At 47.2% G+C, this 57,671-nt stretch carries 51 protein-coding genes, 3 rRNA genes and 1 other annotated feature (2 of these 55 cut by a window edge); of the genes, 43 read left to right on the plus strand and 11 right to left on the minus strand.

Going from position 1 to position 57,671, the window contains the following annotated elements:
• The 6 genes from leuS to MHI54_RS14160 all read left to right on the plus strand — a co-directional run.
• A protein-coding gene (gene leuS, locus MHI54_RS14135) for a leucine--tRNA ligase (protein ID WP_340081930.1) crosses the window boundary here: on the plus strand, window positions 1-2,122 show its 3' portion. The gene continues 293 nt to the left of window position 1, outside the view; 2,122 of the gene's 2,415 nt are visible here — the last part of the coding sequence; its start codon lies off the left edge, out of view; it ends in the stop codon at window positions 2,120-2,122.
• A gap of 60 nt (window positions 2,123-2,182) precedes the next feature.
• Window positions 2,183-2,488, plus strand: coding sequence for a rhodanese-like domain-containing protein (locus MHI54_RS14140; RefSeq protein ID WP_095215997.1), 306 nt, complete (start codon window positions 2,183-2,185; stop codon window positions 2,486-2,488).
• A gap of 218 nt (window positions 2,489-2,706) precedes the next feature.
• Window positions 2,707-4,268, plus strand: a 16S ribosomal RNA gene (locus tag MHI54_RS14145).
• A gap of 301 nt (window positions 4,269-4,569) precedes the next feature.
• Window positions 4,570-7,494 (plus strand): 23S ribosomal RNA (locus MHI54_RS14150).
• Window positions 7,495-7,753: 259 nt separating this feature from the next.
• A 5S ribosomal RNA gene (rrf, locus tag MHI54_RS14155) occupies window positions 7,754-7,866 on the plus strand.
• Together the 16S, 23S and 5S rRNA genes form the textbook arrangement of a ribosomal RNA operon.
• Window positions 7,867-7,929: 63 nt before the next feature.
• Window positions 7,930-8,460: a GNAT family protein gene (locus MHI54_RS14160; RefSeq protein ID WP_340081931.1), complete on the plus strand. Its 531-nt coding sequence runs from the start codon at window positions 7,930-7,932 to the stop codon at window positions 8,458-8,460.
• Window positions 8,461-8,510: 50 nt separating this feature from the next.
• Here MHI54_RS14160 and MHI54_RS14165 read toward each other — a convergent pair whose 3' ends face one another.
• Window positions 8,511-9,779: an NAD(P)/FAD-dependent oxidoreductase gene (locus tag MHI54_RS14165; RefSeq protein ID WP_340081932.1), complete on the minus strand. Its 1,269-nt coding sequence runs from the start codon at window positions 9,777-9,779 to the stop codon at window positions 8,511-8,513.
• A gap of 108 nt (window positions 9,780-9,887) precedes the next feature.
• On the opposite strand from MHI54_RS14165, the gene MHI54_RS14170 reads away from it, so the two are divergent.
• Together MHI54_RS14170 and MHI54_RS14175 are read left to right on the plus strand one after the other, a co-directional pair.
• Complete coding sequence (locus MHI54_RS14170; protein WP_340081933.1) at window positions 9,888-11,534, plus strand: polysaccharide biosynthesis protein; 1,647 nt, start codon at window positions 9,888-9,890, stop codon at window positions 11,532-11,534.
• Between the two features lie 3 nt (window positions 11,535-11,537).
• Window positions 11,538-12,260 carry a pseudouridine synthase gene (locus MHI54_RS14175; protein ID WP_095217275.1) on the plus strand — a complete coding sequence of 241 codons (723 nt, stop codon included), beginning with the start codon at window positions 11,538-11,540 and terminating at the stop codon, window positions 12,258-12,260.
• 63 nt (window positions 12,261-12,323) lie between these two features.
• Here MHI54_RS14175 and MHI54_RS14180 read toward each other — a convergent pair whose 3' ends face one another.
• Entirely contained in the window at window positions 12,324-12,542 is a 219-nt protein-coding gene (locus MHI54_RS14180; RefSeq protein WP_093728766.1) for a DeoR family transcriptional regulator, read from the minus strand.
• A gap of 157 nt (window positions 12,543-12,699) precedes the next feature.
• Between MHI54_RS14180 and pepV the strand changes: the two genes are divergently transcribed.
• The 5 genes from pepV (at window position 12,700) to MHI54_RS14205 (ending at window position 17,715) form a co-directional block, all read left to right on the plus strand.
• Window positions 12,700-14,115, plus strand: a complete 1,416-nt coding sequence (gene pepV / locus MHI54_RS14185) for a dipeptidase PepV (RefSeq protein WP_095217272.1) — start codon at window positions 12,700-12,702, stop codon at window positions 14,113-14,115.
• Window positions 14,115-15,299, plus strand: coding sequence for an MFS transporter (locus MHI54_RS14190; RefSeq protein ID WP_095217271.1), 1,185 nt, complete (start codon window positions 14,115-14,117; stop codon window positions 15,297-15,299). The genes pepV and MHI54_RS14190 overlap by 1 nt, the downstream gene beginning before the upstream one ends.
• Complete coding sequence (gene thpR / locus MHI54_RS14195) at window positions 15,296-15,847, plus strand: RNA 2',3'-cyclic phosphodiesterase (RefSeq protein WP_095217270.1); 552 nt, start codon at window positions 15,296-15,298, stop codon at window positions 15,845-15,847. Before MHI54_RS14190 ends, thpR begins: the two co-directional genes overlap by 4 nt.
• Window positions 15,848-15,853: 6 nt before the next feature.
• Window positions 15,854-16,765 carry a nuclease-related domain-containing protein gene (locus tag MHI54_RS14200; RefSeq protein WP_095217269.1) on the plus strand — a complete coding sequence of 304 codons (912 nt, stop codon included), beginning with the start codon at window positions 15,854-15,856 and terminating at the stop codon, window positions 16,763-16,765.
• Window positions 16,766-16,929: 164 nt separating this feature from the next.
• Window positions 16,930-17,715 carry a phosphotransferase family protein gene (locus tag MHI54_RS14205; RefSeq protein ID WP_095217268.1) on the plus strand — a complete coding sequence of 262 codons (786 nt, stop codon included), beginning with the start codon at window positions 16,930-16,932 and terminating at the stop codon, window positions 17,713-17,715.
• Here MHI54_RS14205 and MHI54_RS14210 read toward each other — a convergent pair.
• Complete coding sequence (locus tag MHI54_RS14210) at window positions 17,712-17,996, minus strand: YtzH-like family protein (RefSeq protein WP_095217267.1); 285 nt, start codon at window positions 17,994-17,996, stop codon at window positions 17,712-17,714. The two genes, MHI54_RS14205 and MHI54_RS14210, sit on opposite strands and share 4 nt — an antisense overlap.
• A gap of 86 nt (window positions 17,997-18,082) precedes the next feature.
• On the opposite strand from MHI54_RS14210, the gene trmB reads away from it, so the two are divergent.
• Complete coding sequence (trmB, locus tag MHI54_RS14215; protein ID WP_340081934.1) at window positions 18,083-18,721, plus strand: tRNA (guanosine(46)-N7)-methyltransferase TrmB; 639 nt, start codon at window positions 18,083-18,085, stop codon at window positions 18,719-18,721.
• A 37-nt stretch (window positions 18,722-18,758) separates the two neighbouring features.
• Here trmB and MHI54_RS14220 read toward each other — a convergent pair whose 3' ends face one another.
• Entirely contained in the window at window positions 18,759-19,076 is a 318-nt protein-coding gene (locus MHI54_RS14220; protein WP_095217265.1) for a PepSY domain-containing protein, read from the minus strand.
• Between the two features lie 143 nt (window positions 19,077-19,219).
• On the opposite strand from MHI54_RS14220, the gene MHI54_RS14225 reads away from it, so the two are divergent.
• Together MHI54_RS14225 and MHI54_RS14230 are read left to right on the plus strand one after the other, a co-directional pair.
• Window positions 19,220-20,287, plus strand: coding sequence for a M42 family metallopeptidase (locus tag MHI54_RS14225; RefSeq protein ID WP_095217264.1), 1,068 nt, complete (start codon window positions 19,220-19,222; stop codon window positions 20,285-20,287).
• Window positions 20,288-20,312: 25 nt separating this feature from the next.
• A complete protein-coding gene (locus MHI54_RS14230; protein ID WP_340081935.1) occupies window positions 20,313-20,840 on the plus strand; it encodes a DUF84 family protein in 528 nt (175 codons plus the stop codon).
• Window positions 20,841-20,859: 19 nt separating this feature from the next.
• Here MHI54_RS14230 and MHI54_RS14235 read toward each other — a convergent pair whose 3' ends face one another.
• Window positions 20,860-22,971 (minus strand): methyl-accepting chemotaxis protein, encoded by a 2,112-nt coding sequence (locus MHI54_RS14235; RefSeq protein WP_340081936.1) that lies wholly within the window; start codon window positions 22,969-22,971, stop codon window positions 20,860-20,862.
• A gap of 237 nt (window positions 22,972-23,208) precedes the next feature.
• On the opposite strand from MHI54_RS14235, the gene MHI54_RS14240 reads away from it, so the two are divergent.
• The 8 genes from MHI54_RS14240 to ytxJ all read left to right on the plus strand — a co-directional run bounded on the left by MHI54_RS14240 (window position 23,209) and on the right by ytxJ (window position 30,894).
• Complete coding sequence (locus MHI54_RS14240; RefSeq protein ID WP_095217261.1) at window positions 23,209-23,526, plus strand: thioredoxin family protein; 318 nt, start codon at window positions 23,209-23,211, stop codon at window positions 23,524-23,526.
• A gap of 18 nt (window positions 23,527-23,544) precedes the next feature.
• A complete protein-coding gene (locus MHI54_RS14245) occupies window positions 23,545-24,366 on the plus strand; it encodes a DUF1444 domain-containing protein (RefSeq protein WP_095217260.1) in 822 nt (273 codons plus the stop codon).
• 1 nt (window position 24,367) lies between these two features.
• Window positions 24,368-24,967, plus strand: a complete 600-nt coding sequence (ytpR, locus tag MHI54_RS14250) for a YtpR family tRNA-binding protein (protein WP_095217259.1) — start codon at window positions 24,368-24,370, stop codon at window positions 24,965-24,967.
• 178 nt (window positions 24,968-25,145) lie between these two features.
• Window positions 25,146-27,842, plus strand: a complete 2,697-nt coding sequence (locus MHI54_RS14255; protein ID WP_340081937.1) for a DNA translocase FtsK — start codon at window positions 25,146-25,148, stop codon at window positions 27,840-27,842.
• 240 nt (window positions 27,843-28,082) lie between these two features.
• Window positions 28,083-29,387, plus strand: coding sequence for a UDP-N-acetylmuramate--L-alanine ligase (gene murC / locus MHI54_RS14260; RefSeq protein WP_095217187.1), 1,305 nt, complete (start codon window positions 28,083-28,085; stop codon window positions 29,385-29,387).
• Between the two features lie 162 nt (window positions 29,388-29,549).
• Window positions 29,550-30,032 (plus strand): DUF948 domain-containing protein, encoded by a 483-nt coding sequence (locus MHI54_RS14265; RefSeq protein WP_095217186.1) that lies wholly within the window; start codon window positions 29,550-29,552, stop codon window positions 30,030-30,032.
• Between the two features lie 30 nt (window positions 30,033-30,062).
• On the plus strand, window positions 30,063-30,497 hold the full coding sequence (locus MHI54_RS14270; RefSeq protein WP_095217185.1) for a YtxH domain-containing protein: 435 nt from the start codon (window positions 30,063-30,065) through the stop codon (window positions 30,495-30,497).
• A gap of 61 nt (window positions 30,498-30,558) precedes the next feature.
• Window positions 30,559-30,894 (plus strand): bacillithiol system redox-active protein YtxJ, encoded by a 336-nt coding sequence (ytxJ, locus tag MHI54_RS14275; RefSeq protein ID WP_095217184.1) that lies wholly within the window; start codon window positions 30,559-30,561, stop codon window positions 30,892-30,894.
• Window positions 30,895-31,044: 150 nt separating this feature from the next.
• On the opposite strand, the gene pilM is transcribed toward ytxJ, so the two are convergent.
• A complete protein-coding gene (pilM, locus tag MHI54_RS14280) occupies window positions 31,045-33,168 on the minus strand; it encodes a pilus assembly protein PilM (RefSeq protein ID WP_340081938.1) in 2,124 nt (707 codons plus the stop codon).
• Between the two features lie 167 nt (window positions 33,169-33,335).
• Here pilM and MHI54_RS14285 point away from each other — a divergent pair, with 167 nt between their 5' ends.
• Window positions 33,336-34,430 (plus strand): bifunctional 3-deoxy-7-phosphoheptulonate synthase/chorismate mutase, encoded by a 1,095-nt coding sequence (locus MHI54_RS14285; protein ID WP_095217182.1) that lies wholly within the window; start codon window positions 33,336-33,338, stop codon window positions 34,428-34,430.
• Between the two features lie 171 nt (window positions 34,431-34,601).
• A complete protein-coding gene (ccpA, locus tag MHI54_RS14290) occupies window positions 34,602-35,597 on the plus strand; it encodes a catabolite control protein A (protein ID WP_095217181.1) in 996 nt (331 codons plus the stop codon).
• 34 nt (window positions 35,598-35,631) lie between these two features.
• On the opposite strand, the gene MHI54_RS14295 is transcribed toward ccpA, so the two are convergent.
• A complete protein-coding gene (locus MHI54_RS14295) occupies window positions 35,632-38,337 on the minus strand; it encodes a transglycosylase domain-containing protein (protein ID WP_340081939.1) in 2,706 nt (901 codons plus the stop codon).
• Between the two features lie 118 nt (window positions 38,338-38,455).
• Window positions 38,456-38,662: a binding site (T-box leader), on the plus strand.
• Window positions 38,663-38,711: 49 nt separating this feature from the next.
• Here MHI54_RS14295 and tyrS point away from each other — a divergent pair.
• The 13 genes from tyrS (at window position 38,712) to MHI54_RS14360 (ending at window position 49,440) form a co-directional block, all read left to right on the plus strand.
• Window positions 38,712-39,989, plus strand: coding sequence for a tyrosine--tRNA ligase (tyrS, locus tag MHI54_RS14300; RefSeq protein WP_340081940.1), 1,278 nt, complete (start codon window positions 38,712-38,714; stop codon window positions 39,987-39,989).
• A 122-nt stretch (window positions 39,990-40,111) separates the two neighbouring features.
• Window positions 40,112-40,468, plus strand: a complete 357-nt coding sequence (locus MHI54_RS14305; RefSeq protein WP_095217178.1) for a general stress protein — start codon at window positions 40,112-40,114, stop codon at window positions 40,466-40,468.
• Between the two features lie 264 nt (window positions 40,469-40,732).
• Window positions 40,733-42,820: a BglG family transcription antiterminator gene (locus tag MHI54_RS14310; RefSeq protein ID WP_340081941.1), complete on the plus strand. Its 2,088-nt coding sequence runs from the start codon at window positions 40,733-40,735 to the stop codon at window positions 42,818-42,820.
• Window positions 42,813-43,301, plus strand: coding sequence for a PTS sugar transporter subunit IIA (locus tag MHI54_RS14315; protein ID WP_158221590.1), 489 nt, complete (start codon window positions 42,813-42,815; stop codon window positions 43,299-43,301). Before MHI54_RS14310 ends, MHI54_RS14315 begins: the two co-directional genes overlap by 8 nt.
• Window positions 43,301-43,585, plus strand: coding sequence for a PTS sugar transporter subunit IIB (locus tag MHI54_RS14320; protein WP_095217189.1), 285 nt, complete (start codon window positions 43,301-43,303; stop codon window positions 43,583-43,585). Before MHI54_RS14315 ends, MHI54_RS14320 begins: the two co-directional genes overlap by 1 nt.
• A 63-nt stretch (window positions 43,586-43,648) precedes the next feature.
• Window positions 43,649-44,908, plus strand: a complete 1,260-nt coding sequence (locus MHI54_RS14325) for a PTS galactitol transporter subunit IIC (protein ID WP_340082959.1) — start codon at window positions 43,649-43,651, stop codon at window positions 44,906-44,908.
• Window positions 44,909-44,928: 20 nt separating this feature from the next.
• Window positions 44,929-45,966, plus strand: coding sequence for a zinc-binding dehydrogenase (locus MHI54_RS14330; protein WP_095217174.1), 1,038 nt, complete (start codon window positions 44,929-44,931; stop codon window positions 45,964-45,966).
• 3 nt (window positions 45,967-45,969) lie between these two features.
• Window positions 45,970-46,266, plus strand: coding sequence for a hypothetical protein (locus MHI54_RS14335; RefSeq protein ID WP_340081942.1), 297 nt, complete (start codon window positions 45,970-45,972; stop codon window positions 46,264-46,266).
• Window positions 46,263-46,655 carry a deoxyribose-phosphate aldolase gene (deoC, locus tag MHI54_RS14340; RefSeq protein ID WP_340081943.1) on the plus strand — a complete coding sequence of 131 codons (393 nt, stop codon included), beginning with the start codon at window positions 46,263-46,265 and terminating at the stop codon, window positions 46,653-46,655. The genes MHI54_RS14335 and deoC overlap by 4 nt, the downstream gene beginning before the upstream one ends.
• Complete coding sequence (locus tag MHI54_RS14345) at window positions 46,652-46,798, plus strand: hypothetical protein (protein WP_198946067.1); 147 nt, start codon at window positions 46,652-46,654, stop codon at window positions 46,796-46,798. Before deoC ends, MHI54_RS14345 begins: the two co-directional genes overlap by 4 nt.
• A 14-nt stretch (window positions 46,799-46,812) precedes the next feature.
• Complete coding sequence (locus MHI54_RS14350) at window positions 46,813-47,856, plus strand: galactitol-1-phosphate 5-dehydrogenase (RefSeq protein ID WP_095217173.1); 1,044 nt, start codon at window positions 46,813-46,815, stop codon at window positions 47,854-47,856.
• Between the two features lie 166 nt (window positions 47,857-48,022).
• A complete protein-coding gene (tnpA, locus tag MHI54_RS14355; protein WP_093727170.1) occupies window positions 48,023-48,493 on the plus strand; it encodes an IS200/IS605 family transposase in 471 nt (156 codons plus the stop codon).
• A 227-nt stretch (window positions 48,494-48,720) separates the two neighbouring features.
• Window positions 48,721-49,440 carry a DUF2382 domain-containing protein gene (locus tag MHI54_RS14360; RefSeq protein WP_340081944.1) on the plus strand — a complete coding sequence of 240 codons (720 nt, stop codon included), beginning with the start codon at window positions 48,721-48,723 and terminating at the stop codon, window positions 49,438-49,440.
• 157 nt (window positions 49,441-49,597) lie between these two features.
• On the opposite strand, the gene MHI54_RS14365 is transcribed toward MHI54_RS14360, so the two are convergent.
• Window positions 49,598-50,461, minus strand: coding sequence for a manganese catalase family protein (locus MHI54_RS14365; protein WP_095217171.1), 864 nt, complete (start codon window positions 50,459-50,461; stop codon window positions 49,598-49,600).
• Between the two features lie 199 nt (window positions 50,462-50,660).
• Here MHI54_RS14365 and MHI54_RS14370 point away from each other — a divergent pair, with 199 nt between their 5' ends.
• Entirely contained in the window at window positions 50,661-51,410 is a 750-nt protein-coding gene (locus MHI54_RS14370) for a glucose 1-dehydrogenase (RefSeq protein ID WP_340081945.1), read from the plus strand.
• 55 nt (window positions 51,411-51,465) lie between these two features.
• Here MHI54_RS14370 and MHI54_RS14375 read toward each other — a convergent pair whose 3' ends face one another.
• The gene (locus MHI54_RS14375; protein ID WP_340081424.1) at window positions 51,466-52,401 is read right to left on the minus strand and encodes an IS30 family transposase; all 936 of its coding nucleotides are present in this window, start codon (window positions 52,399-52,401) and stop codon (window positions 51,466-51,468) included.
• A gap of 154 nt (window positions 52,402-52,555) precedes the next feature.
• Window positions 52,556-53,158, minus strand: a complete 603-nt coding sequence (gene rpsD, locus MHI54_RS14380) for a 30S ribosomal protein S4 (RefSeq protein ID WP_095217229.1) — start codon at window positions 53,156-53,158, stop codon at window positions 52,556-52,558.
• 389 nt (window positions 53,159-53,547) lie between these two features.
• Here rpsD and MHI54_RS14385 point away from each other — a divergent pair, with 389 nt between their 5' ends.
• Together MHI54_RS14385 and MHI54_RS14390 are read left to right on the plus strand one after the other, a co-directional pair.
• On the plus strand, window positions 53,548-55,374 hold the full coding sequence (locus tag MHI54_RS14385; RefSeq protein ID WP_340081946.1) for a sensor domain-containing diguanylate cyclase: 1,827 nt from the start codon (window positions 53,548-53,550) through the stop codon (window positions 55,372-55,374).
• Window positions 55,375-55,500: 126 nt separating this feature from the next.
• Window positions 55,501-56,852 (plus strand): IS1182 family transposase gene (locus MHI54_RS14390; RefSeq protein WP_340081544.1). Its coding sequence is split into 2 segments (ribosomal slippage): window positions 55,501-56,068 and window positions 56,068-56,852, totalling 1,353 coding nucleotides; the frame shifts between segments, so codons are not numbered across the junction.
• Window positions 56,853-56,982: 130 nt separating this feature from the next.
• Here the strand turns inward: MHI54_RS14390 and MHI54_RS14395 are convergent.
• A complete protein-coding gene (locus tag MHI54_RS14395; RefSeq protein ID WP_095217231.1) occupies window positions 56,983-57,468 on the minus strand; it encodes a GAF domain-containing protein in 486 nt (161 codons plus the stop codon).
• A gap of 120 nt (window positions 57,469-57,588) precedes the next feature.
• Between MHI54_RS14395 and refZ the strand changes: the two genes are divergently transcribed.
• Window positions 57,589-57,671, plus strand: the 5' portion of a protein-coding gene (refZ, locus tag MHI54_RS14400) for a forespore capture DNA-binding protein RefZ (RefSeq protein ID WP_095217232.1). The gene runs 556 nt beyond the window's last position; 83 of the gene's 639 nt are visible here — the first part of the coding sequence; it begins with the start codon at window positions 57,589-57,591; its stop codon lies beyond the right edge, outside the window.

The following is a 57,671-nucleotide window of genomic DNA, read 5'->3' on the forward strand; positions in this document are numbered from 1 at the left end:
ATTCACGAAAAAGAACATAGCGACCTTCACAAGACAAATCAAAGAACTTGGTTTCTCCTATGACTGGGATCGCGAAGTCAATACAACAGATCCAGATTACTATAAATGGACGCAGTGGATTTTCCTTCAATTGTACAAGAAGGGCCTTGCTTATGTCGATGAAGTGGCAGTCAACTGGTGCCCTGCCCTGGGTACTGTCCTTTCCAATGAAGAAGTCATCGATGGAAAGAGTGAGCGCGGCGGGCACCCTGTCATCCGCAAGCCGATGAAGCAATGGGTGCTGCGTATTACTGCTTATGCAGATCGTCTGCTTGAGGACTTGGATGAACTGGACTGGCCGGATAGCTTGAAAGAAATGCAGCGAAACTGGATCGGACGTTCAGAAGGAGCTGAAGTCACCTTCCGCATCGACGGCACAGAAGAAAGCTTCGATGTGTTTACGACTCGTCCGGATACTTTGTTTGGGGCTACATTCGCTGTCATGTCCCCCGAGCATCCGCTTGTTGACAAAATTACGTCCGATGCCCAGCGCGAAGCAGTCGATGCCTATAAGCAGGAAGTAGCTGCAAAGAGTGATTTGGAGCGTACCGACCTTGCAAAAGAGAAAACAGGTGTATTCACGGGAGCATATGCCATCAATCCAGTTAACGGAGAAAAAATGCCGATCTGGATCGCCGATTACGTGCTGATGAGCTATGGATCGGGAGCAATCATGGCTGTCCCGGCACATGATGAACGTGACTATGAGTTTGCGAAGACTTTCGATTTGCCGATCAAAGCAGTCATCGAAGGTGCAGATATTGAAAAAGAAGCGCATACTGGCGAGGGAGCGCATATCAATTCTGGTTTCCTTGACGGTTTGAATAAAGAAGAAGCAATTTCTGCAGCGATCAAGTGGCTGGAAGAGAACAACCACGGCTCCAAGAAGGTAAGCTATCGTCTGCGTGACTGGGTGTTCAGCCGCCAGCGCTACTGGGGTGAGCCGATTCCGATCATCCATTGGGAAGATGGCACGATGACAAGCGTACCGGAGGAAGAGCTTCCGCTTGTACTTCCGAAAACAGATGAAATCAAATCATCCGGTACAGGTGAATCACCGCTTGCGAATATCACGGAATGGGTGAATGTCACGGATCCGGAAACAGGCAAGAAAGGCAAGCGTGAAACACATACGATGCCGCAGTGGGCGGGAAGCAGCTGGTACTTCCTTCGTTACATCGATCCGAAGAATCCAGAAAAGCTTGCTGACTTTGAAACGCTGAAGAAGTGGCTGCCGGTCGATGTATATATCGGTGGGCAAGAGCACGCCGTCCTTCATTTGCTATATGCACGTTTCTGGCATAAATTCCTTTATGATATCGGAGTCGTGCCGACGAAAGAGCCTTTCCAGAAGCTGTTCAACCAAGGCATGATCCTTGGTGAAAACAATGAAAAAATGAGTAAGTCCAAAGGGAATGTCGTCAATCCTGATGATGTCATTGATTCCCATGGGGCAGATACACTCCGTCTATATGAAATGTTCATGGGTCCATTGGATGCTTCGATTGCCTGGTCGACAAATGGCCTGGATGGTTCCCGTCGATTCCTTGATCGTGTATGGCGCTTATTCATTACAGAAGAAGGGGAGCTTTCGGATAAGGTGCAGGATACAGATGCCGAAGAACTGCAAAAAAGCTATCATGAAACTGTGAAGAAAGTGACAGAGAACTTCGAGGCTTTACGTTTCAATACCGGGATTTCCCAATTGATGGTGTTCATCAATGATTGCTATAAAGCACCTGTCATCCCGCGTGATTTTGCCGAAGGCTTCATCAAGCTGCTTTCGCCGGTAGCACCGCATATTGCGGAAGAGCTGTGGAGCAAACTGGGACATCAGGAAACAATCTCGTATGCAGAATGGCCGGTCCATGATGAGTCGAAGCTTGTAGAACAAGAAATCGAAATCGTGCTGCAGGCGATGGGCAAGGTGCGGGCAAAAGCAATGGTGCCGCACGATGCATCCAAGGAAGAGCTTGAACAAATCGCGCTGAATAATGAACAAATGCAAAGCTGGCTGGAAGGAAAGACTGTCCGCAAGGTGATCGTCGTTCCAGGCAAGCTGGTGAATGTAGTAGCAAACTGATAGATGAATCCCTTCTGTGTTTCCGGAAGGGATTCTATTTGAGTGAAGGAGAGATGTAAGATGCGTAATATACAACCGGAAGAACTTGATGAACTTATTGAAAACGGGACTTCTGCCTATAAAGTGATCGATGTGCGGGAAGAGGAAGAAGTGGAACAAGGCATGATTCCAGGTGCCATTCATATTCCGCTGCAGCAGATTCCTGAAAAGCTGCCTGAATTGCCTGCGGACGAGACATATGTACTTGTCTGCCGCGGCGGTCACCGCAGCATGAATGCGGCTGCATTCATGGAGAATCAAGGATATGATGTGATCAATATGGACGGCGGTATGCTGGAATGGAAAGGCGAACTGGTTTTCAAGTAAGATGAGGGGCGGCAAGGAAGGCGTTTCGACGTCTTCTTTGCTAATAATCTATTTTTCTCTGATACTAGTGTTGACAGTATCGAATCATGGTGGTAGTATATAGATACTGTCGCAAGGCAGTCATTGATCTTTGAAAACTGGACAAAACAACCAATTACGAACTAAACGACATGATCATAAAGATCAACGTCAGCTCTGACGAGCAATGCATCAACACTTTCATGGAGAGTTTGATCTTGGCTCAGGACGAACGCTGGCGGCGTGCCTAATACATGCAAGTCGAGCGCAGGAAACCAGATGACCCCTCCGGGGTGAATCTGGCGGAATGAGCGGCGGACGGGTGAGTAACACGTGGGCAACCTGCCTGTAAGACTGGGATAACTCCGGGAAACCGGGGCTAATACCGGATAGTATTTCCTTTCTCCTGATCGGAAATGGAAAGACGGTTTCGGCTGTCACTTACAGATGGGCCCGCGGTGCATTAGCTAGTTGGCGGGGTAACGGCCCACCAAGGCGACGATGCATAGCCGACCTGAGAGGGTGATCGGCCACACTGGGACTGAGACACGGCCCAGACTCCTACGGGAGGCAGCAGTAGGGAATCTTCCGCAATGGACGAAAGTCTGACGGAGCAACGCCGCGTGAGCGATGAAGGCCTTCGGGTCGTAAAGCTCTGTTGTCAGGGAAGAACAAGTACAAGAGTAACTGCTTGTACCTTGACGGTACCTGACCAGAAAGCCCCGGCTAACTACGTGCCAGCAGCCGCGGTAATACGTAGGGGGCAAGCGTTGTCCGGAATTATTGGGCGTAAAGGGCGCGTAGGCGGTTTCTTAAGTCTGATGTGAAAGCCCACAGCTTAACTGTGGAGGGTCATTGGAAACTGGGGAACTTGAGTGCAGAAGAGGAGAGTGGAATTCCACGTGTAGCGGTGAAATGCGTAGATATGTGGAGGAACACCAGTGGCGAAGGCGACTCTCTGGTCTGTAACTGACGCTGAGGCGCGAAAGCGTGGGGAGCAAACAGGATTAGATACCCTGGTAGTCCACGCCGTAAACGATGAGTGCTAGGTGTTAGGGGGTTTCCGCCCCTTAGTGCTGAAGTTAACGCATTAAGCACTCCGCCTGGGGAGTACGGCCGCAAGGCTGAAACTCAAAAGAATTGACGGGGGCCCGCACAAGCGGTGGAGCATGTGGTTTAATTCGAAGCAACGCGAAGAACCTTACCAGGTCTTGACATCCGCTGACAACCTTGGAGACAAGGCGTTCCCTTCGGGGACAGCGTGACAGGTGGTGCATGGTTGTCGTCAGCTCGTGTCGTGAGATGTTGGGTTAAGTCCCGCAACGAGCGCAACCCTTGATTCTAGTTGCCAGCATTCAGTTGGGCACTCTAGAGTGACTGCCGGTGACAAACCGGAGGAAGGTGGGGATGACGTCAAATCATCATGCCCCTTATGACCTGGGCTACACACGTGCTACAATGGATGGTACAAAGGGCAGCGAAGCCGCGAGGCTAAGCAAATCCCATAAAACCATTCTCAGTTCGGATTGCAGGCTGCAACTCGCCTGCATGAAGCCGGAATCGCTAGTAATCGCGGATCAGCATGCCGCGGTGAATACGTTCCCGGGCCTTGTACACACCGCCCGTCACACCACGAGAGTTGGTAACACCCGAAGTCGGTGAGGTAACCTTTTGGAGCCAGCCGCCGAAGGTGGGATCAATGATTGGGGTGAAGTCGTAACAAGGTAGCCGTATCGGAAGGTGCGGCTGGATCACCTCCTTTCTAAGGATAATTGGAAAAGGTGAAGCGACTGTTCAAAAGCGTACGGATAGATCAGATCGGTTACAGACTCCGGGTTTTGGAGTCAGGAAACGAGATGAACTATACGCTAGCTTTTAGGAGCTGAACCTGGACATTGGAACTACTACTTCGTAGTAGACACGTAATTGGGTTGTTTGTTCAGTTTTGAGAGATCAATCTCTCTTGTGAACCTTGAAAACTAGATAAGAAACAACATGCCAGAACATCAAACTTTAAAGCAAGACAATATATATTGTCGCGATTTAATGCATCATGCGTTATTAGTTAAGTGAAGAAGGGCGCACGGTGGATGCCTTGGCACTAGGAGCCGATGAAGGACGGGACTAACACCGATATGCTTCGGGGAGCTGTAAGTAAGCTTTGATCCGGAGATTTCCGAATGGGGGAACCCGCTATCCGTTATTGGATAGTACGCATTACTGAATACATAGGTGATGCGAGGCAGACCCGGGGAACTGAAACATCTCATTACCCGGAGGAAGAGAAAGCAAATGCGATTTCCCAAGTAGCGGCGAGCGAAACGGAATCAGCCCAAACCAGAAGGCTTGCCTTCTGGGGTTGTAGGACACTCCTTTGGAGTTACAAAGAAACCATGTAGACGAAGCGGCTTGGAATGGCCCGCCATAGAAGGTAAGAGCCCTGTACTTGAAATGTGGTTTCCTCCGGAGTGTATCCTGAGTACGGCGGAACACGTGAAATTCCGTCGGAATCCGGGAGGACCATCTCCCAAGGCTAAATACTCCCTAGTGACCGATAGTGAACCAGTACCGTGAGGGAAAGGTGAAAAGCACCCCGGAAGGGGAGTGAAATAGAACCTGAAACCGTGTGCCTACAAGTAGTCGAAGCCCGTTAATGGGTGACGGCGTACCTTTTGTAGAATGGACCGGCGAGTTACGATCCCCTGCAAGGTTAAGTTGAAAAGACGGAGCCGCAGCGAAAGCGAGTCTGAATAGGGCGACATAGTAGGTGGTCGTAGACCCGAAACCGTGTGATCTACCCATGTCCAGGGTGAAGGTCAGGTAACACTGACTGGAGGCCCGAACCCACGCACGTTGAAAAGTGCGGGGATGAGGTGTGGGTAGGGGTGAAATGCCAATCGAACACGGAGATAGCTGGTTCTCTCCGAAATAGCTTTAGGGCTAGCCTCAAAGGATGATGGTTGGAGGTAGAGCACTGATTGGACTAGGGGCCCTCATCGGGTTACCGAATTCAGTCAAACTCCGAATGCCAATCAATCTACTTTGGGAGTCAGACCATGGGTGATAAGGTTCATGGTCGAAAGGGAAACAGCCCAGACCGCCAGCTAAGGTCCCAAAGTGTGTGTTAAGTGGAAAAGGATGTGGCGTTGCTTAGACAACCAGGATGTTGGCTTAGAAGCAGCCATCATTGAAAGAGTGCGTAATAGCTCACTGGTCGAGTGACGCTGCGCCGAAAATATACCGGGGCTAAACACACCACCGAAGCTGCGGATTGACATCTACGATGTCAGTGGTAGGAGAGCGTTCTAAGGGCTGTGAAGGTCGATCGTGAGGACGGCTGGAGCGCTTAGAAGTGAGAATGCCGGTATGAGTAGCGAAAAAAGAGTGAGAATCTCTTTCATCGAAAGCCCAAGGTTTCCTGAGGAAGGCTCGTCCGCTCAGGGTTAGTCGGGGCCTAAGCCGAGGCCGAAAGGCGTAGGCGATGGATAACAGGTTGATATTCCTGTACCACCTAAATCCGCTTGAACGATGGGGGGACGCAGGAGGATAGGGAAAGCGCGCTGCTGGTCATGCGCGTCCAAGCCGTGAGGAAGTTGAGCAGGCAAATCCACTCAACATGATTCCAGGCGGTTATGGGGAGGGAAATTTAGTACCGAAGTTCCTGATTTCACACTGCCAAGAAAAGCCTCTAGTGAGGAAATAGGTGCCCGTACCGCAAACCGACACAGGTAGGCACGGTGAGTAACCGAAGATGATCGGGAGAACTCTCGTTAAGGAACTCGGCAAAATGACCCCGTAACTTCGGGAGAAGGGGTGCTTCTTTTTAGGAGAAGCCGCAGTGAAAAGGCCCAAGCGACTGTTTAGCAAAAACACAGGTCTCTGCAAAGCCGTAAGGCGAAGTATAGGGGCTGACACCTGCCCGGTGCTGGAAGGTTAAGGGGAATGGTTAGGGACTTCGTCCCGAAGCTGTGAACCGAAGCCCCAGTAAACGGCGGCCGTAACTATAACGGTCCTAAGGTAGCGAAATTCCTTGTCGGGTAAGTTCCGACCCGCACGAAAGGTGCAACGACTTGGGCACTGTCTCAACGAGAGACCCGGTGAAATTATACTATGCGTGAAGATGCGCATTACCCGCGACAGGACGGAAAGACCCCGTGGAGCTTTACTGTAGCCTGATATGGAATGTTGGTACAGCTTGTACAGGATAGGTGGGAGCCTTGGAAACCGGAGCGCCAGCTTCGGCGGAGGCATCCGTGGGATACCACCCTGGCTGTATTGACATTCTAACCCAGAACCGTCATCCGGTTCGGAGACAGTGTCAGGTGGGCAGTTTGACTGGGGCGGTCGCCTCCCAAAGAGTAACGGAGGCGCCCAAAGGTTCCCTCAGAATGGTTGGAAATCATTCGTAGCGTGCAAAGGCAGAAGGGAGCTTGACTGCGAGACCTACAAGTCGAGCAGGGACGAAAGTCGGGCTTAGTGATCCGGCGGTGCCGTATGGAAGGGCCGTCGCTCAACGGATAAAAGCTACCCCGGGGATAACAGGCTTATCTCCCCCAAGAGTCCACATCGACGGGGAGGTTTGGCACCTCGATGTCGGCTCATCGCATCCTGGGGCTGTAGTCGGTCCCAAGGGTTGGGCTGTTCGCCCATTAAAGCGGTACGCGAGCTGGGTTCAGAACGTCGTGAGACAGTTCGGTCCCTATCCGTCGTGGGCGTTGGAAGTTTGAGAGGAGCTGTCCTTAGTACGAGAGGACCGGGATGGACGCACCGCTGGTGCACCAGTTGTTCCGCCAGGAGCACAGCTGGGTAGCTACGTGCGGAAGGGATAAGTGCTGAAAGCATCTAAGCATGAAGCCCCCCTCAAGATGAGACTTCCCATCATTTTAAATGAGTAAGATCCCTCAGAGACGATGAGGTAGATAGGTTCGAGGTGGAAGCGTGGTGACACGTGCAGCTGACGAATACTAATCGATCGAGGACTTAACTAAAAAACGAAAAGCGGAAAAGGCCGTTTAGAAACGTAGGAATAAGCGAGAAAGCCCGTAGTGGAGTGTACTTCTTCACGAAGGGATTTATCGCTTAGGCCATAGTTTCTGGCCTTTGGAGCTGGATCTAGCCGCAGCGCCAGATCCCTTAGTAAGTCAACGCCAAAGACCAAGCACTCCGGTGCTTGGCACGCATGAGATGTACAGCAAGGATGTTTCTTATCTAGTTTTGAGGGTTCATTCCATATGAATTCTTGCATTGTCTGGTGGTAATAGCGAAGAGGTCACACCTGTTCCCATGCCGAACACAGCAGTTAAGCTCTTCAGCGCCGATGGTAGTTGGGTTCGCCCTGCGAGAGTAGGACGCTGCCAGGCAAGTCGAAATCCCTGATTTTTATTGAATCAGGGATTTTTTGTTGCGGAAAAAGGGGGGCTGGTATGGAAAGTACTATAAAAAGAAACCTTGTCATACGCGAAGCTGAGATAAAAGATGCTGAAGCTTTAGCGCGGCTGAGAGTGAAAACCGATGGAGAAACAGAATATATGGATAGAGAAGAAGGAGAAGGGTATCTGTCACCGAAAGATTTCGAGGCATTGATAATCAAGGATCGGAAGGAACTGACCAATTTATGCCTTGTTGCCTGTGACAAGGGAAAAGTAGTTGGTTATTGCAGATGTGAAGGTAATGAATTAAGGCGGTTATCGCATCAAGTTACATTCGGCATTGCAATTTTAAAGGAGTATTGGGGATATGGTATAGGCAGAAAGATGCTGGAAATGATTATTGCGTGGTCTCAAAAGCAAGAAATACATAAAATCAATCTATCTGTTCTTGCATCGAATAAACGTGCCATTCGTCTGTACGAAGCATACGGTTTTCAAATTGAAGGCTGTCTGAAAAATGATAAAAGATTGAGTGACGGCGAATTTCACGATACTGTACTTATGGCCCGGTTCTTGAACAAGTAATGCTATATCATTGTGAAAACCCTCCATCCTTCAAGGATGGAGGGCATTTTTTAATTCGTAACAGATACAGCTTCCCATGCTGCATGCATGCCAGCTACTCGTCCAGTGACCATGGCAGAGGTAATATTATAACCGCCAGTATATCCATGAATATCAAGGATTTCTCCGCAGAAGTATAATCCGGGCATGAACTTAGACTGCATCGTAGTAGGAACGATTTCTTTTACGGACACACCGCCTCCTGTGACGAAGGCCTTCTCAATTGGCTGGGAACCGTTTACAGGGAAAGTAAAGCCCTTGAGCAAGCTGACGAACTGCTGCACATTTTCCCGGGAAATATTTGCTGCTTTCATATCTGGAAGTATGTTGGCCTGTTCCAAAAGGAAATCGAGATAACGTTCGGGCACAATGCCTTTCACTAAGTTACGGAATGCTTTTTTAGGCTGTCCTTGCATCATCTGTGAAAGCTCATCCATCAATACATGAGCTTTCTTGTCAGGAAGGGCATCAATATGCATGCCGACCTCTTTCCGTCCTTTCATCAGTTCCTTTACTACATATTGCGAGCAGCGCAGTACAGCAGGTCCTGAAATACCGAAATGAGTGAACAGCATGTCCATCTGATGGGTGATGATCGTTTTCCCTTTTTCGTTGAGCACACTTACAGCTACATCCCGCAGTGCAAGTCCTTGCAGCTGCTTTTGTTTGATGAAGCTGGCCGAAGAGAGCAAAGGCACTTCTGTCGGGTACAGTGTCGTGATCGTATGTCCTGCTTTCTTTGCCCATGCATAGCCATCGCCGGTACTGCCGGTATGCGGTACTGCTTTACCGCCTACAGCGACAATGACAGCCCCTGCGCTGATCTTTTCACCGTCTTTTAGGATTATCTCGTGTTTTTGCTCGCCATAGTGGATGGCTTTGACGGGTGTTTCCGTCCAGATGCGGACATGCAGCGCATCCAATCGATTAAGCAATGCCTGTACGACGGATTTAGCTGAATTGCTTACAGGGAACATCCGTCCATGATCTTCTTCCTTCAGCTTCACACCGAGATTTTCGAAGAAATCAATGATATCGTAATTGTCGAAAATAGAGAATGCACTATACAAAAACTTTCCGTTACCGGGAATATGCTTGATGACTTCATCCTGAGGCAGGCGATTCGTGACATTACATCTGCCGCCGCCTGATATCGCAAGTTTATTGCCAAGCTTCTTTCCTTTATCAATCAAAAGTGTGGAGGCTCCATGCTCCGCTGCCGATATGGCCGCCATGAGACCGGATGGACCGCCGCCTATCACTGCTACATCGTAATTCATATTGGTTGTTCTTCCTTTCTGCTGATGGGATCCAAAGGAATTCTTCCATCAGGTCTACTTTATGATAAAATAGATTCATTGGATTTTAAAGAGGAGTTAGGTGAAATAATGGCTTTGTCGACTATGATTCGCGGGACATTGCTGCTGACGGCAGCTACATTCCTGTCGAAGTTTCTCGGGATCATCTATGTTATCCCGTTCAATGCATTGGTAGGTTCCTCTGGTGGAGCTTTATTCAACTTTGCATACACCCCATATAATATATTGATCAGTATTTCTACAATCGGTATTCCGTTAGGTGTTTCAAAATTTGTATCAAAATATAATGGCTTAGGGGATTATCGAACAAGCCAGCGCGTTTTCAAAACCGGCTTCAGAATCATGGGGGCAACCGGTATCCTGGCATTCCTCATCATGTATTTCGGAGCCGATTGGATTGCACAGTGGAGTGTCGGGGACGGAAAGTCAGGTTTTACGACAGACACTGTTGCTTATGTTATCAAGCTCGTCAGTTTCGCTAACCTTATCATACCTGCAATGAGTATCGTCAGGGGATTTTTCCAAGGTAACCAATCGATGGGACCATCGGCCGTTTCCACTGTGGTGGAACAAATCGCGCGTATTGTATTCTTGTTGCTCAGTGCTTATCTTGCCCTGCATGTTTTCCATCAAAACATTGCCGTAGCTGTCGGATATGCGACCTTCGCTGCCTTTGTCGGCGCGCTTGCTTCCTGTGCAGTGCTCTATGTTTATTGGCGTGCCCGCAAGCCGCATCTGGAGCTGAAAATGAGACAGCAGACTGTACGCCCTGCCCCGATTTCAGATAGGTCCATCATTAAAGAATTGCTTAGCTATGCCGGCCCATTTGTTGTTACTGGTATAGCCACATCGCTTTATCAGTTCATCGATCAGTTTACGATGCCGCGTGCGCTGGAAGCGATTGGACAAGGAAATGTAGCTGTAGATATCTTCGGGGTAATAAATTTTTACGGTCAAAAAATCATCACTATACCCATGACACTGTCTATCGGATTATCCTTGGCTGCAGTTCCGGCCATCACCCGTGCATTTTTCGCCGATGACCGAAAATTGTATTTACAGCAAATCAATCAGTCATTGCAAATCGTGCTTTTCTTGATTTTGCCTGCCAGCATCGGTATTGCATTGCTGGGAAGTGAAGCCTACACAGCGTTTTATGGAACGGAAGCTGTTCTCAATCCTGATATAAGAGCGGGTAATCTTATGGTTTGGTACGCACCAGTAGCACTGCTGTTTGCATTGTTCACGACAACGTCATCCATCCTGCAGGGTATAAATGAACAGCGCTTCTCCGTCATCAGTTTGACAGCAGGATTATTAGTGAAGATTTTCTTCAATATTCCGCTCATCCATGCATTCGGAGCCAAGGGAGCCATCTTTGGTACGGCGTTGGCTGTCGGCATTGCAACTGTGCTGAACTTCCTGAAGATGAAGCATGTGCTGCATTTTCCGGTGCGTCAGCTCGCAAAGCGGACATTGCTGATTTTGATTTTCACGGCAATCATGTCTGCGGTTGTGCTTCTTATCAAGTTTTTGCTTGGATTTGCCATTACATTCCAGGATGGACAGGTTGCATCGGCTGTCATCATCTTCGTCTGTGCTTTGTTTGGAGGGGGCGTATACATGATCCTATCCTATAAATCCACGCTGCTTGAACGAGTACTCGGAAATCGGATCGGGTTCCTCGATCGTTTATTGAAAAGAAGGAAGGGTTAAATGATGAGATTGGATAAGCTGCTTGCAAATATGGGATTCGGAAGCAGAAAAGAAGTGAAGTCGCTCCTTAAACAAGGAGCTATCACGGTGAATGGCGCCCAGGTCAAATCACCTTCCATCCATGTGGATGAAAAGAAAGATAATGTAAAGGTGAATGGGGAAACAGTGGAGTACAGGGAGTTCATCTATTTGATGATGCATAAGCCGCCTGGGTTGGTATCGGCAACTGAGGATAAGCGGGACGAGACCGTGGTCGATATCCTGCAGCCGGAGGATCGCATTTTTGAGCCATTCCCGGTCGGCAGGCTGGATAAGGATACGGAAGGGCTGCTGCTTTTGACAAATGACGGGACACTTGCACATCAGCTATTATCACCAAAGAAACATGTGCAGAAGCTTTATTATGCCCGCATCGACGGCGAAGTGTCCGAAAAGACGATCGGGCAGTTCCGGCAAGGTGTCACCCTGGATGATGGTTATGTCACGAAGCCTGCCATCCTCCGTATCCTGGACGCTGGTCCGGTTTCTGAAGTCGAGATAACGATTACGGAAGGCAAATTCCATCAGATTAAGCGCATGTTCGAAGCGGTCGGTATGGAAGTCATTTATTTGAAGCGATTGCGGATGGGCAGCTTGGAGCTCGATGAGGATCTTGAGCTTGGGGAATACAGGGAACTTTCTGATGAGGAACTGGACAGGCTGTTTGAGGATACAAAAAAAAGCTGATCTGCTTGCAGATCAGCTTGCCTTAAATGGTTAAGAAATGTTACATAGGTTGTACGATTTGAATCAAGAGATTTTGACTTTTTTTGAGGTCGTTGACCAAACCCCCCGATGAGGACTTTGTACTAAACCGTTATACTCCAGCACGTTCAAATCGCGCTGTACCGTACGGTCCGTAATACCAAATTCTTCAGCCAATTCAGTAGTAGAAACTGTTTCCCTTTCTCGGATGTAAAGATAGACAGCTTTTACACGGTTTAGCATTCGGGATGTTGATTGATTCAAAAAACCACTCCTTAGTTTTACATAAGAATCTGGTGCTCTAAATCTCTTTCTACCCGTATTTTACATCAATTACGCACAGAAGGCTAGGAGATAGGTTAAATTTTCTGTTAATTACCCTTTACAAGAATATTAATAAAAAATTCAGGAGGCGACAGCAATGGAAAGAATCGACTGGTATGAAAAGGCGTCAGCTTATAAGGAAGCTTATGCAGAAGTATTGAATGGACTTGTATCCATTCCAAGCGTATATGATGCATCGACAAAAACGGATAGACAGCCGTTCGGTGAAAAGATAGATGAGGCACTTTTGTATATGCTGCAAACAGGCAGTAAGGATGGTTTTTTGACCAAATATGTCGACGGCTATGCGGGGCATATCGAGTATGGAAAGGGAGATGGATTGGTAGGTGTACTTGGACATTTGGATGTCGTACCTGCCGACGGAGACTGGACATATGGTGCCTTCCATCCGACATTGGCAGAAAATCGCCTTTTCGGGAGAGGGATGTTGGATGATAAGGGACCTGTTGTAGCAGCATATTTTGCCATGAAGCTCCTGAAGGATATGGGGTATGAACCGAAAAAGCGTATTCGCCTGATCATGGGGACAGACGAAGAACGGGATTGGCAATGCATGGAGTATTACTTCCAGCACGAGGAAATGCCGGATACCGGATTTACCCCGGATGCGGACTTCCCGCTCATTTATGCGGAAAAAGGAATCATCGATGGCTATATCTCGCTTCCTCCAGCGACGTACCAAGACGATATGCTTCGACTGGAGCAGTTCGAAGGCGGAAAGGCACTAAATATGGTTCCGGGTCAAGCGGAGGCACTTCTTTCGGGGAAGGGCCTGGAGAAGGTGGAAGAAGCATTTGCAGCACATCTTGCTGCTGAAGGGTTGATCGGCAGTACAGAAACCAAAGAAAATACTATCCTGCTCAGCATGTCCGGCAAAGCTGCCCATGGCTCCACCCCGGAGAAAGGAAGCAATGCAGTAGTGGCTTTGGCAAAATTCCTTGTAACCCTTCCGCTGCACGACCATGTAACAGGAAAGCTGAACTGGCTAGTCAAAAAATTCGCGGATTACCACGGGAATGGCATCGATCTAGGACTCTCAGATGAAGTCTCTGGTCCATTGACGCTTAATCTCGGGGAATTCAGCATGAAAGATGGCGTGTCCTGGAAGATTGGGGTGAATATTCGATATCCTGTCACAGCAGCCTATGATACGGTCACTGCCAGATTGTCTGCGCAGCTTGCAGAAGCAGGGGCCGAATTCCAGGAAACATCTCATTTAGCTTCCCTTTATGTAGAAAAGGATGATCCGCTGGTTCAAACATTGCTTGATGTGTACCGACGTCAAACAGGCGATCAAACCGATATTTTGGCGATCGGCGGGGGCACCTATGCACGAGCGATGAAAAAAGGGGTCGCTTTCGGGCCTCTTTTCCCTGGTTCACCGGACAGTGCCCATCAGCAAGATGAGCACATACTGCTTGAGGATATGCTGCGGGCCATTGCCATCTATGCAGAAGCGTTATATCTGCTGACAAAGGATGCGCATAGATAATGCAGGCAGATACGAAAAGGACATATCGGACTTTACAATATTTTTATCTGGCAGCTTTCTTATCCAATGGATCGTTATTTCCGCTCCTGGCTGTTTTCCTGCAAGAAGAAAAACAGCTCGATCCTGTTCTTGTGGGGCTCATAGTAGCTGCGATACCGCTGGTGAATACCGTTATGGAGCCTGTCTGGGGTCTGCTGAGCGATTATACCAAGAAACCATTGCGCCTGCTTGCAGCAGCATTAGCTGCTGCCGCTGCGCTTGCTTTCATTTATTTATTTTATGACCATTATGCATTGCTATTGCTTGGTATGCTGGCTATCGCGGTTTTCCAGGCGGCTGTCATTCCGTTATCGGACAGTATGGCTTTAAGCTTTGTCGAGCGCAATCAGCTTGAGTATGGGAATATCCGATTATGGGGAGCGATCGGATTTGCTGCTGCTTCCTTCCTGCTGGGGTACATAACCGATTTTGTCGGGACGTTGGATGTAATTTTCGTTGCTTATGGTCTGTTCCTTCTGCTTGCGCTTCCAGCATTGCGCAGGTTTCCGAGGCAAGGCTATGATATAGCGACGGTGTCGATGAAGGAAGGCTTGCGCACCTTGCGTAAAAACAAACCATTCCTATTCTTTCTCGTTTCCAACTTCCTTATTTTCGGGCCGATCCTGGCAAATAATTTCTATTTCGGAACATTCATTTTAGCAGCCGGTGGCACACTAAGTGCTGTCGGTATCGCCTTCTTTTTGGGAGCGGGCAGTGAAGCGCCATTTATGAAACTTGCCCATCGGATCATCGGGAAGATGAGTGTCCTCCATGTTGTCATATTAAGTGCTGCAGTATCCGGGGCAAGATGGGTTTTATACATGTTCGACCCGCCGCTAGCTGTCATTTTCATCACCACCATCATTCAGGGGCTGTCGATAGGACTCTATGTACCTGCCGCTTTGCTTTACATTAGAGGTGCCGCTCCTTCTTCCGTCCAAGCAACAGCCATTGCGCTTTATTCTGCGGTCGGAACAGGACTCGGCAATGCACTCTTCAACCTGATGGGCGGCATGATCCTGGAAATTGCGACAGTTTATCATATGTACGCTTTGTTTGCTGCAACCACTTTCGCAGGTGTTGGAATCTTGTTCATCGTGCAAAGAATGAAGGGTACAGCAGAAGGGAAAAGAGGAATAGCATGAGTACACATCATTTCATTGGAATCGGTCTGAACGAATCGATCCAAGCAGCGTTGGCTGAGTGGCAGTCAGAACTGAAATCATATGTTCCGATGAAACAATGGCCGAGACCGGAGGAATTCCATATTACATTGCAATTCCTTGGGCCTGCAGAAGAAGAACAGCTGAATCAGATAAAGGAAGCCTGGCAAGACGCAGATTTCGGTAAAGCTTTTTCCTTGGAAGCTGCCGGGATCGATGTGTTTGGCAGCCCGAAGCAGCCACGTGTCGTCTGGGCCGGTGTAAAGCCATTCGATCGGCTACAAGCATTGCAGCAAAAAGTGACGGCGAGTACGAAGGGAGCGGGCTTCCAGGTTGAAAATCGTCCGTATCGTCCGCATATCACACTCGGGAAAAAATGGGGAGCAGGTAAAGTAGAGGGGCAGCTGCCGCTGCTGGATAAGCGTCTGGCTTCACCGATCATGGTGGAGAAGGTGACGCTTTACCGAATCGAACCGGGTAAACGTCCGAAATACGTACCTGTACTGGTCAAAGATCTGGAGAGGGAGTGAATTGGTGTGGCGCAATTGATCAAGCTGCATGAATATATATCACGATATGAACAGAATCCTTACCGATATCCTGGTCAATTCATCAAACTGAAAAAAGAGAATTGGGGAAAAATGCACAGGGAATGGGAGCGCAAGCAAGCTGCTCCTGCTCCCTTCATCATAGGGGAAGAGAAGGAAGAACCAAGCAGAAAGCCATGGTTTCGAGTATTCAGCAAAAAAGATGATGAAATGGAGGAGCCCGATCCTGCTCCTGTCTATATAGCACCGACGGAACAGGCTCTGAAGCAGGATTACCTGGAGGAGCTTTTTGAATTTCAATTGACATGGGCAACGTCCACCATAGGGGAGTTTTCTTTTTATGATCACAAGTTCAAGGACGATCCGGTCCTCCGCTACTTTTTAAAACGATTCCCCGATACATTCTTTGTCATGTATAAACCCGTATTCGAAGTGAAGCAGACAACCATGGAGACAGATACAATCCTTATCCATCCATTAGGCATCGAGATCATTTCTGTATTGGAGGATAAGCCCGATGTGTTATTCTGGGCTTCTGATAATCGAACTTGGAAAAGGGAATCCAAGGGGCAGTTTACCAACTTCCTCAATCCGATGCTTTCCTTGAACAGGACAGAGAAGCTGATACAGGGCATCCTGAAAAAACACGACATCGAGCTGCCTGTGAAAAAAATAGTCTTGAGCAGGGAAAATCAGATTAGGTTTGCGACGGAGCCTCGAAACACACTGTTTATCGATACCAATAGGCATACCGCTTGGCTGATGGCCAAGCGACAGGAACAGCTGGCGTTGAAACATGTACAGCTCCGCGCCAGTGAAGTGCTGCTGGAGCAAGCTTATACCAAAGCTGTTGCCCGCCCAGAATGGGAAACGAGAGAAAACGAAGAATTTTTTAGTTAAATAAACTGTTTTTAAGCAGTACCATATTGATAAAACCATAGAAAATGTTGTAATCTTAAGTATGTCTGTCGAATTTGTTCGGGAATGTACTTGCCTTGTGTCACGCTGGGCTTGTTTACAGCTAGTAATGCAGAGCGATTGCACTAGGAAAGTAGGAATGAACGGTGAATTGGTTAGAACACATACTGGGGAATGAGTGGAAGATTGCTCCTGCTGGCGGTGTTACAGGAGAGGCCTATTATGCAAAAAGCGGAGATCGTCAGCTATTCCTGAAGCGCAATTCTTCTCCATTTTTGGCAGTCCTTTCAGCGGAAGGGATCGTGCCGAAACTTGTATGGACAAAGCGGATGGAAAATGGGGATGTGATCACTGCACAGGAATGGCTGCTGGGACGCGGTCTGACTTTCTCCGAAATGAGCGATCCGCGGGTGGCCAAGCTGCTCAGTAAGATCCATCATTCGTCCGAGATGCTGAATATGCTGATGCGGATGGGCAAAAAGCCCTTGCAGCCAGAAGCCAAAATGGAAGAGCTGCGGGAAAAAGCAGCTGGCTTCCAAGATCGGCTGCCTGCTTTGGAAACAGTACTGAAGAGACTGGAGCAATTCTTACCTGAGATGCCGGATCAGTTATTGGCTGTCTGCCATTTTGATATCGATCATAATAATTGGATGATAAGCCAGCATGATGAGCTGTACTTGGTGGACTGGGACAGTGCCCTTATCGCCGACCCGGCCGCTGACATCGGAATGCTGCTGAGAAAATACGTTCGATTACCTGATTGGGAAGCTTGGATGAACGCTTATGGGAAGCCGCTTGATGACGGACTTCTTAAACGCATTTATTGGTATGAAGCAGCCCGTATCATCATGTCTTTGCGCGATGATAATGTGGAGCGCAAAACAAAAGAATTGGCACAGCTGCTTATGGAAGTGAAGCAACTGACCTGCTAACCTTGAAAGCTGTCGATTGTCTCTACCCAATCCTCGAGCTGTTCTCTGTTCGTTGTGATATGCGCATTGATATCGGCGGCTTTTTCACCCGCAGTACTGTACGAATGGATACTGGGAAGCAGGGCAAGCAGCTCCTGCTGATCAGTTGATTTATTGGATAAGATGGAACGGGCCAGGCGGGATATTTGCTCGCATTCGGATTTGCTCCCGCAGCAGGATTCGCAATGCTCGCTCAGGATATCCCGCAGCAGGCTTAGTTGGTTTTGAACGGAAAGTGACATTGATTTTCCCCTCCTTCCTGAGGATAGCGTTTGCGTTTTAGCACCAAACTATGCAGGAGGGAAGGGCAGAAATAGGAGTGAGGTATATGCGTGTGCGCCATAAACCTTGGGCAGACGATTATTTGAAGGAAAATGATCATATTGTGATCCCGGAACCGAATAATCATAAAGGCAAATGGCGGGAATTATTCGGTAATGATAAACCGCTGCATGTAGAGATCGGATCAGGCAAGGGGCAATTCATCACTGGTATGGCTGCTCAGCATCCGGAATATAATTTCATCGGAATCGAATTGGCCAAAAGCATCATCGTAACAGCCGTGGAGAAAGCTGCCGAGGCAGCTCTTCCAAATGTCCGGCTCCTGAATGAGAATGCTGCTGATTTCCGTGAGCTGTTCGAGGAGAACGAAGTGGATACCATCTATTTGAATTTCTCTGATCCATGGCCGAAGAATAAGCACGAAAAACGTCGTTTGACATATAAATCCTTCCTGGAGCAATACAAATCCGTATTGAAGGATGATGGAGAAGTTATTTTCAAGACGGATAACCAGAAGCTGTTCGAATATAGTTTATCCAGCTTTTCCCGATTCGGTATGATATTGCAGGAAGTGAAGCTGGATTTGCATGCGGAAAATGATCCGCTGAATGTAAAAACGGAATATGAAGAGAAATTTTCCTCCCGCGGCTATCGAATCTATCGTGCTGTCGCCACATTTCAATAGAAGGAAACAAAAAACCCGGCAGAGCCGGGTTTATTTTTTAGGATGCCGTTTCTACAGCATCGATGACTGATCCAGTTTCTGCATCGACGAAGAACTCGTATTGAGCAGGTTTTCCATCGATTGTACGTGAGATACCGCCACGGTAAACAGTGTACGTGAGGCCGTGCTTCACTTTTTCTTCCGGTTTCATGTAGATCCAAGAACCGCTGATCGGACCTTCTTTCTTGAATGCTTCTTTAGCGAATTTAAGCGCCTTTTCCGGAGTTACTTTTTGTTGTTTTGCAATCTGCTTTTGGATCAAGTATCCAGCTGCAAGGCCAGCACCTACGATTGCTGCTGTTTTCTTAACGCCCATTTTGGTCACCTCTTCAACATAAGTTATATTCTATTATAGCTCATTGCCAAAGAAATATAAAACGAAACAACCTTTATGGCAACTTGCGGATCAATAGTTTACAATAGATATACAATAGTCTGACAAAAAGGGAGTACATAAGTATGAATCAAAAAACGATGGATTTATTCAAACAGCTGACTGAACTGCAGGCAGCACCAGGGAATGAACAGCTCATGCGAGCCTTTATGAAAGATAGACTGAAGCCATACTCTGATGAGATCATCCAAGATAAGCTTGGGGGCGTCTTCGGCGTAAAGAAAGGCACTGGACCCAAGGTGATGGTTGCCGGGCATATGGATGAGGTCGGTTTCATGGTGACGGGTATCACACCGAATGGGCTGCTCCGATTCCAAACCTTGGGAGGCTGGTGGAGTCAGGTCCTGCTTGCACAGCGCGTACAGGTCATGACGGAAGAGGGACCGATTCCAGGGGTAATAAGCTCCACACCGCCGCATTTGCTGACACCGGAACAGCGCAGCAAGCCTGCTTCGATTGATAGCATGCTGATCGATATCGGTGCGGATGATGAACGGGATGCGTATGAGCTTGGTGTCAAACTCGGGCAGCAAATCGTGCCATACATGCCGTTCACGCCAATGGCGAATGAGAAGAAAATCCTGGCGAAAGCCTGGGATAACCGTTATGGCTGCGGCTTGGCGCTGGAATTGATGGAAGAGGTATCTGGGGAAACATTGCCGAATCAGTTGTATGCTGGTGCGACAGTGCAGGAGGAAGTGGGCCTTCGCGGCGCGCAAGTAGCTTCCAATATGATCGATCCGGATATTTTTTATGCGCTGGATGCTTCGCCTGCAAATGATGTGGGAGGGGATAAGCAAGCTTTCGGTCATCTTGGGCAGGGTGCGCTTTTACGTATTTTTGATGGTACGATGATCATGAATCGGAATATGCGTGAATTCATTCTTGATACTGCGGAATCCAATGATATCAACTACCAATATTATGTCGGCAAAGGCGGTACGGATGCCGGGCGCGTCCATTTGGCCCATGAAGGCGTTCCATCAGCAGTGATCGGAATCGTATCCCGTTATGTACATACAAGTGCAAGTATCATCCATGTGGATGATTATGCGGCTGCAAAAGAGTTATTGATCAAGCTTGTCCGTGCAACGGATCAGTCGACAGTGGACCTTATTACTGCAAACGATTGATTGGACTGGAAAGGAAGCGCAATGCATGAAATTGATAATCGGGTCTAAGAATCCTGCTAAAGTAAATGCAGTCTCGGTTGTATTCCGTGATACATGGACATTGGAAAGTGCAGCGGTTGATTCTGGTGTAAGCGCCCAGCCGATGAGTGACGAGGAAACGCGCCTTGGCGCCATTCAGCGAGCCCTGGCCTGCCTCGAGTCACCTGGAGCAGCTGCGGGGATCGGTCTGGAAGGCGGCGTCACGGAGATGGATGATGGACTCTACATCTGTAACTGGGGCGCGTTGGCTGTCGGGGATAAAGTATGGAGTGCAAGTGGTGCCAAGCTGCTCCTGCCGGATTTCATCGCTGACCAGGTTCGAAAAGGGGAAGAACTGGGACCAGTCATGCGGGCATTCACAAGCAGGCAGGATATTTCATCGACCGATGGAGCTGTCGGTGTCTTTACAGAAGGCCATATGTCCCGCGCGGCAATGTTTGAACATATATGTCTTTTATTGAAAGGTCAATACGCCTTTTATATGGCGAATGAAAAGAAGGAAGCGGACTATTAAGTCCTGCTTCCTTCTTTGTTTATGAGGTTTGTTTCCATTCTGGCTCATCATCAGGGAAAGCATGCTCTTTATCATCCATTTCTTGGCTGTCGGTATGGGAAGCAGGCGGCATTTCTTTTGTTTCATCATTTCCTGATCCATCTTCCGGAATGTAGCCCAGGTCGAATTGAGCCACCTCGTCAGCCAAATCCTTGGCCAGCTGCTGCAGCTGAGATGCAGCGTTTGTCAGGATATCGATCGATTCTGCTTGTGTATCACTAGATGATGCTACCTCCTGTGCTGCAGAGGCTGCTTCATCAGCAATCTGATTGATGTGACCAAGCATGTCCGCCACAGTCTCATTACTTGATGCAACTTCTGCGACAGAAGAAGAGATATCCTGCATCTTAGCGTTACCTTGCTTCAATTGTCGGTGGATGCGCTCAAAAGCATTCGTCGTTTCTGCAACGCTTGCTGCCTGCAATCGCTGATAGGCGTCAAAGGCTTTGGCTTCATCGGCCAAACCGTTCATTTGCTGATTCATAGCTCCTACAAGTTCATGGATTTGCTGCGCTTCCTGTTTGGAACGTTCCGCCAGTTTCTTCACTTCATCGGCAACGACAGCGAATCCGCGTCCATGCTCGCCTGCACGAGCCGATTCGATTGCAGCATTGAGCGCCAGCAAGTTCGTGCTTTCTGAAATCTCTTCGATTGTCTGTACAATGGTGCGGATATGATTCGCCTGCTCTACTGCAAGCTGGATTTCAGCAGTCAGTTTTTGAGCTAGTTTCAAGAAGCTGTCAGAGGTCTCATGCAGCTGCTGCATTTGTTGGATACCAGTGCTTCCTTCCATCTCCGCCTGCTTCATTGCCCCTTCGACCTCCAGTGTTTCAGCTTTCATCGAAGTGATGGCATGGCGGACCTTCTCAAGCATAGCATTGCTTTTCTCAAGCTGAGCGGCTTGGTTTTGTGCTCCTCCAGCAACTTGACCGATTGCTTGATTCACTTCTTCATACTGGGCTGCTGTCTGCTGCGAAGCAGCCGCCAAATAGGAGGAAGAATCGTCCAATACTTCTGAAGCTTCCTTCACCTTCGCCATCGATTGCTCCATCTTTGCTGCCATCTGATTGAAAGTAGTACCTAATTCAGCCATCTCATCCTTCGTTGTAATTGGCACACGGTATGCCAGGTTGCCATTTCCAATTATCCCTGCAGCCTCTTTCAGCTGACGGATCGAGTTTGAAATCGCGCGGATAAGCGGCCAGCCAGTGCAAAGTACGAGAAGGAAGCTGAGAATGATGACGGTAAGCAAGAGGATGCCGAGAGTTGCTGATGTTTTTTCATTCGTTTGTTTTAAATTGTTTGTCTGGTCTATTGCTGTTTCACCGACGCTGTCCACTGTCGTTGTCACTTCCAGGGCAGCTGTCTCGAAATTCGCAGCCAGTTCCGATGCCTGGCTGCGTGTATTCGTCAGCGTGGACATGGCTGATGTATATTTCAATAGACTGGAATTAATGTCATTGACAGCATCACCGTTTAAATCCGAATCCGAGATTGCTGTCTTGAACGCTTGTACTGCTTCGTCGAATGCTTTTTTATCCGGAGCTTCGCCATTGGGTGGCTGTATGACTCCTTTCTCGGCTTCGGTGACAGTTTCCAATGCGGCAGAAACGTCATCCCCGGCACCTTCGGCAATGCTGTGGAAATCATCAGAGGCATCACTGATGATTTTGCGGAGTCCTTCATCGGAAGTGTACCCGATCGTTTCATTCATACTTGTCACTTTCTCAAGCTCATCCTGGTAGGTAGCCGCGCTATCCCCTATTTGTGTAAAGTATGCTTTTAAATCTTCATTTTCTTTGTAATTCTCCTCATATGTAGCTGCTTGCTTGCGGATACTTTCGATGGCACCCACAACGGCTTCTGCATTGGATGAGGAAGGCTGTGAGAAATATATGTCTTGTTTATCCAGTGTATCCAGCATATCGTCCTTGATGTATTGACTTGATACATATGCTTCCTGATACTGCTGCGTCTTCTCCGACATGTTGTTTTGCTGGTGAAAATAATAATAGGTAAAAGCTCCAAGCACTGCAATGCTTGCTAGTGATAAAAACATGATCAAGCGTATCCGCTGGCGTATAGTATGCATTTGCTGCCCCCTTTTTTGTACTGTCGTGTGCTCTTTTTAATTATAGGTATAACTTACTAAATTTACAATAAATTTATAAAAGTTAGATAATGATATTGGGTGATTAGACCTGGATGTGTGAACCGTTAAGTTTTGTCTGGGTCTAAAGGGAGGAGGAACGACAAGTCAGCGCAGGATATTCGCAATTGCCACTGCGCTCTGATAAAATGTAGAAAAACGATGATGGGGGCTTTAAAGTTGAAACAGTTAGAATCAGAAGCACAGCTAAAAGAAATTCTTGAAAAAGGTAAAACAATATTGATGTTTTCGGCTGATTGGTGTCCGGACTGCCGTATAATCGAGCCGGAACTCCCAGGGATCGAAGCAAAATACAGCGAATATGAATTCATTCACGTGGACCGTGATCAGTTCATCGATGTTTGTCAACAATACGATGTATTCGGCATTCCTAGTTTCATTGCGTTCAGCAATGGCGAAGAAACCGGACGATTCGTATCCAAGGACCGTAAGTCGAAAGAGGAAATCGAATCCTTCATCGAATCCTTACCGCAATAACTGCAAGGAGTATAACTTATGAAAATGACGGCTTTGAAAATGAAACGAAAACTGGAGGATCGTCTGCAGGATCCAGCTTGGCGCACATCCTACGATCGGGATAAAAGTAAATTCCGAGTGGAATGGCAGGATACGAAGGAAGGCGTGACGCTCGCTCTCCCCAATATAATTGCCAAGTACGAGACGCGAGGCGAAAAAGCACTTGATGAGCTCGAACAGCATGTAAAAGAGGCTCTGCGTGTCATGCATGAAGAGCAGCATCTGGAGGGAAATGAACAGCATGTCTTTCCGGTGATACGGGCAACGTCTTTTCCTTCCAAGACAAAATCGGGCCTGAAGATGGTATATTCGGAACATACGGCAGAAACAAGGATCTACTATGCATTGGATCTTGGCAAGTCGTACAGGCTCATCGACGAACAAATGATGGAAGAGCAGGGATGGACAATCGAACGTCTTCGGGAAATTGCTGCGTTCAATGCGAGAAGTCTCTCCACGGAGCTCAAGGAAGACAGGGTGGCAGGAAACTCCTTTTATTTCATTGCAACACAGGATGGATACGATGCCAGCCGTATACTGAATGAGTCGCTGCTGGAAGGATTCCGTGCCAATGCAAAAGGAGATGTGCTTGTTGCTGTCCCTCACCAGGATGTCCTGATTCTGGCGGATATTGAAAATAAGACTGGTTATGATATATTAGCTCAAGTAACCATGAAATATTTCGCAGAAGGCCGTGTACCAATCACATCTTTGCCATTCATCTATGAAGAAAAGAAATTGGAGCCAGTATTCATCATGGCGCGCAATAGACCGGAGTCTGCCAAGGGAGAGGAAAAGTAAGATGCAAGCTTTTTATAACAAACAAGGAATCGGTGACGTATTGCTGATCGCCCTTAAGCAAGGAGATCGTCATTCCATTAAAGAAGAAAGATTCGGTGATGTTGTCCGGATTTCCGATAAGGATGGCCTGGTTGGCTATAATGTATTCCAGGCTTCGGAATACTTGAAAATCACGACGGCCGGCAGGGTGCAGGCCGATGAAGGATTCGCCGGCAGGATTCGTGAAATCTTCCAGCAAAATAAATTGGACGATGCATTCGAGGTGGATTTGACTCCTAAGTTCGTCGTAGGCTATGTCAAACAGAAGGAAAAGCACAGCAATGCCGATAAGCTGAGTGTCTGCCAAGTGGATCTTGGTGATGAGACCGTTCAGATTGTATGTGGCGCACCGAATGTCGATGCAGGACAGAAAGTGGTCGTGGCCAAAGTCGGAGCCATCATGCCGAGCGGCTTGGAAATCAAAGCCGGCAACTTGCGCGGTGAGGATAGCTTCGGTATGATTTGCTCCCAGAAAGAACTGGGTCTGCCAAACGCACCGGAAGAAAAAGGGATATATGTACTGGACGATTCCTACGAAGTCGGCCAAGTTTTCGAGTTTTAATAGGGAAAAAGCACCGGATGAAAAAAGCATCCGGTGCTTTTTTAGGTAGTAGGAGCAAAAATGCGCTAAGACCGTCTTATTTTTTGGGTTTGGGCAGAATATTTTTAGGGTAAAGCTATTCACGGTTTGTGAAAACCTGCTAAAATAAAGATATTATACTGAAAAAGGAAGATTTATTATGTGGGAGCGTCTTAAGCAAGCTCTAAGCAACTTTTTTATGACCGAAGTAGTAGTGGAAGAAGAACCAGAGCTGAAAACACGGAACGCTTCTGAACAGAAGGTACAGAAACAATATCAGACTAATCAGCAGCCACAAGCAAAAATGGCATATACATATCCGAAGGAACGTGCTTTTCGGTTTCCGATGATTCCGGATGAATCATCCGGCGGCACCAAACCGCAAGCTTCGGATGTGCGGCCGGTGCGCCGCAATGAACAGCCGCAGCCACCGCGTCAGCGTCGGGAAAATCAGCAGACAAGATCTAATCAGCAGCCAGTGAAGCCGAAATCCTCGGAAGGGACGACAGCTTCGTACCGTCCGCGTGAGCCGCAAAGACCGAGACCGGAACCCAAGGAAGACAAGAAGCCTTTCCAGCCTTCAGAGGTACCGTCCCCTGTTTACGGTTTCCGCAAGCGAAAAGAGGAAGCAGCGAATATTGTCACCTTGGGGTCGATGCAGGAGCGGGCAGATTGGAAGAAGATTGCTGCCACCTCCTCTGAAAGCACCGCCGTCAAAGGGCATTCGGGGGATCGAACTGAAGATGCCGTGATGAAGGCAGCGATACAGCAGCAGGAAGCGGATTCCGCTGCCGCGCAGGAATCGGAGACCAGTCATTCCGAGCCGGCTGGTGAAATGGCTGCAGCAGCTAGAGCCGGTCATACAGAACCGGCAGAAATGCTGGACAGAGCGGAACAGCTGGAAGAAGCTGTGGATGCAATCGAGGAAACAGTGCCTGGGCACGAAGACAAGCACCACCCCCTTGCTGATGGACAAGACAAAATGACCACAGCTTCTTCTGAATCGGAAGCACTCCCTGGGATGCCATCTGCGGAAGAATCACATGACGTGCTGCAGGAGACAGCATCTGAGCATGAATCGGACGAAGAAGAACAAGTCCAAATAACCGCAGCGGCATCACCTGAATCAGAAGCAGCAGCTGCAGAGGCCCCTTCACTTGATATCGAGCGGGAAGATGGTCCGGAACAATCCAATGTTCAAAATGATGGGCCTGTCGCGGAGCAAGCAGTGATAGAAGGGCAGTCAGCTGGATACGCAGCGGAAGAAGCAAATGAAAATCCAGTTGATGCCCCGAACCGTGAATCGGCTGATGGAGTCCGGAAACCGGTTCCGTTCAATGTGTTCATGACACCGCGTGATAAACGGAAGAACTTGGAGAAAGTCAAACAGCCGGCACCTAAAATCATGGAGGAAACTGCCGAACAAGTGAACGAAGAACAGGCTGAGCCTAGTTTCACCAGTCCGCCGATGCATCTTCTCAATGATCCAGTGGAACAAACCATCGAGAATGATGCTTGGGTCGACCAGCAGATCCATCTCTTGGAGACTACCTTGGAGCATTTCAATGTGAATGCGCATGTAGTCAATGCAATGCAGGGTCCGTCTGTCACTCGTTTTGAGGTCCAGCCTGATATGGGTGTGAAGGTCAGCAAAATCAAGAGCCTGACGGATGATATCAAGCTGAATATGGCCGCCAAGGATATTCGGATGGAAGCGCCGATTCCTGGGAAAAATGCAATTGGAATCGAAGTGCCGAACGCTGTATCCAAGCAGGTGGGCTTGCAAGAAATCCTGGAAACGAAAGACTTCCAAGAAAACAGTTCACCGCTTTCGGTAGCGCTGGGATTGAATATCTCCGGTAAGCCGATCGTCACGGACCTGCAGAAAATGCCGCATGGATTGATTGCGGGTGCTACAGGATCCGGTAAAAGCGTGTGTATCAATACCATCCTGCTCAGCTTGCTTTATAAGGCGAATCACAAACAGGTGAAATTCCTGCTGATCGATCCCAAAATGGTGGAATTGGCTCCTTATAATGACCTGCCTCATCTTGTATCACCGGTCATCACCGACACGAAAGCAGCCACGGCAGCGTTGAAGTGGGCAGTCAATGAAATGGAAGAACGTTACATGAAGTTCGTCGGCGAGGGAGTCCGGGATATCGGACGATATAACGAGAAGCTGACAAAGCAGGGCCGTTATGCGGATAGGCTTCCATATTTGGTCATCGTCATCGATGAGCTTGCAGATCTTATGATGGTATCTCCGCAGGATGTCGAGGATGCGATATGCCGGATTGCTCAAAAAGCACGCGCTGCCGGGATACATCTGCTATTGGCGACGCAGCGGCCATCCGTCGATGTCATTACTGGTTTGATCAAAGCGAATATCCCGACACGGATTGCATTCAGTGTATCCTCTGCCGTCGATTCCCGGACGATCATCGACAATAATGGAGCAGAGAAACTGCTTGGAAAAGGCGATATGCTCTTCGTCGAGAATGGCGCTCGGCAAGCCCAGCGTATCCAGGGTGCTTTTGTTTCGGATGAAGAGATTGAGCGGGTTGTGGAGCATGTGAAACAGACAGCGCCGCCGGAGTACCTTTTCCAGCATGAGGACCTGCTTGAACGGCGCGAATCCGAGGAGGAAGAGGACGAGCTGTATCGGGAAGCTGTGGAATTTGTCATCGAGCACAACAGTGCAAGTGCAAGCCTGCTGCAGCGCCGGTTTAAAATCGGCTATAACCGTGCTGCGCGTTTGATTGATCATATGGAAATGAGGGGAGTCATTTCCGAACAAAAAGGCAGCAAGCCGCGTGATGTACTCGTCTCGCTGGCCCAGCTCCAAGCGGAATGACAGACAGCCTGGATGTTGTCCAAAGGACCGTCCAGGCTGTACTGTTTTGAGACACAATCAAGCAGCTGTCTGTATATACTGTAAAAAGCGTGACACGAGAGTTTGTGCATTTAATAAATTGCGACAAAATGCTATACTGTTGCTAGTATGCTTTTTTCATGTATATGTGACACACTACGGATTACATACTTATACTAACACCATACAAAAGCGATATATTATTAAGTGGAGGTTCCTATTATGACAACTTACCATTTCATTGGTATCAAAGGATCTGGTATGAGTGCATTGGCTCAGATCCTGCATGATGCAGGTGAGAAAGTCCAAGGCTCGGATGTGGAGAAGGTATTCTTTACAGATCAGGCCCTAAAAGATAAAAACATTCCCATACTGCCATTTACAAAAGATAATATCAAAACCGGACTGACAATCATTGCAGGGAATGCGTTCCCTGATGATCATGAGGAAATCGTCGAAGCGAAAAGGCTCGGCCTTCCATTCTACCGCTATCATGATTTTTTGGCGGCTTATGCGGATAAATTCCGCAGCATTGCTGTAACGGGTGCACATGGCAAGACATCGACGACTGGTCTTTTGGCGCATACGCTGCACCAATCCCATCCGATTTCCTACTTGATCGGGGATGGAACCGGAAGCGGTCAGCCGGAGAGCGACTATTTCGTCTTTGAAGCCTGCGAATATCGCAGGCATTTCCTCGCATATAAACCGGATTATGCTGTCATGCTGAATATCGACTTCGATCATCCGGATTATTTCCAGAATATCGAGGATGTATTCCAAGCATTCCAGCAATTGGCCAATCAGGTCAAACGCGGGATCATTGCTTGCGGGGATGACGCTTATCTGCGTGACTTGCAAGCAAATGTACCAATCCATTATTATGGATTTGATGAAAGTAACACATATCAGGCGAAGAATGTACACGAAGAGCCGAATGGAACGGTATTCGACGTATTTGTGGAAGGCAGTTTCTATCATACATTCACCATTCCGGGCTATGGAAACCATCAAGTGCTTAATGCCTTGGCAGTCGTTGCCGTATGTCATCAGGAAGGAATGACTCCGGAGCAGATGGAGGAAATGTATGGTTTCACTGGTGTGAAACGCCGCTTTTCCGAAAAGCAAGCCGGCAGTCAAGTATTGGTGGATGACTATGCTCATCATCCGAAAGAAATCGAAGTGACAATCGAATCAGCTCGGAAGAAATATCCTGACAAACAGGTTGTAGCTGTCTTCCAGCCGCATACTTTCTCAAGGACGAAGGCCTTCCTCCAAGAGTTTGCCGACAGTTTGAAGCTGGCAGATGCAGTTTATCTCTGTGATATCTTCGGCTCTGCCCGTGAAGCGAAAGGGAGCCTTACAATACAGGATCTCCAGGAGCTCATACCTGGCTGTGAAGTGCTGCAGCTTGATGAGGTGCATGTGCTTAAGCAATATGACGACAGCATCCTGTTATTCATGGGGGCTGGGGATATCCAAAAATTCCAGGCGCGCTATGAAGAGTCATTGCAAGCTGTCCAATAATCCATTAAACTTGAAAGGGGAGTGCTGCTCCCCTTTTTTTATTTGTACTTTTAAGTTTAACGGCGTCCAGCAAGGGAATAACGTAGTTAGACGAAGGAGTATAAGGCATGAGATGTGCTTCAACTACTCATACTACATAACAGAAGGAGCTGACTATTCATTATGGAAATTCTAGGGTACATCGCTGCATTGATTGCAGCCATCGCATTCGCAGTCTTAGTAATCTATCTCGCCAAAACCTTGAAAGCTGCTTCACGCACATTGAATGATGTTGCAAGCACATTGGAAGGCGTTGAAAAACAGATGCAAGGCATCACGAGCGAAACCGCTGAACTGCTTAGCAAGACAAATCATCTTGCAGAGGACATCGGAGAAAAAGCGCAGAAGCTAAATACGCTTGTCGACGGTATCGAAGGAATTGGCGATACAGTCCAGAGCCTGAACAACTCCATCCGCAATGTCTCCAATAAAGTGGCACTTTCTGCGGAACAGCACACGGAACAAACTGGCCAAGTGCTGAAGTGGGGCTCGGTTATACTTGACTTATGGAAAAAAAAGAAGCAGAATGAAGCCAATGAGGGTGCCTCTGTACCTGCAGTGCAGCCGACAGAGCAGCCGCTACCAGTAAAAGAAACATCCAATTAAACCAAGCGACGCGATAGGAGGCAATGCATTATGTCAACGAAAAAGACGAACGGTAGAGACTTTCTGATTGGTTCGATCATCGGAAGCGTAGTCGGGGCGGTTACTGCTCTTGTTCTTGCTCCTAAATCCGGTAAAGAACTGCGCAGTGATATTTCTGAACAGGCTAGTTCCCTCAAAGGGCGCGCCGGCGAAATGAAAACACAGTACAGTGAAAAAGGTGCACAATGGAAAGATGTTGTCACTGAAAAATCCCGTGCAGTAGCTGAGAAGGTGAAAGAATCTTCCCAGACTGTCCAGGATAAAGTCAAGAACATTACTTCCAAAGATCAAGCGGATGATACGGCTTCCAACAATAAGGAAGCGGAAGATGCTGCGGAGGAAGTAGCTCGTGCAATCGAGGAAGCTGCAAGGGAATTGGAAATGGAGCAGCAGAAGTCCGCGATTGAACGAAATAAGGATCTTTAATTGATCAGACTCCCAAGCATCTTGCTTGGGAGTCTGTTTTATTTTGAAAGGAGTTTAGAGGGTGGAAGCAAAAGTCATTCAAAGTCAGGAAGAATTTCAGGATGTATTGAATAAGGAGGCTGCATTCTACCTGCTCAAGCATAGTTTGACATGTCCGATCAGCGCCAGCGCGAAGCAGGAGTATGACCGTTACAGCCTTGATACACAGCTGCCTGTGTATACATTGTATGTACAGGAAGCAAGGGAGCTTTCCAATATGATTGCCGAACGTTATGACGTGAAGCATGAGTCGCCTCAGGCCTTGCTGTTTGAGAATAATCGGGTAATCTGGCATGCATCCCATCACGATATCACACAAGCCGCTTTGCAGGAGCAAGAGGCTCGATTCAATCAATAAAAAATGTCAGTCATTGATGGGCGAAATGCTTTCTTTAGGGGTATGATATGACCGAGCGGCTTTAAGATTCGCCCCGCAATTCATGGATTCGCTATAAGTGCACTGTTATAGCAGGAAATAAAAAGCTGTACGCAATTGCGTACAGCTTTTTTACATGGTCAGCTCGATCTTATCGTGAGGGGATAATACATCATGGAAGGCTGCTATGGAACCGTTCTTGTATATTTGAAAATTATCGCTGACTTTTGACAGATCAATATCAACGAAGCGAAAAATATCCTGGATGATAAACTGATCAGCTGCCGCCCGCATTTGCAGTCTGGTACCGCTTGGGATGGGCTCATCGGGCTCGACTGGCCTATCCTTGTCATAAAGCTGTGCCGCAGGAGGGGTGAGTTTAATGGTACTGCCGTTGAACTCAACCGTCATCGATGTTTGGCTGCCGGTTTGTAAATGGGGAAGCAATTCAGCAGCAGTCGGGACTTTTCGTTCCTGGATTCGAATACTATCGCCGTCGGTTACTTGATCCCGGAGCCGGGCTGGAATGTCATTGATCGTAAACACCTGGCTGAATGCTTCAATCGACAGCAGCTTATCATTTATGTAGACATCATATTCTCCTGCCTCAGGCAATGCCGGCAGGGGCAGCTTATGTTCATGTAAAAAGTATTCAATGGTAGTATCCCTCTTTAAAAGGACTTCATCCCTGTCTTCCAGGCGGTATGCCGGATGAACTGGCTGTCCGTTAACTAGAACCTGCTGTTTCATCTGGTAAGGCTTTCCGTTATGGAAGATGGTCATCGGCTCCAGATCTTCAGTTATATCGTGTACAGTCACCTGTGCAGGTAATCCATCTTCCCCGGCTTCCACTTCCAGCTTATCACCATCATGAATCGGAGAATCAAGGCTCGCGGGCTGATGATTCCGCGTTATTTTCGGTGCTTTTCCGATTGTGCCCGGCAGGGTGAGCGGTTTTCCTTGGAAAGTTATCATGCAGGCTGCTCCCGGTTTTCCGTATAGGCGGGCTATTTGAATGCCGGCAGCCAGCAATGCATCCCCCACTGTCAGTTTCTTCATATCGAATAGACGTATGACACGTCCATTTACTTGGATGCTGACATAATGGACTGGATTTTGTTTAGCTGCCAATGCAATGCCGATCGGTGTGATGAAAGCAGGTCCTGCAGGTACATTATCCGTTTTTTTCAGAGACTGGATTGCTTCTGTGCCGCGGATGGCTACTCTATTTTCAGGCAGATCGAGCATCCTTGCCAAGCGGCCGGCCAATCCAGGTGTCTGGCTTCCGCCGCCTACGAGCATGACAGCTTTCGGAGCGACTGCATTCAGCTGGATGATGCTAGCTGCGATTGCTTCTGCCAGCTGGTCGATCGCATGCCCGATGTCCTGTTCAACCTGATCGCCACTCATCTGCTGCTCGAAACCGAGGATGTCCATCGTTGTGATTGTACCTTTTTCGGACCAGTCCCGTTTGGCAGCTTCGGCCACGTGAAAATCAAGCAAATAATGGTCACTCAAGGCTTCTGTGATTTCATCTCCTGCTTTTGGGACCATTCCATATGCCGTGATGGTCCCCTCGTTCGTAATGGCGATATCACTCGTGCCTGCGCCGATATCGACCAATGCTACATTCAAACGGCGCATGGAAGGCGGTATGAGGACGTTGATAGCGGCAATTGGTTCCAATGTCAAAGCATCCATTTCCAAATTGCTTCGCTTCAATGCTGACAGCAGTGATTCGACGACAACCTTCGGCAGGAAGGTGGCGATGATCTCCACGCACGCCTCATCACCTTGCTGATCGATCAAAGAGCCGATGTCCTGCTCGTCAAGCTGATAATGCAAGACAGAGTAGCCGACGCAATAATAATCCGTACTCTTATCTTTTGAATGAGCAATTTCATACTGGGCTTGCTGGACAGCGCTGAGCTCCAAGTGCTGTACCTGCTCCTTGTCCAATACTCCGCGTTCGGAGATGGAATGGCGAATCTGGACACGCTTCGTCTGCAGCGAACGTCCGGCGGCTGCGACACATACTTTATACAATGAACCGTGTTTTTCCTCCAATTTGTGCTTCACTTCCGAAATGACTTGTGCCACTGCTACGACATCATGGATCTGACCGTCAAGCATCGAACGTTCATCGTGCTCCACCATTTCATAATCTATCAAGGTATAAACACCAGCATCTGCTTCCAGCAGCATGCCGACAACAGATCTTGTTCCGATATCCAAAGCAAAAATTCTTTCCTTCAAAGCGATATTCCTTTCCGCAATGTTCTATTCGTTTCGCTGTACGCTGAAACCTTATGAAACTCCTAGATTCATTCTACACTATTGAGGATGACAGCGAGTAAACTTTTAGCTATAATGATTGCTAATTACCTGAGCTGGATATAATAGAAAAAGAGTGGGAGAGAGCGATGAATATGGATGAATTAGCGAGTTTGCGAAAAAAATTGGATGAAGTGAACCTTGAGCTGCTTGCCCTGATAAATAAACGGGGCAAGCTGGTCCAGGAAATCGGGGAAGTCAAGAAAAAACAAGGCACGAAGCGATTCGACCCGGTCCGTGAAAGAGATATGCTGAATGTCATATCGGATAACAATGAAGGACCATTCCAGGATGCCACACTTCAGCATATTTTCAAGGAAATCTTCAAGGCCAGCCTGGAGCTGCAGGAAGACGATATGCATAAAGCATTGCTTGTCTCACGACGCCGCAAGCCTGAAAATACGGTTATCGACATCAAAGGCACAAAAATCGGCGATGGAGTGCCGCAGTTCATTTTTGGACCATGCTCTGTGGAGAGCTATCAGCAGACAGCCACAGTAGCCGAATCCCTTCAGGATAAAGGCCTCAAGCTCCTTCGCGGCGGAGCTTTCAAGCCGCGGACATCCCCTTATGATTTCCAGGGGCTGGGTGAAGAGGGACTTAGGATCCTGAAGAAAATCGCCGATACGTATGATTTGGCCGTCATCAGTGAAATCGTGGCGCCCGAGGATATCGAAAAGGCTGCAGAATATTTGGATGTGATTCAGATAGGGGCCCGTAATATGCAAAATTTCGAATTGCTCAAAGCAGCCGGGGATGTTAAAAAGCCAATCCTATTGAAACGTGGTATGGCTTCCACCATTTCTGAATTCATCCATGCTGCAGAATATATCAGCTCCCGCGGAAATAACGACATCATTCTTTGTGAACGGGGAATACGCACGTACGAGACTGCAACACGGAATACATTGGATATCACTGCTGTCCCGATTTTGAAACAAGAGACGCATCTGCCGGTTATGGTCGATGTCACACATTCCACTGGCCGTCGGGATTTGCTGCTGCCGGCAGCAAAAGCGGCCCTTGCGATCGGAGCTGATGGTATTATGGCGGAAGTCCATCCGGATCCGGCCGTTGCCTTGTCCGATGCGGCCCAGCAGATGGATTTGGCGCGGTTTGATGCCTTTTATCGGGATCTTATCGCCCATAGCAGTTATGCAAGCCGAATCCCATTGGAGGATTGACAGCTGGAAGTATAGCTTTCCTGCAATATCAAGCGTTTTTTGTATCTCGTTCTACTGAAATGTTCAAAACTCTGGTATAATGGGTAAAGAATATGTGAATAAACATACAAATTGATATTATCATCTTTGGATGATTGGAATCGTGTAAGGAATATAGGAGGATATGACACAATGAATGTAACCATATACGATGTTGCCCGTGAAGCGAACGTATCGATGGCAACCGTATCCCGTGTGGTAAACGGCAACCCTAATGTAAAACCTGCAACTCGGAAGAAAGTACTCAGTACAATCGAAGCACTAGGCTATCGTCCAAATGCGGTGGCAAGGGGGCTTGCAAGCAAAAGGACGACAACTGTCGGAGCAATCATACCGGATATTTCCAGTATCTTCTTCTCCGAGCTTGCCCGCGGGATTGAAGATATCGCAACGATGTATAAATACAATATGATCCTGAGCAATTCCGATCAGAATCCAGACAAAGAACTTACATTGTTCAACAGCATGCTGGAGAAACAAGTGGACGGTATTGTCTTCATGGGCGGCAAAATCAGCGATGAATTGCTGCAGCAGTTCGAGAAGTCCCCAGTACCGATTGTCATTGCAGCCAATGTACAAGGAACAGGGGATACGCCATCTGTCGCAATCGATTATGAACAGGCTGCATATGAAGCTACGAAATTGCTGATCGATCATAATCATGATCATCCGGCATTCGTTGCAGGAACAGCAGAGGCCGAAACGAATAACCAGAAATACAAAGGTTATCTTCGCGCCGTGACGGAGAAAAATGCCGAAGTGAAGCAGGAGTATATCGTAAAAGCTAACAATACGTACAACTCAGGCTTGGAAGCGGCAAAGCAGCTGGCAGGTCTGGCTGATCGCCCTTCTGCGGTATTCGTTTCTTCTGATGAAATGGCACTTGGTGTCATCCATGGTTTCCAGGACAATGGATTGCGTGTACCGGAAGATATCGAAGTGGTCGGTTATGATAATACGAGACTGGCGACGATGGTCCGCCCGACACTTTCCACTGTCGTGCAGCCTACTTATGATATCGGGGCTGTAGCCATGCGTTTATTGACAAAACTGATGAATAAAGAGGAAGTATCAGAGAAAAATGTCATCCTTCCGCACCGCATCATCGAGCGGAATTCGACAAAATAAAAACTAGCGTATCCAATTGGATACGCTAGTTTTTTTATAATGTAATGGTTTCTGATTCCTTGCCATCTGCTCCGACTGCCTTTATTTGATAGGTGGAATCATTGTCAGGAAGATGGAAGGAGGATTGATTGCTGAATCCAATTTGCTTGAAGCTGTCTCCTTGCTTCTGCAGGATACGGTATCCCTTCACATCTTCGGTTTTTGATTGAGTCCACGTGAGTTTCTTATCGGCTTTTTGCACATTCGTCGGCGGGAGCGGAGCACCAGAGCTTGTCTTTACGGCGTTACTATCATCCGATTTAGCTGAAGCGCTGCTGCTTGCCGCTTTCCCGATCAGCTTTTGTACTTTTTCATTGTTAGGGAAAAGCTGTTCGATGCTGACGCCTTGCAAGCCGTTTTCCTTGACAAAGTCTGGATTCAGGACAATTTTTCCATTCTGTTTGATCAAGCTGTCATCTGCCTTTGTTGGTACATGATCTTTATCGAATAAATCGGTTTTGACCATGCCTGCTTGTTTACAGAGCTCAGTCGGTTTTCCGCCGCCAATCGCACAATAGGATGCCTTTGTCAAACCGTCTGGCTGCTTGAATGACTCACTAGGGGCCATCAGCTCAGGGTCGATCTTGGTAGCACTGTTCACTAATTGTGTCCATAGCAATTGGTTCCGCTGACTATAGCCCATTCCAGAGGTCTGGATGGAATCTTGTTTATCATAACCCATCCAGACGCCGACCGTTACATTCGGATTGGTGGCCACGAACCAGGAATCATGATAATCCTGTGAAGTCCCGGTTTTACCGGCCCAATCCACATTCTTATTGGACAGCTGGGATTTTGCATACGTAGCTGTACCATTATCGAGCACTCCCCGCATCATATCCAGCATCAAATAATTGGTCTGCGGACTGAACACCTTGTTCTGTTTGGATTCATGTTTATAAATCTCTTCACCATCTTTTGTAGTGATGGATTCGATCATATAAGCATCCGTGAATTCGCCGTTATTACCGAAGGTTGCATAGGCGTTGACGTTTTCCTCCACTGTCGTACCATAATCCAATCCGCCCAGGGAAGCAGCAAGATTGGAATGATCTCCTTCAGTCAAAGTCGTAATTCCCATTTTCTCCAAGTATTTGCTGGCGGGGTCCAGGTTGACAATTTCTTTATAGGCTTTCGCCGCGGGTACGTTATAGGATTCTTCCAATGCTTTCCGTGCAGTCACGAGTCCATGGTATACCCCGCCGTAGTTGCCGGGATTCCAGGTTTTTGACTGTCCGGGTACAGTGAATTTCTTGCTTAAGTCACCGATGACGGTCCCCGGCTGCAGGGTGCCTTCCTCCATCGCTGGAGCATACACAAGCAGAGGCTTCATCGTACTGCCATTGGATCGCTTCGTGTCAGTGGCATGGTTCACTTGGTTTTTCTCATAATCCCGTCCGCCGACGAAGCTCAATATCTTACCAGTGCTGTTTTCGATCATGATGGATCCTGCTTCGATCGGCTCGGAAACAGTCTCTGTTTCCCCGTCGCCATTGGTCCGTTTCACCCAATGATCCGGCTGGTAATAAGCATATTCTTTCGCGATTTTCTGCTGGGCAACATACATATCTTTATTGATCGTTGTATGAATCTGGTAACCTTTTTGACGAATATCGCGCTCAGCTTTTTCCAGGTACTCGTTTTTCAAATCATTATCTTTGTCCAGCTCTTTTTTGGAATGGCCATCTTGTTCCGCGAGCTGTATCGCGATGATACCGGCTGCCCGCTGTTCCACCTCGGTAGTCAGATAGCCATAGTCGTTATCAGACACTGGTTTTGCTTCTGCAAAATCCTTGGTGATGTCATACCCGATAGCGTCATCGTATTCTTGCTGGTCGATGTACCCCTCATCGAGCATTCGGTTAAGCACTTGCTTCATTCTATTCAGACCTGGCTGCAGGGCAGTCTCTTCCTTCAATTCACCGCTGTTGGTGAATGGTGAATAGGCTGACGGACTCTGCGGCAATCCAGCCAGGAAAGCTGCTTGCGGCAAGGTGAGATCCTTTGCATCCACGCCGAATATGCCCTGGGCAGCTGTCTGTACGCCCGCTATATTATTCCCGGAAGCATTTCTGCCGAAAGGAACGATATTCAAATACGCTTCGAGGATCTCATCTTTGCTCAGCACTTTTTCCAGGCGCATAGCGAGTATGATTTCCTTCGCTTTACGCTCGAAGGATACCTCATTCGTCAGTATCTGGTTTTTGACAAGCTGCTGTGTCAGCGTACTGCCGCCTGTTTTCGTTTCCGAGTTCGTAGCTTCCTGCATCAATGCCCGCAGAATCGATTTCGGCACTACTCCATTATGTGTCTCGAAATTATCATCTTCGGTAGCGATGATTCCATTTATGACATATGGTGAGATCTCATCCAGTTTCACATCTTCGCGATAAAGATCGGTTTTAATGTTCCCGAGGAACACATTGTCAGCAAAGTAGATGGAGGATGTCTCCTCATAATTGTAGACTTCTTCTTTCATAGTGTCATAGGATAGGACGGGCTCACCTTTTACAAGCGATGCAAAATATCCCGCGCCAGCTCCGACGACAAAGAAGATACCGACGCCAGCCAAAAGCAGGAAAAAGAGGAATAAGTTCCAAATGACGTCATATGTGATACGAGAATTCCGCTGAATTCGGCCAGCCTTCCAAGCTTCGGCAATTCGTTTGCTGATTCTTGTCCATATTGCTTTGATTTGCATATTTCACCCCCGAATTGGTTTGTCTATTATACCATAGTAGTCAATTTTCGTAGTGAGTCCAAAATCCTTGTTGCATTTTATCCTTCTATATGGTAATAATGAAGAACAGTCATTATAAAATATTGCGTTGAAGGTTATAGTAGCGGAACAATTCCCTGTTTCAGAGAGCTGACGGCCGGTGCGAGTCAGTATAAAGTTGTTTTGCCAAGTACAGACTGGAGCTTCTCCTGTTCAAGCAGGGGACGGATGTATATCCGTTAGCAAACCGAGTGGCAGTTCATACTGCAACAAGGGTGGTACCGCGAGTCATTTCCTCGTCCCTTTTTGGGGACGGGGTTTTTTTATTTTCAATTGTGAGTGAGGAGTGTGGTCAAATGTCGATTTTACAGGATTTAAAAGACAGAGGTTTGGTTCAGCAAACAAGTGATGACGCAGGATTGGAGAAGCATCTGTCCAGTCAGCAGGTAAGTCTGTACTGCGGTTTCGACCCTACAGCCGATAGCCTGCATATCGGACATCTTGTTCCGATGCTGATGCTGAAGCGATTCCAGCAGGCAGGTCACCGTCCGATCGCACTTATCGGCGGTGGCACAGGAATGATCGGGGATCCAAGCGGCCGGTCAGATGAGCGTAATTTGAATGATGCAGCAACAGTGGAGAGATTCAGCCAAGGTATTCAGAAACAGCTCGCCAGGATCTTGAACTTCGATGAAGGCGAAAATGCAGCAAAAGCGGTAAATAACAAAGATTGGCTTGGTTCCATGAGCGTCATCGATTTCCTTCGTGATATCGGGAAGCATTTTGGAGTCAATTACATGCTGGCAAAGGATTCCGTCGAATCCAGATTAGCCAATGGTATTTCTTTCACGGAATTTACGTATATGATTTTGCAGTCCCTGGATTATCTGCGTCTGTACGAAAAAGAAAATGTGACACTGCAAATCGGCGGAAGTGACCAATGGGGCAATATCACGGCTGGAATGGAATTGATTCGCCGGACGTATGCAGGCAACGATGAAGAGGCTCCAGACAAAGCATTCGCTTTGACAGTTCCGCTTATCACCAAAGCAGACGGAACGAAATTCGGCAAAACAGCAGGCGGAGCAGTATGGCTGAGCCCCGAGAGGACAACTCCGTATGAATTTTACCAATTCTGGTTCAATACGGATGATCGTGATGTAATCAAGTTCATGAAATACTTCACTTTCCTGTCTCTTGAAGAAATCGCAGCTTACGAAGAGAGCGTGGAGAAAGAACCGGAAAAACGCCTGGCACAGACAAAGCTTGCCGAAGAGATGACGACGCTTGTACATGGCAAGGAAGCGCTGGAACAAGCGATCAAAATTTCTTCAGCTCTTTTCAGTGGTGATATCGCGTCCTTGAATGGTACAGAAATTGAACAAGGCTTCAAGGATGTTCCGTCCCACACAGCTGCCGACGAAGACAAGCCGCTTGTCGATATGCTGGTGGAGGCAGGGATTTCCCCTTCCAAACGTCAGGCCAGGGAGGACATCACAAACGGTGCCATCCGCGTCAATGGTGAAAAAGAAGTGGATGTATCACGCTTCCTTACAAAAGCAGATCGAATCGATGGAAGATTCATCATCATCCGCCGCGGCAAGAAAAAATATACGTTATTGAAATTTGCTTGATGAAGAAGCACCGTCCGAACAGGATGGTGCTTTTTATGTTTGATAAAAAGGGCAGGGGGAATGTAAAAAGCACCTAGTACTTTCCGCATTTATCGAAAGTGGATCAATGGGAGGTGAAAAAAGTGGGTGACACAAATGCAATCCAAGCCTTCATGAACGAAAGTGATGCAATCGTCAGGGTGAATGAATTGATTTCTGCCGGTGTACCAGAAGAGGATATCATGATCATTGTGGATAGAAGATCTGAAGACAGTATCCTCGGTGACAAGAGAGAGGTACGCTATAAGGAAGCAAGTGGTTCCGTCAGTACAAAAATCGTCTCTTTCTTCACCAATGAGGATCCGGAAGAGAAAGTCCTCAAAAATCTTAATCTGTCCCAAGCTGAAAAAGATCATTATGCAGACGAGCTGAAAGCGGGAAAAGTATTGCTGTATGCAGAAAATGCTCCGGCAGCAGGGGAAGAGGATCGCAGTGACTGAATGCAGCGGAACCGGAGAAGGAGAGGACGGCGAATGGTCTTTGTCCGGCCGGCAAGCCCAATGACGTGCCCCATGGAATACGACGAAGATGAAGCATCCATCAAAAGGCTTTGGCAGCCTGCGCGCTGTCGGAGTCTTTTTTTATGTACAGGAACATGTATTGGGCTGGGTCCCATGCTGTACATTCATTCTTCACTCAATGAAGTTGAAAGCGCATACAAAATGGGGGATCGGGTGTTAAGATGATTGTAACGAAAGGAGGATATGATGAATCTCAATGAACGCAACTCCGCCATCCTGGATGCTTTATTAAGTAATCCAAGCACATCCAGTGCTTTGCTTGAAAAAAAATTCGATCTTTCAAAAAGGCAGCTCGGCTATTCCATCCAAAAGATAAATAGCTGGCTTGAGCACTTAGGCATACCATTGATCGAACGAACATCACAAGGGCATTTCCTCATCGATGAAAGAGTATTCACGGCACTGAATCATGTAAAGGAAACTGCGGAACAGCATCATTCTTCCATTTTGACCGCCCGTCAAAGGACACATCTCCTTCTTTGCATGCTGATAAGCAAGGATTATCTATCATTGGATCACTTCTCGATTGCAATGCGTGTAAGCAGGAATACAATATTGAGAGATTTGAAGAACCTGGAGAAGCAGCTTGAACCGTTTCATTTGCATATACGTTACAGCCGAAAGCATGGCTATCATATTGAAGGAAATGAGTTTCAACTCAGGAAAGCATTGATGTCCGCATTGATGCAATTACTCGATTCGGATGATGGGCTTTTCGAATTAATGGATGTTTTGGAGCTGGAAGAAGATTGTGTGAATGCTTTCCGTGACAGGATTGAAATGGTAGAGAAAAAGCTATCGATAAAATTCACCGATGAAAAAATGAGGACGATGCCAATAACCTTATTCCTTATACTGCAGCGGGTCAGGAAAGGGGAATGCCTGACAGACTCCCCTATACGCTATAAGGAATTGGCAGGCACGAAAGAATACCAGGCAGCAGAAGAAATATTATTTGACCAGCAAGGGCTGCCGGAGGCTGAAAAACTTTTCATCACTCTTCATTTGCTATCGGCAAATGTGATAACGGCAAATCTGGATGCCGAGGATGCAATTCCTAACCTATATCCCGCAGTCGACAGCATGCTCAGTCTTTTCGAAAAAGTTTCCTGTATTCGTGTACAGGAGCGGAAGCAGCTGCTGGATAAACTGATGCAGCACATCAAGCCGGCTTATTACCGGATTAAATACAATCTTACGGACACCACACCAGTTCCGGGGGTGTTAAGCGGAGAATTCCGCTCTTTGCATCAGTTGGTCAAGCGCTCTCTCGATCCCTTGAAAAGCTTCATCCAAGCTGAGATTCCAGAAAATGAACAGATATACATCACTTTGCTTATCGGAGGCTGGATCAGGCAGCAGGGGGAGAGCATTGGGGAGAAAGTGAAAGCGATTGTCGTGTGCCCGCAGGGTGTGTCTGTTTCTAAGCTGATGTTCCACGAATTAAGCGGGCTTTTCCCGGAATTCGTGTTTCTGGACAGCATGTCTGTTCGTGAATTCATCACGTATGATCTGGATTACGACATTGTATTTTCGCCAGTCTTATTGGAGACTTCCAAAAAGCTGTTCATAACGAAGACGATGCTGGATACACACGAAAAAAGGCTTCTCAGGAAACAGGTCTTGACCTATATCCATGGATTTGTTTCCAAGCAAGTCAGGACAAGCGAAATCATGCAAATCATCAGTAATCACACAATGATCATAAACAAAAAGGCTCTGGAACAGGAACTGCAGGCATACCTTGGTCAAGTGGATCAGCATGTGGTGCAACCGGCTTTGGAAGAGTCGCAGCCGCTGCAGCTATCAGATTTTTTGATGCATCAGCATATGAAGATGACTTATCAAATCGGATCATGGGAAGAGGCCGTGCGATCCTGTGCCGGTATCTTGCTCGATAAAGGGATCATCGAGCCCAGATACATAGATGCCATGATCAAAAGCTGTGAGAAGGATCCGTATATCGTGATAGGGCCTGGCATAGCTATACCGCATGCTTCACCGGAGGATGGTGTTTTCCGCACTGGTATGAGTCTGCTCAAGATCAAAAACGGTGTGCAGTATTTGGGGCATCGCATTCATATCCTGGTAGTCATCGCAGCAAAGGATAAGAAGGAGCATATACATGCCCTCATGCAGCTCATGAAACTATCCAAGTCCAAGGAGGACATGAAAAACATGATAAACGCTGCTGGAATCCCGGAGATGAAGCGGATCATCCTTCAATATTCCGATGGCGCAGCAAAGGAGAAGGAGATGCATTATGGCTGATTTTTATCTTGGTGCCAACCTTGTATTCCTGCAAATGAGCGGAGCGCGCGAGGATATATTGCGTGAAATGGCAGAAAATCTTGTAAAAGAGGATTTAGTTGAAGCAAGCTTTGTATCAGGAATCATCGAGCGCGAGAAAGAATATCCGACAGGTTTGCCGACTGGTTCATCGATATCCGTCGCTATCCCGCATACGGATATCGAGCATGTAAAAAGGAATGCGATCAGTATTGCTGTATTGAAGGAGCCAGCCTCCTTCCGAGTGATGGGGGAGTCTTCGATGGAGACACCTGTAAGCATCATATTCATGCTGGCGATGAAGGAGTCGCATGCGCAGCTATCGCTATTGAAGGATCTCATGACGTTTTTGCAAGATGAAGCGATGCTGCGGGATTTATATGATTCCGCCACAAAAGAGGAAGTAGTCCGGCTGATTGATAGAAACCTTAGTTTGACGGCAAGTAAAGGAGGTGACAGATGATGGCCAAAAAACAAGTATTGGTTGCCTGCGGTGCAGGTATTGCCACTTCCACTGTCGTAAACAGTGCGATTGAAGAAATGGCAAAGGAAAACAAAATCGATGTCAATCTGATTCAAATCAAAATAGCAGAAGTGAATTCCTATGTGGATACAGCTGATTTGCTGGTGACGACAGCCATGGTGAAAACATCCTATCCTTTCCCTGTGATCAACGCACGCTCATTCTTGACAGGAATCGGCCTGGAAGAAACCAAGGAACAAATCTTGAATGAATTGAAAAAATAACAAATGGAGTCGGTTCCAAGTCGTTGGGATCGACCTCATTTCCTAAAAAGTGGGGGCTGCATGATGGACGCATTTGTCGGGTTCTTACAAAAATTCCTTGACTTGGGTGCAACGGTGATCTTGCCGGTGGCGATCTTCCTTCTTGGGCTTTTGTTCGGACAAAAGCCTGGGAAGGCATTTAGATCAGGGTTGACAATCGGAGTGGCTTTTGTCGGTATTTTCCTTGTGGTCGATTTATTGACATTGAACTTGGGACCGGCTGCCAAGCAGATGGTCGATCGGCTTGGAGTGGACCTCCATGTCATCGATGTCGGATGGCCTGCCACATCATCCATTGCCTGGGCATCTGTTGTGGCTGCTTTTATCATCCCGCTCGGCCTGGTTGTCAATGTCGTCATGCTAGTGACGAAGACGACAAAAACAATGAACGTGGACATTTGGAATTATTGGCACTATACATTTATGGCCGCTGTTGTGTATACCGTCTCTGGAAGTGTGGTACAAGGGCTGATTGCGGCTGTCTTATTCCAGATTGTCTGCTTGAAAGTAGCAGATTGGACACAGCCGATGGTAGAGGATTTCTATGAAATGCCAGGCGTCACAGTGGCAACCGGAAGCACGATTTCCTATGCCCCTGGTATCTTGATCGTAAAGCTGATCGAGAAGATTCCAGGTTTGAACAGGATACATGCCGATCCGGAAACGATTCAAAAAAGATTCGGAATATTCGGTGATTCGATGGTGATCGGATTACTTCTAGGTGCGGCCATCGGTGCTTTGGCAGGATACGGAGTGGGCGACATCATTGAAATCGGCATGGCGATGGCCGCTGTCATGGTTTTGATGCCTCGCATGGTGAAAATATTGATGGAAGGTCTGATGCCGGTTTCGGAGTCTGCAAGGAACTGGCTCAGTAAGCGATTCGGAAAGAGCGAAATCAATATCGGACTGGATGCAGCCGTCCTGTTAGGGCATCCTGCTGTCATTTCCACTGCTTTGATCCTGACGCCGATAACCGTACTTTTGGCAGTCATCCTGCCGGGTAATGCAGTCCTTCCATTTGCGGATTTAGCTACCATTCCATTCATTGTCGCTTTCATCGTGGGAGCGGCAAAAGGGAACATCATCCATTCTGTCATAACGGGGACGATCATGATTGCCTTATCTTTGTACATGGCTACGGATATAGCACCTATCTTCACGGATATGACAACGAGCGCTGCCATCGAGATGCCGGAAGGATCCGCCATGGTTTCGAGTATCGACCAGGGAGGCAATCTGGTCAACTGGATCATATGGAAGTTATTCGCATTATTCAACTGATAGATTAGGAGGATCACTTCATGCAAGCATTGGTGAAAAAGCAATTGGGGTTCGGGAATCTAGTGGTGGAAGACAAACCAGAACCTTTTCCGAAAGAGGACCAAGTAAAAATCAAAGTGACTTACGCAGGCATTTGCGGATCGGATATCCATACGTATGAAGGCAGCTACCGAGTGGCAGCCCCCGTTACTTTAGGACATGAATTTGCCGGTGTCGTGGAGGAGGTGGGCGGGAATGTCACCGACTTGAAGCCAGGAGATCGAGTGACCTCCGAGACGACTTTTTATATATGCGGGCAGTGCAAATATTGCCTGCAGAAGGATTATAATCTGTGTAAATATCGGAAAGGGCTCGGGACGCAGCAGGATGGCGGTTTCGCGAACTACGTCATTGCAAGGGCTGCAAGCATCCACAAAGTCCCTGATAATGTCGATGACCAATCTGCAGCTATGACAGAAGCACTTGCATGCACACATCATGCAGTAGCCAAAACGACAATCCGGCAAGGTGATATCGTCGTGGTGATCGGACCGGGTCCAATCGGTCTGCTCACTGCGCAAGTAGCCAAAAGTAAAGGGGCAGAAGTCATCATTACCGGTCTTTCTGCTGATAAAGTCCGTCTGGAGAAAGCGAAAGAGCTAGGAATCGATCATGTGGTCAATATCCAGGAAGAATCCCTGGAGGAGCTTGTTTACGGATTGACGGATGGCTATGGTGCAGATGTTGTTTTCGAATGCTCCGGGGCAGTTCCTGCAGCACGTCAAGGACTGACACTTTTGCGTAAAAAAGGGCAGTACGCGCAGGTGGGTTTGTTCGCTGAAGCTTCAGTGGCATTTGATATGGAACAGGTCATCCAAAAGGAATTGAGGATCGTTGGAAGCAGAAGCCAAAAGCCTGCCGATTGGGAGCCATCGCTGAGTCTGATGGAAAGCGGTGCCGTCGATGCAGCAGCACTGGTCACACACATTTTTGATATAACGGAATGGGAGAAGGCCTATCAGTCGATAAAAGCTGGCGAAGCAATCAAAGTCCTGCTCAGACCAATGAAAGAAGGATGATCCATGGAAAAAGAAAAATTGATCGAGATCATCGATTATACGATGCTCGCTCCAACCGCCAGTAAAGATGATCTAAAACAATTTTGTTTGGGAACGATCACTTATGGATTCCGCACAGTTTTCGTAAACCCATGGTATATCCCCTATGCCTTTACGATACTGTCGCCGCATGACATAAAAGTTGGGGCGCCAATCGGGTTTTCACTCGGCGGAGCGACGACAAGAGTCAAGGTGGAGGAAACGAAGGCGGCGATTGAGGATGGAGCTTCTGAAATCGGCTCATCAACCTGGGGGCGTTGAAGTCAAAAGCCTATGATGCTGTGTACCAGGATATGGAGGCTGTAGTCAAAGCAGCCGATGGCCTGACGACAAAAGTGATCCTGGAAACAGCTCTCTTGGATGAGACGGAAAAACGGAAAGCAGCCGAGATGGCGGTGGCTGCCGGAGCTGATTTCGTGAAGACAGCCACGGGCTTTTATGGCGGAGGAGCGACGGTTGAAGATATCGAGCTCCTCGCTGCTAGTGTGCAAGGGAAAATCGGAATCAAAGCAGCCGGGGGCATACGGACATATGATGATGCTGTCAGTATGATCCGGTCTGGGGCAACACGAATCGGTGCAAGTGGTGCTGTCGCCATCATCAGGAATGAAAAAGCGGATACAGATTATTGGTTCGGAGGGATAACATGACAGAAATGATGCTTGACTTTATGCTTGGACCGATGAGGGCAGTGAGTGCTTTCTATTTTGAGCACCAGCTGATTTTTAATGGGATCATTATCGGCGGTGTGTCATGGAAGCTGTTTACAGGCAGGAAATCGAAACAAACATAAAGAGGTGTAGCCCCGTGAAGACGCTGAATCTGTACGGAATAGAAGATATAAGATACGAAGAGTCACCGCAGCCAGTGATCGAATCAGATCACGACGTCATTATAAAGGTGGAAGCTGCTGGCATATGCGGTTCCGACTTATCACGTTATAAAAAGCTTGGACCCTATCGCCCAGGAATGACATTCGGGCATGAATTTGCAGGAACCGTTGCGGAAATCGGAGGCGCCGTCAGCCATGTCAAAATCGGTGACAGGGTGGCTGCCTGCCCGGCATATGCATGTGGGAAATGCTTCTACTGCAGGAGCGGAGACCCATCAAGATGCAAGGAATTAATGGTCATCGGATCCAGGGTGCCGGGTGCATTTGCGGAGTATGTGAAGCTCTCTTCTGCCCATGTCATACCGCTGCCTCCCGGGGTGGATAGTGAGACGGCGGCTTTAATAGAGCCGGCAGCGGTCGTGGCCCATGGTTTTTACCGGACACAGATCAGGCCGGGGGCGGCTGTTGCAGTGATGGGTGCCGGTAGTATCGGTCTGCTTGCTATCCAATGGGCCAGGATATTTGGAGCGAAAACAGTCATTGCGATTGACATCGATCCAAAAAAATTGGATATTGCCATGGAAGTAGGTGCCGATCATGTGATTGATGCAAGTTCTGCAACGGGCTGCGATGCGATATCAGCATATACGGATGGCGAAGGTGTCGACTTGGCTGTTGAATCGGCAGGTTCACCAATCACTTCGGCACAAGTACTGGCATTGCCAAAAAAGGGAGGGGAAGTTGTTTATCTGGGGATACCATATGCCGATATAACCATGGAACGATTTTACTTCGAAAAAATCGTCAGGAACGAGCTGACGATTCATGGATCCTGGAATGCATTATCCGCTCCTTTCCCAGGTCAGGAATGGGCCAATACCATTCATTATATGCAAACAGGTCAATTAAATGGAGAAAAAATGATTAGTCATCAGATACCTTTAAGTGAAGGTCCGGCTATGTTCCGACAGCTTGCCGACCGAAATATTGATGCCGTAAAAGTGCTATTCCATCCATAGGAAGATGCAGGTAGCTGCATCTTTTTTATTATATGTATTAGAAAACCCCTGGCTATGCCGGGGGTTCCAGAAAGCTTCAAGCGTGGTAATAAAAAAACCTCACTTCATGGTAGGATAAAGTTGGTTTCCCGACCACTTTATCTCGCCATAGAAGGAGGAGTGCCCTATGAAGGACATGAACAGTTTAGCACATACAACATGGAATTGTAAGTATCACGTAGTATTTGCGCCAAAGTACAGAAGGCAGGTTATTTACGGAAAATACAAAAAGAGTATCGGACAAATTATTAGGGATTTATGTGAACGGAAAGGTGTGATTATCCATGAAGCAAATGCTTGTCCGGATCACATTCATATGTTGATAAGTATCCCGCCGAAATTAAGTGTGTCACAATTTATGGGATACTTAAAAGGGAAAAGTAGTTTAATGATATTCGATCGTCATGCCAATTTAAAATATAGATATGGAAATCGAAAATTTTGGTGTCGAGGATTCTATGTTGATACAGTCGGGAGAAATAAGAAACAAATACAAGAATATATTAGGAATCAGCTAAAAGAGGACTATATGGGCGATCAATTGACATTATTCGAAGAGTACGATCCATTTACAGGAGAAAAAAATCGGAAGAAATAAAGAAATTCTTTAGAATTGGTGAGTAGATGTGGTGCAAGAGGGAACCCATTCAGCGGGCCTTTGAGGCCTAGGCCGGTAACAAAGGCTTTTAGCCGCAGAACAAACCACCAGTTCACACTGGTGGTTTTGATTTCCGGGAGTCACAAGAAATTATATGTTTATTCATTTTCTTGTCGGGAAAACAAAAAACACGCAACACTTCAATCAGATTTAGGAGGTATGACAGCATGTTAGCTCATAAAATTGAAACCTTCCAAAATGAAAATGATGTGATTGTAAGGGTAAATGAATTGAAATCCAAAGGAATCCAAGAAAGCAAAGTGACGGTGATCACCGACAAGAAGCCGGAATCTTCCATTTTGGCTGATCGGCTGAGCGTGAATTACAAGGAAGCGAAGGGCTCCTTGCGTGATAAGGTGTCCGCCTTGTTTACCGGAGATGACCCAGAAGAAAAGACATTAGAGGACTTGAATTTGAACCAGGCAGAGACAGATCGATATGTGGATGAATTGAAAAACGGGAAGATCCTTTTATTCGTGGATCCAACCGCCGGAGGGAAACTGCAGTCAGAAGCTCAAACAAATTCACATGCAAATGGGGATCGCCCGGTCGCTGGAACTGGTAACACCCGGCCTGGCACTTCATCCTTCAACAACGATAAACCAAATGCTTCCCGGACGGAACAGATGGAATTGCATGAAGAGGTAGTGGATGTGGATACGAATGCAGTAAAATCCGGGGAAGTGAATGTAGACAAACGCACGGTGACAGATCAGGAGGAATTCGATGTTCCGGTGACGAAACAGGAAGTCAATATCGAGCGCCGTCCAGTGAATAAAGTAAATGAGCCTGGCAGTACAGCGGGAGCTTATACGGAAAAAGATGGTATCCATGTCCCGGTATATGAGGAAAAAGTAGATGTGGATAAGAAGGATGTCATCAAATAAGAAATTATCGTCAACAAGAAAGATGTACAGGACAACGTCCATGTAAATGAAAAAGTCAGACGTGAGGAAGCGGAGATAGAAGATAGCACAAAAAAGAATAAGGGCTTGAAGTGATGGAAAACCTCACCGATTATCATCGGTGAGGTTTTTTGATGGTTCATCGATTCAAATCGCTCAATCCAGTGCTATGCTCGTTCGGCAGTTCCGGCAATTCCGGTACCGGGAAGCCTGCTGGAGGCTGGGATACACTGAATTCCCCGCCGTTTCGGCTGGGAACCGTCCCTTGGATGATTTCAGCGATCCGGGTCTGATCGAGACGGAAATTGAATTGCGTATTATGGAAGCCCATATCGACGAATTTTTTGCACTCTGGATATTTATTGATATCATAATTAGGCACCGGGAAGATCTTGCCCCAATCCACGCCCAGTGTTTCCAATGCTTTCGCAAATGCATTCTGATGGGCATTGTCACGGACGATCAAGAAGGCCAGCGTTTCCCGGAATGTGGCGTTGGAGCTCATCTCATATATACGCGTTTTTTGCAGCACACCAGTCGATTCGAGTACGACATTATTTAACAGATCGGCGATAAGGTTTCCGTGGCTGTAGACCCAAGAGCCATTCCATGGATTGCCTGCTGCATCGAATGGGATGGAAGCTTGGGCGCCGATTATATAGTGGTGGGGATTCACGTTTGGTGTATCCTCGATCGGACCGGAAAGGGGCGCACCATCAGGCGCTGTATTTCCCGCCCCGCCTTCACCCGACTCATCCAGCAAGGCATTGATTGTATTCTGCACCAGCTCCACATGTGCAATTTCCTCCAGGAAGATACCGCGCAAAAGATCACGGAACTGTTTCTGCTTCCCTCGGAAATTAGAGCTTTGGAAGAAGAATTGCATCATGGTGCGCATTTCCCCATAGTGACCGCCCAGGATTTCCTGCATAACCTTCGCCGCGGCAGGATCGGGCTTATCCGGTTTGATGATGTTGATTAATTCTTCTTTGTAATAATACATCTAAGTGCACCTTCTCTTTTTTGGATTTACCGTTAGTGTCTGTTACAGAGAAATCGCTTATTCATCTATATTTTTCTTTGAAACATCCGCAAAAAAAGAGTATGGCTTCGACAAAAGTCGACTTGATTCATATTTCCACCCGAACGTAGTACAATAGTAATTGTATAGTGCAAACTATCTACTATCGGAGGGGTTAGATATGAGTAAAACAGCAATCATCACAGGGGCAGGCAGCGGATTGGGACAAGCTGCAGCCGTCCGTCTTGCCGAAGAAGGCGTGAATATCGCAGTAGTCGATGTCAGTGAAAAAGGGGCAAACGAGACTGTCGAATTGGTAAAACAAGCTGGAGCGGAAGCGATTTTCATTCAAGCGGATGTTTCCAAGGAAGCCGATGTCAAAAATTATGTGGATAAAACATTGGAGCATTTCGGCTCTATTGATTATTTCTTCAACAATGCTGGTATTTCAGGCAGCGGTAAATACTTCCTTGATTCCGACGTTGCGGAAATCGAACGTATCGTCGGCATCAATTTGCTGGGCGCGCTTTATGGTGTCCGTTATGTAGCGGAAGTGATGGTGAAAAACGGAGGAGGCTCCATCGTCAATACTTCCTCCAGTGCAGGTGTGATCGGTCAGGATTCCGTTGTCACCTATGCTGCGACAAAACATGCTATTGTCGGCATGACAAAGAGCCTGGTTGCCGAATACGCAAAAGATGGTCTCCGTGTAAATGCGATTGCGCCAGGACCTACCGAAACAAAAATGGTAGCGGAGTTTTATGCTGCGAATCCGAAAATGAAAGAAAATGCAACTGGCGGTATTCCGCAGAAACGTCTCGGCACACCGGAAGAGGTAGCGGAACTTGTTACATTCCTGCTTACTTCAAAAGCGCAATATATCAACGGTGAAGTAATCCGTATCGATGGCGGATTCACGAATACAAAATAATTACAAAAAAATCGCCTTGCGGATAGCGGGCGATTTTTTATTTTATGATAGTTTGTCAATCTAAATGCGACAGTTCCTCCTGGAAAGCCTCGTAAGGAGTTTTCCATCCTAATATTTTTCGCGGGCGATGATTAATTAGGTATAGTGCTTGGTGGATTTCATCTTCTGAAACAGAGGCTAAGTCTGTTTTCTTTGGGAAGAACTCCCGAAGCAGCCCGTTACTGTTTTCATTGGTTCCTCGCTGCCATGGGGCATACGGATCGGCAAAGTAAACCGAGATATCCATTTCATTTTCGATTTCTTGATAACAAGCAAATTCTTTCCCTCGATCTGTGGTCGCTGTCTTAAATATTTCCTTAGGCATAGAAGCTGCCACTTGTGAGATAGCTTCCTTCATAGAGCGTGCACTTCGATCGTTCATTTTAACTGCGAGAAAGAAACGCGTTTTGCGTTCGGCAAACGTTCCGAAGCATCCTTTACTTTTTCCACGGCTTGATACTACTGTATCTAGTTCCCAATGGCCTGCCGATTTTCGGTCCTTCACATCTTTTGGACGCTCCTTTATCGACGTACCAATATTGAATCGACCTCTCGTTTCCCGGGGTTTTTGCCTTTTTCCTTTTTGACGGAAGACCTGATGATCGACAGAGAATCGTCTTTGATTCATCCAACGATAGATGGTTTTGAAGCTGATGATACCCAGCCTTCCTTGAATTTGTTCAGGTGACCAAGTGAGCTTTAATTTCTCCTCAATAACCACTCTAAGCTCTTCTTTCCATTTACCTTTAGGAATACAAAATTCCCGTCGTTTTTGATACATTCTGTCAGCAGAGTCAGCTTTATAGCTGCCCTCACTGTTACGCTCCAATTCTCTGGAAATAGTCGAATGGTGTCTCCCTAACTCCTTTGCGATACGACGTGCAGACCAGCCAAGCTTGTATAGTGTTTCTAGTTTTCCTCGTTCAATTGTAGTAAGATGGGAATAGCTCATGTTTTCCTCCGTTTAAGATTAGGTATGGTAACTTCATCTTACACGAGGAAACATGGGCTTTTCTATTTTCAAAAGGTGTCGCACTTAATATTACAATTCATCTTATAAAAAAACTCCGGACACGCCTTGCGGCGATCCGGAGTTTTTCAAGCTATTAACGGGAGTAGAACTCGACGATAAGAGCTTCGTTGATTTCAGCAGGAAGCTCACTGCGCTCTGGATAGCGGGAGTAAGTTCCTTCCAAGCTGTTTGCATCGAAAGTCATGTAATCTGGAACGAAGTTGTTCGCTTCAACAGATGTAGTGATGATGTCAAGTTTGCGGGATTTCTCGCGAACACCGATGACTTGACCAGGTTTCACGCGGTAAGATGGGATATCTACGCGTTTACCGTCTACAGTGATGTGGCCGTGGCCAACGATCTGACGAGCTTGTCTGCGAGTGCGAGCCAAGCCTAGACGGAATACAAGGTTATCAAGGCGGGATTCAAGAAGGATCATGAAGTTCTCACCATGGATACCTTTCATTTTGCCAGCTTCCTCGAATACACGACGGAATTGGCGCTCGTTCATGTTGTACATGTAACGAAGTTTTTGTTTCTCAGCTTGCTGCAAACCGTATTCGGATTGCTTTCTGCGTTGGTTTGGACCGTGCTGTCCTGGTGGGTAAGGGCGTTTGTCAAGCTCTTTACCTGTTCCGCTTAGGGAGATACCAAGACGACGGGATTTTTTCCATAATGGACCTGTATAACGTGCCATGGATAAATTCCACCTTTATTATTTTATTTGCATAAAATAAAAACAGAGTGCGCTCTAGTCACTTGCCGATTATGTTTTCATGTACCATCGCTCCGACAGCAGAGAGTTACACGATACACCTTCTGAAACAAGGGGAAACGAGTGAACGTTTCTTTGATGCGCCTTGCCAAGAAAGGAACAAAATCAGACAAATGGGAGTTCACATAGGCCGCCATTTATTTTACACAAAGAGTATTATAATCTTTTTGATGGCTGGAAGTCAAGATAAATCGGCAATGGAGATTAGATGCAGTATTTTATAAGTAAAAAGGACTAGTGTGATCATTGAGGATTGAGTCTAATATCTTATATAATAGAATAAAAATACCAAAATGTTAGGTGAGATGCATATGGAGCGGCTAATTGACAGCAATCTTGAACAAGCAAAGCTATATTTCTACCAGCTCCTTGTGTCGGGAGAAAACTATAGTTGCAGGGAACTACTTGCACTTATGACAGATAAGGTGAAGAATCTCCTGCAGGCAGACAGTTTGGCGCTGTTCATCTATGATGAATGGCAGCAGCGATTGGAGCGGATAAGCTATGCAGGTCCCAGGCAGAGCGGGTTTTGTCTGTCTGTCAGCTATACTCCCGGGCATATTTGTATGCCGGATTTGTTAAGGGATATTCCACATGTACTGGATAGGATATTGCCCTTGCAAAAGCCGGAAGAGCATGTCATCGGATTCCTTTATGTCGGAGGCGGCAGAAAGATGATTACCGATTGCAGACAGCTGGCGTTGGAGATCGGTAAATTCGTTACCCATCTCCTGCGTCTGCAGCAAGCGAAAGAAAACGAGCGGCATGTCATCCAATTATATGAAGCAACGACGAATCTGCACGCTTCCATCGATATGCATGATGTACTGACCGTCCTGATCAAGACCCTGCAGCAAACCTATCCCCAATTCACGTATGCACTTTTGCTGGCCCAGGATTACCATGGAGATACGGAACTGCCGATTAAAAATCTTGTATATGATTACTCTGTCCACGAGGCCAGCACAAAAGCTTATATGACAGGTGAAGTGCAAATGGAGATCGATGAAAAGGGAAAGGTGACACATCGTTATGTTCCGCTCAATGGTAAACAGGGAATCTATGGTGTGCTGCATGTATCGATTCCTTTTGGGATGCAATATACGAAAGCAGATCAGAGCTTCATTACGAAGCTGGTCGATTCAGCGGGTAACGCCCTGGAAAATGCACGGCTGTATCAGCATTCGAAGAAGCTGATAAGCGACCTCCAGCTGATCAATGAAACATCGAAGAAAATGAATGCCAACTTGCGTCTGTCGGATACCATGACGTTGATGCATCAGCAGATACGGGATACATTCGGCGGGGAAGAAATAGGTTTCATCTTATATAAAGAGGATCAAGATGCTGGCACTATTTTGGCTGGCAGCACGGATTTTTTCTTTGACGAAGAATCCGAGTCTTTCCTGGAATTCATCGGACGGCACTACCGAGACAAATACGGGGAAGCGATGTTCATCAGCAACTTTCAGGAACGATATCCCGAGATTCGGATGCCTTATCGGTCCTTGCTGATATTTCCCATGGTCAGGTCGGAGCAGCTGAGGGGAGTCGTGATCGTTCTGCACCGAACCCCCAGCTTCTTCACCTTCGAAGCTTTCCGGCTTATCGAATCGCTCGTGCAGCATTCCTCCTTATCGATCGTTAATTCCATGCTGCAGGAGAAATTGGAGAAATTGGTCATTACGGATTATCTTACGAATCTGTATTCGAGAAGCTATTTGGATGAACGGATGCGGGAACATATCCAGGGAGATGCGCAAGGGGGGTTCATCCTGATTGATATCGATGACTTCAAAAAAGTGAATGATACATACGGCCACAATACTGGTGATTATCTTCTCATCCAAGTATCCAATCTGGTAAAGGACATGATCGGTCCGGCTGATATAGCAGCCAGATGGGGCGGGGAAGAGCTGGCCATTTATTTGCCGCATGCTTCTTTGGAGCAGACTATTGCAAAGGCAGAGCAAGTCGTCCGAAGCATCGGGGGATCGACACGACCTGCTGTGACGGTTTCATGCGGGGTATCCACATGGACAGAAGCGGATCGGCCATCCGTCCATCAATTGTTCTCCAATGCGGATCGCAAACTATACGATGCCAAACGGCTCGGGAAAAATAGATATTGTATATAGAAAAGACAGCTTCCGGATCGGAAGCTGTCAGGCTGTCGAGAAAGTCTCGACAGCCTTTTTATTTTGAGTTCACTTCTTTTTCTTACTTTTTTATAATAGAAGAAACGACTAAAAGGCGGTGCCAAGATGTTAAATTCCAGAGAGAATGACCAAACAGCTCTTGAAATCGTAACTATAGAAGAACTTGTCCCTGAAAACCACCTATTGCGTAAGATAGAAACCCACATAGATTTCTCCTTCATCCGTGAAAAAGTTCGTCCTTATTATTCGGCGGACAATGGCCGTCCTTCCCTAGATCCTCTTGTCCTCTTTAAAATGATCTTTATCGGCTACCTTTTCGGTATCCGTTCCGAAAGGCAATTAGAGAAAGAAATCCAGACAAACATTGCTTACCGTTGGTTTTTAGGACTTAAACTCACGGACCCAGTCCCTCACCACTCTACAATAAGCTGGAATCGTTGTAATCGATTCAAGGGCACAGATATCTTCCAACAAATCTTTGATGAAATTGTAGAACAGGCAATGAAGCATCGTATGGTTGGAGGACGCGTCTTATTCACTGATTCCACCCACTTAAAAGCCAATGCGAATAAAAGAAAGTTCATCAAGAAGGAAGTACAGGAAGCTACTCGTTCATATCAGGAAGAATTGGATAAAGCAATCCAAGAAGAACGTACAAAACAAGGAAAAAAGCTTTAAAGTCACGAGAGGAGGTGACAGAAACGAAAGTAGTGAAAGAAAGCACGACTGATCCAGAGAGTGGCTATATGTATCGAGAAGGAAAGCCTGAAGGCTTTTTCTACTTAGATCATAGAACTACGGATATGAAATATAATATTATTACCGATGTCCATGTCACGGCCGGAAATGTGCACGATTCACGGCCTTATTTGGAGCGCCTTGAACGACAGAAGGAACGCTTTAATTTTGATGTGGAAGCTGTCGCTCTGGACTCCGGTTATCTCACTACGCCAATCTGTCACGCCTTGAATGAACAGAATATTTTCGCTGTCATCGGTCACCGACGTTTTCATCCTACTAAAGGATTAATGCCTAAATGGAAGTTCAAGTATGTCCCAGAGAAAGATCATTATGTTTGTCCAAACGGACAAACATTACCTCTGCGAACAACAAATCGAGAAGGGTATAAAGAATACGCATCTGACCCTAAACAATGTACTGCTTGCCCACTGTTGGCCACATGTACGAAATCAAGAAATCATCGAAAAGTTATCACAAGGCATGTTTGGGAAGGTAGTAAAGATTGGGTGCGGGAAAATCGCCTGAGCCACTCAGGAAAGTTATTATATAAATTGCGAAAAGAAACGATAGAGCGAAGCTTTGCGGATGCGAAACAACTCCACGGGCTTCGCTATTGTAGGTTACGAGGAAGAGAAAAAGTGCAGGAACAGGCGCTGATGACAGCGACCTGTCAGAACATAAAAAAGATAGCCAACCACCTAGCAAAGCTAGGATAGGTAGGTGGCTGGCTATCTTTTTTATAAAACAGCCCTTTAAAGAAAGCAGAAGAGTATCGAATAAAAAAAGATTGTAGAGAAACTGGGATTTCTCTACAATCTGACAGCTTCCGGATCGGAAGCTGTCTTTTTATTTCGTCAAATGCTTGACGAGGACCGCCACGAACTGTTCCAGATACTTCTGGTCTGTTTCGTCGAAACGATTTTTGGAAGGGCTGTCGATATCAAGCACTCCGTAGGATTTGCCATTCACGATGATAGGAACGACGATCTCGGATTGGCTTGCTGCGTCACATGCAATATGACCAGGGAATTGATGGACATCCGCCACAAGCTGTGTCTTGTTTTCCGCGACAGCCGTCCCGCAGACGCCCTTTCCGATTTTGATGCGTACACAGGCGGGGAGGCCTTGGAATGGACCGAGGATCAATTCGTCTCCTTTATGGAGATAAAAACCGACCCAGTTCACATCATCAAGGAATTGATTCAAGAGGGCAGAAGCGTTTGCCAAGTGGGCGATTTCGTCCTCTTCCCCTGTAAGCAATGCATCAAGCTGCTTAACGAGCAATTCATAGTCTTTTTCGCGGGAACCGCTATAAGCCGTTGTTTCGAACATATTCATTTCCCCCATATAATGATTTTCTGTAATTCGACAGAAGGCGCGATATTTGGCGAGCGAAAGTTGCAGGATAGCTGTTTTCGCTGTCGTATACAACAAGTGAAGGAGCTGAGAAGATTGAAAAAAAATGACACGAAACAAAAAGTGATGGACGCCGCTTGTCAATTGTTCTACACAAAAGGCTACCATGGGACATCCGT

Origin of the sequence: Terribacillus sp. FSL K6-0262, from assembly GCF_037977385.1 — a bacterium.
Classification (GTDB): domain Bacteria; phylum Bacillota; class Bacilli; order Bacillales; family Amphibacillaceae; genus Terribacillus.

Bases quoted from the DNA above. Each gene is read 5' to 3' on its own strand.
- MHI54_RS14310 (WP_340081941.1), top strand. From the start codon at position 40,733: ATGATGAATCTCAATGAACGCAACTCCGCCATCCTGGATGCTTTATTA.
- rpsD (WP_095217229.1), bottom strand. From the start codon at position 53,158: ATGGCACGTTATACAGGTCCATTATGGAAAAAATCCCGTCGTCTTGGT.
- tyrS (WP_340081940.1), top strand. From the start codon at position 38,712: ATGTCGATTTTACAGGATTTAAAAGACAGAGGTTTGGTTCAGCAAACA.
- MHI54_RS14385 (WP_340081946.1), top strand. From the start codon at position 53,548: ATGGAGCGGCTAATTGACAGCAATCTTGAACAAGCAAAGCTATATTTC.
- ccpA (WP_095217181.1), top strand. From the start codon at position 34,602: ATGAATGTAACCATATACGATGTTGCCCGTGAAGCGAACGTATCGATG.
- MHI54_RS14235 (WP_340081936.1), bottom strand. From the start codon at position 22,971: ATGCATACTATACGCCAGCGGATACGCTTGATCATGTTTTTATCACTA.
- MHI54_RS14170 (WP_340081933.1), top strand. From the start codon at position 9,888: ATGGCTTTGTCGACTATGATTCGCGGGACATTGCTGCTGACGGCAGCT.
- MHI54_RS14255 (WP_340081937.1), top strand. From the start codon at position 25,146: ATGTGGGAGCGTCTTAAGCAAGCTCTAAGCAACTTTTTTATGACCGAA.
- MHI54_RS14165 (WP_340081932.1), bottom strand. From the start codon at position 9,779: ATGAATTACGATGTAGCAGTGATAGGCGGCGGTCCATCCGGTCTCATG.
- MHI54_RS14270 (WP_095217185.1), top strand. From the start codon at position 30,063: ATGTCAACGAAAAAGACGAACGGTAGAGACTTTCTGATTGGTTCGATC.
- MHI54_RS14330 (WP_095217174.1), top strand. From the start codon at position 44,929: ATGCAAGCATTGGTGAAAAAGCAATTGGGGTTCGGGAATCTAGTGGTG.
- MHI54_RS14325 (WP_340082959.1), top strand. From the start codon at position 43,649: ATGGACGCATTTGTCGGGTTCTTACAAAAATTCCTTGACTTGGGTGCA.
- MHI54_RS14360 (WP_340081944.1), top strand. From the start codon at position 48,721: ATGTTAGCTCATAAAATTGAAACCTTCCAAAATGAAAATGATGTGATT.
- tnpA (WP_093727170.1), top strand. From the start codon at position 48,023: ATGAAGGACATGAACAGTTTAGCACATACAACATGGAATTGTAAGTAT.
- thpR (WP_095217270.1), top strand. From the start codon at position 15,296: ATGAGTACACATCATTTCATTGGAATCGGTCTGAACGAATCGATCCAA.
- MHI54_RS14230 (WP_340081935.1), top strand. From the start codon at position 20,313: ATGAAATTGATAATCGGGTCTAAGAATCCTGCTAAAGTAAATGCAGTC.
- MHI54_RS14370 (WP_340081945.1), top strand. From the start codon at position 50,661: ATGAGTAAAACAGCAATCATCACAGGGGCAGGCAGCGGATTGGGACAA.
- MHI54_RS14245 (WP_095217260.1), top strand. From the start codon at position 23,545: ATGAAAATGACGGCTTTGAAAATGAAACGAAAACTGGAGGATCGTCTG.
- MHI54_RS14335 (WP_340081942.1), top strand. From the start codon at position 45,970: ATGGAAAAAGAAAAATTGATCGAGATCATCGATTATACGATGCTCGCT.
- MHI54_RS14225 (WP_095217264.1), top strand. From the start codon at position 19,220: ATGAATCAAAAAACGATGGATTTATTCAAACAGCTGACTGAACTGCAG.
- MHI54_RS14285 (WP_095217182.1), top strand. From the start codon at position 33,336: ATGAATATGGATGAATTAGCGAGTTTGCGAAAAAAATTGGATGAAGTG.
- MHI54_RS14365 (WP_095217171.1), bottom strand. From the start codon at position 50,461: ATGTATTATTACAAAGAAGAATTAATCAACATCATCAAACCGGATAAG.
- MHI54_RS14220 (WP_095217265.1), bottom strand. From the start codon at position 19,076: ATGGGCGTTAAGAAAACAGCAGCAATCGTAGGTGCTGGCCTTGCAGCT.
- MHI54_RS14265 (WP_095217186.1), top strand. From the start codon at position 29,550: ATGGAAATTCTAGGGTACATCGCTGCATTGATTGCAGCCATCGCATTC.
- MHI54_RS14395 (WP_095217231.1), bottom strand. From the start codon at position 57,468: ATGTTCGAAACAACGGCTTATAGCGGTTCCCGCGAAAAAGACTATGAA.
- pepV (WP_095217272.1), top strand. From the start codon at position 12,700: ATGGAAAGAATCGACTGGTATGAAAAGGCGTCAGCTTATAAGGAAGCT.
- MHI54_RS14140 (WP_095215997.1), top strand. From the start codon at position 2,183: ATGCGTAATATACAACCGGAAGAACTTGATGAACTTATTGAAAACGGG.
- MHI54_RS14375 (WP_340081424.1), bottom strand. From the start codon at position 52,401: ATGAGCTATTCCCATCTTACTACAATTGAACGAGGAAAACTAGAAACA.
- ytpR (WP_095217259.1), top strand. From the start codon at position 24,368: ATGCAAGCTTTTTATAACAAACAAGGAATCGGTGACGTATTGCTGATC.
- MHI54_RS14190 (WP_095217271.1), top strand. From the start codon at position 14,115: ATGCAGGCAGATACGAAAAGGACATATCGGACTTTACAATATTTTTAT.
- MHI54_RS14315 (WP_158221590.1), top strand. From the start codon at position 42,813: ATGGCTGATTTTTATCTTGGTGCCAACCTTGTATTCCTGCAAATGAGC.
- trmB (WP_340081934.1), top strand. From the start codon at position 18,083: ATGCGTGTGCGCCATAAACCTTGGGCAGACGATTATTTGAAGGAAAAT.
- MHI54_RS14175 (WP_095217275.1), top strand. From the start codon at position 11,538: ATGAGATTGGATAAGCTGCTTGCAAATATGGGATTCGGAAGCAGAAAA.
- MHI54_RS14295 (WP_340081939.1), bottom strand. From the start codon at position 38,337: ATGCAAATCAAAGCAATATGGACAAGAATCAGCAAACGAATTGCCGAA.
- murC (WP_095217187.1), top strand. From the start codon at position 28,083: ATGACAACTTACCATTTCATTGGTATCAAAGGATCTGGTATGAGTGCA.
- MHI54_RS14210 (WP_095217267.1), bottom strand. From the start codon at position 17,996: ATGTCACTTTCCGTTCAAAACCAACTAAGCCTGCTGCGGGATATCCTG.
- MHI54_RS14160 (WP_340081931.1), top strand. From the start codon at position 7,930: ATGGAAAGTACTATAAAAAGAAACCTTGTCATACGCGAAGCTGAGATA.
- MHI54_RS14320 (WP_095217189.1), top strand. From the start codon at position 43,301: ATGGCCAAAAAACAAGTATTGGTTGCCTGCGGTGCAGGTATTGCCACT.
- MHI54_RS14345 (WP_198946067.1), top strand. From the start codon at position 46,652: ATGACAGAAATGATGCTTGACTTTATGCTTGGACCGATGAGGGCAGTG.